At 36.4% G+C, this 56957-nt stretch carries 61 protein-coding genes, 1 pseudogene, 1 riboswitch and 2 other annotated features (2 of these 65 cut by a window edge); of the genes and pseudogenes, 44 read left to right on the forward strand and 18 right to left on the reverse strand.

What is annotated here, in order from left to right:
- On the reverse strand, positions 1–1551 hold the 5' portion of the coding sequence (locus AC0OM3_RS20625) for a methyl-accepting chemotaxis protein (RefSeq protein ID WP_000878439.1). It extends 144 nt beyond the left edge of the window; only the first 1551 of its 1695 coding nucleotides appear in the window; it begins with the start codon at positions 1549–1551; its stop codon lies beyond the left edge, outside the window.
- 414 nt (positions 1552–1965) lie between these two features.
- Complete coding sequence (locus AC0OM3_RS20630) at positions 1966–2784, reverse strand: class I SAM-dependent methyltransferase (protein ID WP_001072236.1); 819 nt, start codon at positions 2782–2784, stop codon at positions 1966–1968.
- Between the two features lie 114 nt (positions 2785–2898).
- Positions 2899–3169, forward strand: a binding site (T-box leader).
- Between the two features lie 50 nt (positions 3170–3219).
- On the opposite strand from AC0OM3_RS20630, the gene metG reads away from it, so the two are divergent.
- Positions 3220–4854, forward strand: a complete 1635-nt coding sequence (gene metG, locus AC0OM3_RS20635) for a methionine--tRNA ligase (RefSeq protein WP_474212884.1) — start codon at positions 3220–3222, stop codon at positions 4852–4854.
- A 41-nt stretch (positions 4855–4895) separates the two neighbouring features.
- Here metG and AC0OM3_RS20640 read toward each other — a convergent pair whose 3' ends face one another.
- From AC0OM3_RS20640 to AC0OM3_RS20665, 6 genes are all read right to left on the reverse strand, one after another.
- Complete coding sequence (locus tag AC0OM3_RS20640; RefSeq protein ID WP_000154129.1) at positions 4896–5150, reverse strand: hypothetical protein; 255 nt, start codon at positions 5148–5150, stop codon at positions 4896–4898.
- Between the two features lie 30 nt (positions 5151–5180).
- The gene (locus AC0OM3_RS20645) at positions 5181–6083 is read right to left on the reverse strand and encodes an EamA family transporter (RefSeq protein ID WP_000410490.1); all 903 of its coding nucleotides are present in this window, start codon (positions 6081–6083) and stop codon (positions 5181–5183) included.
- A 141-nt stretch (positions 6084–6224) separates the two neighbouring features.
- On the reverse strand, positions 6225–7667 hold the full coding sequence (locus tag AC0OM3_RS20650; protein WP_000201969.1) for a sensor histidine kinase: 1443 nt from the start codon (positions 7665–7667) through the stop codon (positions 6225–6227).
- Positions 7645–8310, reverse strand: a complete 666-nt coding sequence (locus AC0OM3_RS20655; RefSeq protein ID WP_000148833.1) for a response regulator transcription factor — start codon at positions 8308–8310, stop codon at positions 7645–7647. The genes AC0OM3_RS20650 and AC0OM3_RS20655 overlap by 23 nt, the downstream gene beginning before the upstream one ends.
- A 364-nt stretch (positions 8311–8674) precedes the next feature.
- The gene (locus AC0OM3_RS20660) at positions 8675–9136 is read right to left on the reverse strand and encodes a L,D-transpeptidase (protein ID WP_000735062.1); all 462 of its coding nucleotides are present in this window, start codon (positions 9134–9136) and stop codon (positions 8675–8677) included.
- Between the two features lie 30 nt (positions 9137–9166).
- Positions 9167–9607 (reverse strand): DUF3978 family protein, encoded by a 441-nt coding sequence (locus AC0OM3_RS20665; RefSeq protein ID WP_000388768.1) that lies wholly within the window; start codon positions 9605–9607, stop codon positions 9167–9169.
- 401 nt (positions 9608–10008) lie between these two features.
- Here AC0OM3_RS20665 and AC0OM3_RS20670 point away from each other — a divergent pair, with 401 nt between their 5' ends.
- Entirely contained in the window at positions 10009–10623 is a 615-nt protein-coding gene (locus tag AC0OM3_RS20670) for a DedA family protein (protein WP_000454751.1), read from the forward strand.
- A 56-nt stretch (positions 10624–10679) separates the two neighbouring features.
- Here the strand turns inward: AC0OM3_RS20670 and AC0OM3_RS20675 are convergent, their stop codons facing one another.
- On the reverse strand, positions 10680–11471 hold the full coding sequence (locus AC0OM3_RS20675; RefSeq protein ID WP_000753815.1) for a hypothetical protein: 792 nt from the start codon (positions 11469–11471) through the stop codon (positions 10680–10682).
- A gap of 164 nt (positions 11472–11635) precedes the next feature.
- Between AC0OM3_RS20675 and AC0OM3_RS20680 the strand changes: the two genes are divergently transcribed.
- The 4 genes from AC0OM3_RS20680 (at position 11636) to AC0OM3_RS20695 (ending at position 13886) form a co-directional block, all read left to right on the forward strand.
- The gene (locus tag AC0OM3_RS20680; protein WP_000776161.1) at positions 11636–11857 is read left to right on the forward strand and encodes a helix-turn-helix transcriptional regulator; all 222 of its coding nucleotides are present in this window, start codon (positions 11636–11638) and stop codon (positions 11855–11857) included.
- Positions 11847–12554 (forward strand): DUF3169 family protein, encoded by a 708-nt coding sequence (locus AC0OM3_RS20685; RefSeq protein ID WP_000837683.1) that lies wholly within the window; start codon positions 11847–11849, stop codon positions 12552–12554. Before AC0OM3_RS20680 ends, AC0OM3_RS20685 begins: the two co-directional genes overlap by 11 nt.
- Before the next feature lie 42 nt (positions 12555–12596).
- The gene (locus tag AC0OM3_RS20690) at positions 12597–13649 is read left to right on the forward strand and encodes a site-2 protease family protein (protein WP_002164230.1); all 1053 of its coding nucleotides are present in this window, start codon (positions 12597–12599) and stop codon (positions 13647–13649) included.
- 96 nt (positions 13650–13745) lie between these two features.
- Positions 13746–13886 carry a DUF3985 family protein gene (locus AC0OM3_RS20695; RefSeq protein ID WP_000404758.1) on the forward strand — a complete coding sequence of 47 codons (141 nt, stop codon included), beginning with the start codon at positions 13746–13748 and terminating at the stop codon, positions 13884–13886.
- Between the two features lie 398 nt (positions 13887–14284).
- On the opposite strand, the gene AC0OM3_RS20700 is transcribed toward AC0OM3_RS20695, so the two are convergent.
- Positions 14285–14671 (reverse strand): DUF3938 domain-containing protein, encoded by a 387-nt coding sequence (locus AC0OM3_RS20700; RefSeq protein ID WP_001077773.1) that lies wholly within the window; start codon positions 14669–14671, stop codon positions 14285–14287.
- A 460-nt stretch (positions 14672–15131) separates the two neighbouring features.
- On the opposite strand from AC0OM3_RS20700, the gene AC0OM3_RS20705 reads away from it, so the two are divergent.
- Positions 15132–15653, forward strand: a complete 522-nt coding sequence (locus AC0OM3_RS20705; protein ID WP_000397304.1) for a GNAT family N-acetyltransferase — start codon at positions 15132–15134, stop codon at positions 15651–15653.
- A 110-nt stretch (positions 15654–15763) separates the two neighbouring features.
- Here the strand turns inward: AC0OM3_RS20705 and AC0OM3_RS20710 are convergent, their stop codons facing one another.
- Positions 15764–16657, reverse strand: a complete 894-nt coding sequence (locus tag AC0OM3_RS20710; protein WP_000530032.1) for a YitT family protein — start codon at positions 16655–16657, stop codon at positions 15764–15766.
- Positions 16658–16934: 277 nt separating this feature from the next.
- Between AC0OM3_RS20710 and AC0OM3_RS20715 the strand changes: the two genes are divergently transcribed.
- The 3 genes from AC0OM3_RS20715 to AC0OM3_RS20725 all read left to right on the forward strand — a co-directional run bounded on the left by AC0OM3_RS20715 (position 16935) and on the right by AC0OM3_RS20725 (position 18960).
- Complete coding sequence (locus AC0OM3_RS20715) at positions 16935–17219, forward strand: hypothetical protein (RefSeq protein ID WP_000394936.1); 285 nt, start codon at positions 16935–16937, stop codon at positions 17217–17219.
- A 28-nt stretch (positions 17220–17247) separates the two neighbouring features.
- Positions 17248–18030 (forward strand): membrane protein insertase YidC, encoded by a 783-nt coding sequence (yidC, locus tag AC0OM3_RS20720; protein ID WP_000920540.1) that lies wholly within the window; start codon positions 17248–17250, stop codon positions 18028–18030.
- A gap of 129 nt (positions 18031–18159) precedes the next feature.
- Positions 18160–18960: a hypothetical protein gene (locus AC0OM3_RS20725; RefSeq protein ID WP_002164228.1), complete on the forward strand. Its 801-nt coding sequence runs from the start codon at positions 18160–18162 to the stop codon at positions 18958–18960.
- A gap of 163 nt (positions 18961–19123) precedes the next feature.
- Here AC0OM3_RS20725 and AC0OM3_RS20730 read toward each other — a convergent pair.
- Positions 19124–19349, reverse strand: a pseudogene (locus AC0OM3_RS20730) (hypothetical protein).
- A 165-nt stretch (positions 19350–19514) separates the two neighbouring features.
- Positions 19515–19751 (forward strand) — a binding site (T-box leader).
- A 65-nt stretch (positions 19752–19816) separates the two neighbouring features.
- Between AC0OM3_RS20730 and AC0OM3_RS20735 the strand changes: the two are divergent.
- From AC0OM3_RS20735 to AC0OM3_RS20745, 3 genes are all read left to right on the forward strand, one after another.
- Positions 19817–21127 carry an APC family permease gene (locus AC0OM3_RS20735; RefSeq protein WP_000546304.1) on the forward strand — a complete coding sequence of 437 codons (1311 nt, stop codon included), beginning with the start codon at positions 19817–19819 and terminating at the stop codon, positions 21125–21127.
- Between the two features lie 107 nt (positions 21128–21234).
- Positions 21235–22419 (forward strand): MFS transporter, encoded by a 1185-nt coding sequence (locus tag AC0OM3_RS20740; protein WP_003303294.1) that lies wholly within the window; start codon positions 21235–21237, stop codon positions 22417–22419.
- Positions 22420–22495: 76 nt separating this feature from the next.
- Positions 22496–22678 carry a hypothetical protein gene (locus AC0OM3_RS20745; protein WP_000288473.1) on the forward strand — a complete coding sequence of 61 codons (183 nt, stop codon included), beginning with the start codon at positions 22496–22498 and terminating at the stop codon, positions 22676–22678.
- A 27-nt stretch (positions 22679–22705) separates the two neighbouring features.
- Here the strand turns inward: AC0OM3_RS20745 and AC0OM3_RS20750 are convergent, their stop codons facing one another.
- Complete coding sequence (locus tag AC0OM3_RS20750; RefSeq protein WP_000939479.1) at positions 22706–23464, reverse strand: TrmB family transcriptional regulator; 759 nt, start codon at positions 23462–23464, stop codon at positions 22706–22708.
- Positions 23465–23650: 186 nt separating this feature from the next.
- On the opposite strand from AC0OM3_RS20750, the gene AC0OM3_RS20755 reads away from it, so the two are divergent.
- The 4 genes from AC0OM3_RS20755 to AC0OM3_RS20770 all read left to right on the forward strand — a co-directional run bounded on the left by AC0OM3_RS20755 (position 23651) and on the right by AC0OM3_RS20770 (position 27554).
- Positions 23651–25651, forward strand: a complete 2001-nt coding sequence (locus tag AC0OM3_RS20755) for a methyl-accepting chemotaxis protein (protein ID WP_474212895.1) — start codon at positions 23651–23653, stop codon at positions 25649–25651.
- Positions 25652–25728: 77 nt separating this feature from the next.
- Positions 25729–26031, forward strand: a complete 303-nt coding sequence (locus AC0OM3_RS20760) for an MTH1187 family thiamine-binding protein (RefSeq protein ID WP_001018860.1) — start codon at positions 25729–25731, stop codon at positions 26029–26031.
- A gap of 48 nt (positions 26032–26079) precedes the next feature.
- Positions 26080–26325, forward strand: coding sequence for a YusU family protein (locus AC0OM3_RS20765; protein WP_001290594.1), 246 nt, complete (start codon positions 26080–26082; stop codon positions 26323–26325).
- Positions 26326–26636: 311 nt separating this feature from the next.
- Entirely contained in the window at positions 26637–27554 is a 918-nt protein-coding gene (locus AC0OM3_RS20770; RefSeq protein ID WP_000436776.1) for a proline dehydrogenase family protein, read from the forward strand.
- A gap of 22 nt (positions 27555–27576) precedes the next feature.
- Here the strand turns inward: AC0OM3_RS20770 and AC0OM3_RS20775 are convergent, their stop codons facing one another.
- Positions 27577–28416 (reverse strand): D-alanyl-D-alanine carboxypeptidase family protein, encoded by an 840-nt coding sequence (locus AC0OM3_RS20775; RefSeq protein ID WP_000831481.1) that lies wholly within the window; start codon positions 28414–28416, stop codon positions 27577–27579.
- 97 nt (positions 28417–28513) lie between these two features.
- Entirely contained in the window at positions 28514–28660 is a 147-nt protein-coding gene (locus AC0OM3_RS20780) for a YuzL family protein (protein WP_001096344.1), read from the reverse strand.
- Positions 28661–28897: 237 nt separating this feature from the next.
- Between AC0OM3_RS20780 and AC0OM3_RS20785 the strand changes: the two genes are divergently transcribed.
- From AC0OM3_RS20785 to AC0OM3_RS20820, 8 genes are all read left to right on the forward strand, one after another.
- Positions 28898–31279 carry a 3-hydroxyacyl-CoA dehydrogenase/enoyl-CoA hydratase family protein gene (locus tag AC0OM3_RS20785; protein ID WP_000486395.1) on the forward strand — a complete coding sequence of 794 codons (2382 nt, stop codon included), beginning with the start codon at positions 28898–28900 and terminating at the stop codon, positions 31277–31279.
- A 21-nt stretch (positions 31280–31300) separates the two neighbouring features.
- On the forward strand, positions 31301–32473 hold the full coding sequence (locus tag AC0OM3_RS20790; protein WP_001206335.1) for an acetyl-CoA C-acetyltransferase: 1173 nt from the start codon (positions 31301–31303) through the stop codon (positions 32471–32473).
- Between the two features lie 226 nt (positions 32474–32699).
- The gene (locus AC0OM3_RS20795; RefSeq protein ID WP_474212901.1) at positions 32700–34484 is read left to right on the forward strand and encodes an acyl-CoA dehydrogenase family protein; all 1785 of its coding nucleotides are present in this window, start codon (positions 32700–32702) and stop codon (positions 34482–34484) included.
- Positions 34485–34599: 115 nt separating this feature from the next.
- Positions 34600–35319 carry an MBL fold metallo-hydrolase gene (locus tag AC0OM3_RS20800; RefSeq protein ID WP_046946679.1) on the forward strand — a complete coding sequence of 240 codons (720 nt, stop codon included), beginning with the start codon at positions 34600–34602 and terminating at the stop codon, positions 35317–35319.
- Between the two features lie 113 nt (positions 35320–35432).
- The gene (locus AC0OM3_RS20805) at positions 35433–35618 is read left to right on the forward strand and encodes a hypothetical protein (protein ID WP_001180555.1); all 186 of its coding nucleotides are present in this window, start codon (positions 35433–35435) and stop codon (positions 35616–35618) included.
- Between the two features lie 13 nt (positions 35619–35631).
- Entirely contained in the window at positions 35632–35880 is a 249-nt protein-coding gene (locus tag AC0OM3_RS20810; RefSeq protein ID WP_001002987.1) for a spore coat protein, read from the forward strand.
- A gap of 246 nt (positions 35881–36126) precedes the next feature.
- Positions 36127–37077, forward strand: coding sequence for an L-lactate dehydrogenase (locus tag AC0OM3_RS20815; RefSeq protein WP_000820650.1), 951 nt, complete (start codon positions 36127–36129; stop codon positions 37075–37077).
- A 22-nt stretch (positions 37078–37099) separates the two neighbouring features.
- Complete coding sequence (locus AC0OM3_RS20820; protein ID WP_000666162.1) at positions 37100–38113, forward strand: PTS sugar transporter subunit IIC; 1014 nt, start codon at positions 37100–37102, stop codon at positions 38111–38113.
- Positions 38114–38178: 65 nt separating this feature from the next.
- Here AC0OM3_RS20820 and AC0OM3_RS20825 read toward each other — a convergent pair whose 3' ends face one another.
- Positions 38179–38826, reverse strand: a complete 648-nt coding sequence (locus AC0OM3_RS20825) for a phosphatase PAP2 family protein (protein WP_474212905.1) — start codon at positions 38824–38826, stop codon at positions 38179–38181.
- A 143-nt stretch (positions 38827–38969) separates the two neighbouring features.
- On the opposite strand from AC0OM3_RS20825, the gene AC0OM3_RS20830 reads away from it, so the two are divergent.
- From AC0OM3_RS20830 to yunB, 18 genes are all read left to right on the forward strand, one after another.
- The gene (locus AC0OM3_RS20830) at positions 38970–39497 is read left to right on the forward strand and encodes a hypothetical protein (RefSeq protein ID WP_000826885.1); all 528 of its coding nucleotides are present in this window, start codon (positions 38970–38972) and stop codon (positions 39495–39497) included.
- Positions 39498–39909: 412 nt separating this feature from the next.
- Positions 39910–40275, forward strand: a complete 366-nt coding sequence (locus AC0OM3_RS20835) for an arsenate reductase family protein (RefSeq protein ID WP_000218968.1) — start codon at positions 39910–39912, stop codon at positions 40273–40275.
- Between the two features lie 41 nt (positions 40276–40316).
- The gene (gene gcvH, locus AC0OM3_RS20840) at positions 40317–40700 is read left to right on the forward strand and encodes a glycine cleavage system protein GcvH (RefSeq protein ID WP_000026896.1); all 384 of its coding nucleotides are present in this window, start codon (positions 40317–40319) and stop codon (positions 40698–40700) included.
- Positions 40701–40955: 255 nt separating this feature from the next.
- Positions 40956–41300, forward strand: coding sequence for a toprim domain-containing protein (locus AC0OM3_RS20845; protein WP_000640870.1), 345 nt, complete (start codon positions 40956–40958; stop codon positions 41298–41300).
- Positions 41301–41303: 3 nt separating this feature from the next.
- On the forward strand, positions 41304–41612 hold the full coding sequence (locus AC0OM3_RS20850) for a thioredoxin family protein (protein WP_002025020.1): 309 nt from the start codon (positions 41304–41306) through the stop codon (positions 41610–41612).
- Positions 41613–41764: 152 nt separating this feature from the next.
- Positions 41765–42109 (forward strand): hypothetical protein, encoded by a 345-nt coding sequence (locus AC0OM3_RS20855; RefSeq protein WP_000781210.1) that lies wholly within the window; start codon positions 41765–41767, stop codon positions 42107–42109.
- A gap of 125 nt (positions 42110–42234) precedes the next feature.
- Positions 42235–42342: riboswitch (SAM riboswitch) on the forward strand.
- 231 nt (positions 42343–42573) lie between these two features.
- Positions 42574–43599 carry a methionine ABC transporter ATP-binding protein gene (locus AC0OM3_RS20860; protein ID WP_089148707.1) on the forward strand — a complete coding sequence of 342 codons (1026 nt, stop codon included), beginning with the start codon at positions 42574–42576 and terminating at the stop codon, positions 43597–43599.
- On the forward strand, positions 43592–44257 hold the full coding sequence (locus AC0OM3_RS20865) for a methionine ABC transporter permease (RefSeq protein ID WP_000359401.1): 666 nt from the start codon (positions 43592–43594) through the stop codon (positions 44255–44257). The genes AC0OM3_RS20860 and AC0OM3_RS20865 overlap by 8 nt, the downstream gene beginning before the upstream one ends.
- Before the next feature lie 23 nt (positions 44258–44280).
- Complete coding sequence (gene metQ, locus AC0OM3_RS20870) at positions 44281–45093, forward strand: methionine ABC transporter substrate-binding lipoprotein MetQ (RefSeq protein WP_000735087.1); 813 nt, start codon at positions 44281–44283, stop codon at positions 45091–45093.
- Between the two features lie 70 nt (positions 45094–45163).
- Entirely contained in the window at positions 45164–45970 is an 807-nt protein-coding gene (gene metQ / locus AC0OM3_RS20875) for a methionine ABC transporter substrate-binding lipoprotein MetQ (RefSeq protein WP_000722399.1), read from the forward strand.
- A 238-nt stretch (positions 45971–46208) separates the two neighbouring features.
- On the forward strand, positions 46209–46994 hold the full coding sequence (sufC, locus tag AC0OM3_RS20880) for a Fe-S cluster assembly ATPase SufC (protein WP_000929160.1): 786 nt from the start codon (positions 46209–46211) through the stop codon (positions 46992–46994).
- Positions 46995–47009: 15 nt separating this feature from the next.
- A complete protein-coding gene (gene sufD, locus AC0OM3_RS20885) occupies positions 47010–48302 on the forward strand; it encodes a Fe-S cluster assembly protein SufD (protein WP_000152185.1) in 1293 nt (430 codons plus the stop codon).
- Positions 48302–49522, forward strand: coding sequence for a cysteine desulfurase SufS (gene sufS, locus AC0OM3_RS20890; protein ID WP_001020767.1), 1221 nt, complete (start codon positions 48302–48304; stop codon positions 49520–49522). Before sufD ends, sufS begins: the two co-directional genes overlap by 1 nt.
- Entirely contained in the window at positions 49512–49943 is a 432-nt protein-coding gene (sufU, locus tag AC0OM3_RS20895; protein WP_000009523.1) for a Fe-S cluster assembly sulfur transfer protein SufU, read from the forward strand. Before sufS ends, sufU begins: the two co-directional genes overlap by 11 nt.
- Before the next feature lie 48 nt (positions 49944–49991).
- On the forward strand, positions 49992–51389 hold the full coding sequence (gene sufB, locus AC0OM3_RS20900) for a Fe-S cluster assembly protein SufB (RefSeq protein ID WP_001118827.1): 1398 nt from the start codon (positions 49992–49994) through the stop codon (positions 51387–51389).
- Positions 51390–52097: 708 nt separating this feature from the next.
- Positions 52098–53489: a bifunctional metallophosphatase/5'-nucleotidase gene (locus AC0OM3_RS20905; RefSeq protein ID WP_474213021.1), complete on the forward strand. Its 1392-nt coding sequence runs from the start codon at positions 52098–52100 to the stop codon at positions 53487–53489.
- 65 nt (positions 53490–53554) lie between these two features.
- Complete coding sequence (locus AC0OM3_RS20910; protein WP_000248466.1) at positions 53555–53857, forward strand: YunC family protein; 303 nt, start codon at positions 53555–53557, stop codon at positions 53855–53857.
- Between the two features lie 54 nt (positions 53858–53911).
- Positions 53912–54643, forward strand: coding sequence for a sporulation protein YunB (yunB, locus tag AC0OM3_RS20915; RefSeq protein ID WP_000021793.1), 732 nt, complete (start codon positions 53912–53914; stop codon positions 54641–54643).
- 72 nt (positions 54644–54715) lie between these two features.
- Here yunB and AC0OM3_RS20920 read toward each other — a convergent pair whose 3' ends face one another.
- Positions 54716–55699: a M23 family metallopeptidase gene (locus AC0OM3_RS20920; protein WP_474212914.1), complete on the reverse strand. Its 984-nt coding sequence runs from the start codon at positions 55697–55699 to the stop codon at positions 54716–54718.
- Between the two features lie 189 nt (positions 55700–55888).
- Here AC0OM3_RS20920 and lipA point away from each other — a divergent pair, with 189 nt between their 5' ends.
- Positions 55889–56785 (forward strand): lipoyl synthase, encoded by an 897-nt coding sequence (gene lipA, locus AC0OM3_RS20925; RefSeq protein WP_000166372.1) that lies wholly within the window; start codon positions 55889–55891, stop codon positions 56783–56785.
- A 20-nt stretch (positions 56786–56805) separates the two neighbouring features.
- Here lipA and AC0OM3_RS20930 read toward each other — a convergent pair whose 3' ends face one another.
- Positions 56806–56957, reverse strand: the end of a protein-coding gene (locus AC0OM3_RS20930; RefSeq protein ID WP_000272748.1) for a YbaK/EbsC family protein. It continues 328 nt past the right edge of the window; the window shows 152 of its 480 coding nt (coding positions 329–480); its start codon lies off the right edge, out of view — the gene reads right to left on this strand; it ends in the stop codon at positions 56806–56808.

The raw sequence follows: 56957 nt of genomic DNA on the forward strand, positions 1-56957 counted from the left end.
TTCGTTTGAAATAGAAGCGATATTATTTAAAGCTGCGTTCATTTCTTCAGAGCTTGCAGCCATCTCTTCAGCAGTTGCAGACATTTCTTGCATTTGCGTAGAGACTTTGTTAATGTGGTTAACAATTTCTGAGAATGAAGATCCGGCAGTACGAATAACAGTAATTCCTTCAGAAGCTTCTGCTTGACCTTGTGTCATCATGTCATTTGCTATTTTTGTATCGGCTTGAATTTGATGCAGTAAATGGTTAATGTCAGTTGCGGCTAGTTGAGATTGTTCAGCAAGTTTTCGAACTTCATCGGCAACAACAGCGAATCCTTTTCCGTGTTCACCAGCACGAGCTGCTTCAATAGAAGCATTTAAAGCGAGTAAATTTGTTTGGTCGGCGATATTCGAAATAGATTGAAGTGCAGTATCTATATGATTTGTATGTGTAATGAGTCGCTCAACTACTTGTGATGTAGCGTTAACAGCTTCGTTAATTGTATGCATTTGTGTAATAGATTTCTCAATGACTTTATTCCCATCATCTGCTTTTTCTGACGTTGTGACAGCTAAACTAGTAACAGAAGAGGCGGACTCAGCGATACGCTGAACACTCGTTGCCATGTCATCCATCGCGGTTGAACTTTCTTCAATGCTAGAAACTTGTGAACGAATATTGTGTTCAAGAGCATTCATAGTTTCTTGGGTTCTTGCGGTATTTTCCATAGAAGCGGTTGTTTCGATAAATACATTTTCGGAAGCTTCTTTTACACTTGTTGATGTTTGTTGAACTTGTTTTATTATATGCTGTAAGTTAGTGAGCATTTGATTAAAGGAATTTGCAATGTCACCAATTTCATCTTTACTTGTTACGTGTAATCTAGCCGTTAAATCTCCATCTTGAGAAGCTAATTCTTTTAACTTCTCATCAATTTGTCGAATTGGTTTAACGAGTTTACCAGAGAACCACCATGCTAATAAGATAGACGTTAATGTACATGCAATGAGTGAGAAGAAAATAATATATTGAATAAGTGATGAAGAAGACTCGACGTCAGCAATTAATGCGTCACGTTTCTCATTTTCTTCATTTGTATATTTATTAAAACGACCTAAAAGATCATTTACATAATCTGTTTGTGCTAAAGCAATTTTAGATGCTTCGTCCCATTTTCCTTCACGCGCAAGAGGGAGTACCTCATTATCTATGACGCTACGCCATTTTCCCCCCATTAAAATAGCTTCTTTCATTCCTTCTGGGAGCTTCTTGTCACTTGTTACTTTCTCTCTAGTATCAGCTAATTTTTTCCCTTCTCGGTTGAACTTATCTAATCCTTTTTGATCATGTGATAGTAAATATTCTTGTAAACCAGCAACTTGTGCTTGGAACCAATCGCCACGTTCTTTTAAAATCGTCGCTCTTTTTGATACATCATTTTTTAACGTTTCGATTTCACTTGCTTGATTCATGGCGAATGAAAGAATAACAATAAGAGCAATGCTAAATAAAGAAGAAATGCTTAAGAGTGTGAACAGTAGTTTTTTTCGAATACTAACATATTTCATCGTTACCCCTACCCTCATTTAAACTATTTATTATGATTTATAGATTTTTGAAACGAAATTAATAAAAACATTATTATGAAGTTATTAATCTGTTCAATGAAAATTATAGCAGATAATGGAAGGAGTCAGATTGGTATTAGAAAAAGTTCTTAAAATGTATACATTTGCATATCATAAAATTCATAAATAAATATTAGAAATGCTATTGAAATTTGAAATGACATCATGTATACTTCTAATTAGTTGATAACGATTATCAATATCAACTAAAAACATTACTCTTCGTTATGTTGGTCATACCCCTTTTTGACGACGTAAGTCAGAGACGAAATGTTGAAATATCTTGTGTCCTATTCTACAGAATTATGGTAATCTCCAACCTCAACTTATATGCGTGAGCATGCAAAAAGGATCCTATCCGTGAAGGGATCCTTTTTTGCATGCTGTCGCAATTATTGTATATAGACCAGGGATACGTTCTTCGATTCCTTCTGGTGCAGTAGAAGGGAAGACCCATCTTTGATGGGGCCCATGTTCTTCAACTAGTTTTTCAATTTTAAAACGTTCTTCCGCAAGTGTTGTAATGATTTCTCCTAGCGTCCAGCGACGGATGGTTGTTTTAGGTAACGATTCTTTCTGTGGTTCTGTAAGAAGGATGCTATAAGCAACATCATCTTCAATTAATTCTTCATCAAAATAATTTCCATTGGCCTGAAATGATGGGTGGTTGACTCCTAATAATTTCGTGTAAACAGGATGATAGTCACGAAGGATAAGCATTCCATCTCGCTTAAGCAAAGTAGCAATTTTTTGAAAGAGTGGTTTTAAATCTAGAAAGTAATGAAGTACACCAAGCTCCAGCAATACGATATCAAATGATTTGGAGAGATTTACATCTAGTACATCAGAAACGATGTAATGAATAGAGACGTCTGCGGCGGCAGCAAGTTCATTTGCATATTTTGCATTACTCGCTGAAATATCAACAACTGTTACGTCAGCTCCTAAAAGGGCGAGAGCAACACCTTTATTTCCTTTTGAGCCGAGTAAATTAATAATACATTTTCCTTTTGGAGATTGTATGTAAGGTAAATAATGTGCTACCTCGCGCGTGGGATCTTCCATAATTTTTTTCGCATAACCCTCCGGCGCCCCATGGCGATTCGTCCAAGCTTCATAGGCAGCTGCATTCCAGCTTTTTTCATTTATAGTGCTTAGTTGTTTTTGGTTCAATGTTATCACTCCTTTTGTGAACGTATAGGTATTCGGTGAGAGGATGGGATTTCCTTTTCTTTCTGGATAAAAGTTTGATTTTTCTGTGATTAAGTCGTACAATACTTGTTATACGTAAAAGCGTTGAAAAGGAAAAGTAGGATGAACACATTCTTTCCAGAGAGCTTCGGTAGCTGAGAAGAAGCAAGAATATTCATTTGAACAATGGCCTTTGAGCTTCGTCCTGAACTTATCAAATGATAATAGTAGGCGGCGACGAGAGTTGGTACTCGTTATCAAAACCACAGTATAAGAGCATAGAGCTCCGTACTTGTTAAGGCTAATTATGTGAGTAATTAGCGAAATAAGGTGGTACCGCGACTGTTTATACAGCCCCGCCCTTATCTTTTTTAAGATAAGGGCGGGGCTTTTTATATTTTAAAGGAGGAATATAAGATGAGTATTTTTATTGGAGGCGCTTGGCCGTATGCAAATGGTTCGTTACACCTTGGCCATATTGCAAGTTTATTACCAGGAGATATTTTAGCGCGTTATTATAGGGCAAAAGGTGAGAATGTGTTGTATGTTTCAGGGAGTGATTGTAATGGAACACCGATTGCAATTAGGGCAAAACAAGAAGGTGTGACAGCGAAAGAAATTGCTAATAAGTATCATGAAGAATTCCAGAGATGTTTTCATGACCTAGGTTTTACCTATGATTGCTATACACATACCGCTAGCGAGCATCATCATGAAACGGTTCAAAATGTTTTTTTACGTTTATTAGAAGAAGGCTATATTTATAAAAAAACAGTGGAACAAGCATATTGTGAAACGTGTACGCAATTTTTACCGGATCGTTATGTAGAAGGAATATGTCCGCATTGTCATGAAGCAGCAAGAGGAGATCAATGCGATGCGTGTTCAGCTATTTTAGATCCACTCGATTTGTTAGAAAAGAAATGTAAGTTATGTGGTAGTACACCATCTGTACAGGAAACAGAGCATTTCTATTTCGCGTTGCATACATTTCAGGAGCAAATTAAAAGGGCTGTAGAAATTGCCAAACAAACAGGGACATGGCGCGACAATGCGATTCAACTAACAGAGAGATATGTAAAGGAAGGATTACTAGATAGGGCCGTATCACGTGATTTACCAATTGGGGTACCAATTCCAGTAGAAGGGTATGAAGATAAGAAAATTTACGTATGGATTGAAGCAGTGACAGGCTATTATTCAGCGAGTAAACATTGGGCTGAAAAAACAGGGAAAGATGATCAAGAGTTTTGGGATAGCGAAGCGAAAACATATTATGTGCACGGAAAGGATAATATTCCGTTTCATTCCGTCATTTGGCCAGCGGTATTACTTGGAATAGGGGAAGGAGCAAGCCCGCGTCATATCGTTTCGAATGAATATTTAACAGTTGAAAAAAGAAAATTATCTACAAGTAAAAACTGGGCAGTATGGGTGCCTGACATATTAGAACGCTATGATCCAGATTCTATTCGTTACTTTTTAACCGTCAATGCACCAGAAAATCGCGATACTGATTTTTCATGGCGGGAATTTATTTACAGTCATAATAGTGAATTATTAGGTGCATACGGGAACTTTGTGAACCGGACATTAAAGTTTATTGAAAAATATTATGGTGGTATCGTGCCGAAGGGAAGTATTGAGGTAGAGCTGAAAGATAAAGTAGAAGGATTATATAAATATGTAGGAGAGGCGATTGAGCAAACTCAATTTAAGGTGGCGTTAGAGACAATATTTGATGCAGTCCGTTTTGCAAATAAATATTTTGATGAAAAGCAGCCTTGGAGACAACGAGAAGATGATCCAGTTTCGTGTGAAGAAATGATTTATAACTGTGTGTATCTTATCGCTAATTTTGCAAATCTCCTTGAACCGTTTTTACCATTTTCAAGTGAAAGGGTTAGAAACACATTATCGATTGTGAAACGAAATTGGGAACCTCAAAATACGTTGCCAAGTAGAATTGATAGCGTGCAGCCATTATTTGAGCGAATCGATGTAAAACAAATTGAACATGAGATAGAGAAGCTGTATGGAGCGGTAACGTGAAATATAGAAAAAGACCTTTCAAGTAAATGAAAGGTCTTTTGTTATGCAGTATGATTCTCTTTCTTATCTTTCAAAAAGAAAAGTACAGCAAGGATTACAAGAATAATAGCTGCAATATCATACGTTATTTTAAATGTAGTATTAAAGTTTAAGTACTCTACGAAAGGAGTTTTCACTGCTCCTGCATATATACAAACGGGAATGAGAAGTAAATCGTAAAATTTCTTTTCTTTCATATATCTTATTAGGAAGAAGATACACATAATAGCAAAAAATACGATGCTTAAAATAGTCATTTATACCTCCAGATAAATTCTGCATTTTTTTCAAGCGCTATGCACGCGATTATGTTTCCTTGCTTTCCTAGCTGTAAGCAGCTGGGGAGTGAAAATCCCAATCAATATAAAAATAATTCCAATCCACTGCATGAATGTTACGACTTCATGTACAAGTGTAATAGAAGCGATAATAGCAGTTGGTAATTCAGCTGCACCTAATATTGTACCGAGTCCTGTTCCAACCTTTGGTACACCGATTGAAAAACAAATGACAGGTACAACAACGCCGAATAATCCGAGGAAGAAAGCATATTTCCATAGACCGGCTTGCAGGGCACCATCTGTTAAAAAGGTTGGCGGGAAGAATAGACATACAATAAGAGTCGCACTTGTTGTCATAAGAAAGCTTTTCGTATAAGGCGGAACATCGGTAGCAACGCGTCCGCTTGCAAAAACATAGAATGAAAAAGAGACGGCAGCTAATAGTCCAAATATAATCCCTTTCGTAGAAAAACTTTGTCCGAGGCCTTCAAATACACCACCTGCAAACAATGTACCAGCAAATAAAATAAGGATAGATATGATCTTATCGCGGCTTGGAAATGTCCGATTTGCAATGGCTTCGATAATGACACCAATCCAAGTGAACTGAAAGAGTAGGACGACAGCGATAGATGCGGGTAGTTCTTCTACAGAAATAGCGTAGAAAATCCCCGTCATACTCATTGTTGTTCCGACGGTTAGTAATGAAAAGAATTGTTTTTTTGTTACTTTATGACGTGAAAAGAAAAGAACGAGTAGAAGAAGTCCAATCCATCCGAAGACATATTGTCCTCCTAATAGTTGATGTGCTGAAAATCCATTTAGGAATCCGAGTTTGAAAATAGTTGAAAGTATGCCGTAGCTGCAAGCACCAAATAAAACGAGCAAGGAATATTTAAACTTCTCCATAAAAAATCCTCCTTTTAAGTAATAAAAAACGCCCGCTATCCAAATAAGGATAACGGGCGAACGAAACAGAGTAAGATACTCTACAAAATTCCGCCACTCACACATGAAGTATGAGTTTGGGGTATGTAATTATAGTGAATGTTACATTGCTTTTGGGAATACAATGGAGCATTTTACACCTTGAGCTGTGTTTTGTATCCCATAAGGAAACTGATGTTTATCTAATATTTGTTTCACGATATATAATCCAAGACCACTACCTTGTACTAAACCATGTTTGCCAGGGTTTGCGCGATAGAAAGGCTCAAATAAATGAGCAAGTTTATCTTCATCAATTTGCGAACCTGTATTTAATACTTCTAATGCATAACCGTTTGGTTTTTCATAAAGTTTTACATATACATGCTGATGGTCAATTGTGTAATGAATTGCATTTGAAATGATGTTAAAAATAGCAGTTTGAATAAATGTAGGATCAGCTAAAACCTGTACATCTTGTTTAATGTTAGATTGAACATTTAATTGCTTTACAGATACGAAATAATCCACCTTCTTCATAACGTCCTCAATAATGTTAGTTAATGAGATAACTTTTAAATCTGGTTTAAATTGAGGGTTCTGTATTTTGGATAATTCCGACATTTTTTCCGTTAATATGTTAATGTCTTGCATCATTTCATAGGAACGTTTTAAATATTTATCTCTATCTTTATAAGCTCCAATCCCGTGAATCATGCCATCTAGCTGTCCCATAACGGCTGCGATTGGTGTTTTTAATTCATGGGATACCATAGACATAAATTCTTTACGAGATTGCTCTAATTGTTTTTCCTTTTTGAGCTCATTTCTTAAATCTTGATTGCTTGCATGTAAATTCTTTACAATATTTGGTACTTGTGAAGCGGCTACTTGCAAATTAAAATCTGTTTGATCTGTATTTTTGTTAAGTAGCTTTTTATCTGAGAAATCAAGGTTCATAATATCTTTTAAAGCATCGCTCATATATTGAAAAGGTTTGGCAATTAGTTTTGTATAAATTAAAGATCCGAGTAGTGATAATGCAAGCATTGTCGCGCCAATATGTGGAGCTAATTGCTGCAACGCATCTGCTAACTTTGGATTATCATTTGTATCATTTGTTTTACTTGCTGCATTTTGTGTATGTAAGGCATCATTATTAGCAGCTTTCTTTTCTGCTTCTATAGGCAGATTAGAAGTGCTATTTTTCCCCGAAAGATTTTGTGTATGTTCTTTTGCCTTTGCAGTTTGGCTAGGCTGCAAAAGGTGATTGATAGCCGTAGAAAGAGATTTATAATCTATAATAGAAGATTGGAAATTAGAAATGCTCCCCTTTGATACAGCTTTATTTTGCGTCGTTTTACTTTCGTCGTTTTGCTTATCTGAATCGGCCTGTTCTGTAGTCGGCGTTCCATTTTCTTTTGCAAAACGTTCTTTATCGTAGTTTGAAGCTAGAAAGTAAATCATTTGATAAAGACAAAGTGATAAAAGAATACAAAATAATAAGGTTTTGATGAAAATATTTTTGGTGATGTTGTCTTTGCTACGATTCGATTTTGTAGCCAATGCCTTTCACCGTTTTAATATAAGGAATTCCTAATTTTTTTCTTAAGTTTTTAATATGTGTATCTATAACTCTTACATCACCATAATGTTCATAGCCCCATACCTTATTCAACAAATCACTTCTTGATAATACTTTTCCTCGATTTTGCAGTAAAGTATAAATAATTTCAAATTCTTTTGTTGTCAATTCAATTTGATTACCATGAACATAAGCTGCATATGCTGTAGAGTTTAACATCAATTCATGGAATTGTAGTATAGTTGCAGCTTCTGCTTCCTTCGTTGCTGCCCTTCTTAATACAGCCTCTACACGCTTAATAAATACAGTGTAATGGAACGGTTTCGTAATATAGTCATCAATACCTAATTCAAATCCTTTAATTTCACTTTCTTCATTATGTAAGCCTGTTAACATAATGATTGGTACATCAGATTGTCCTCGCATAATTTTACAAATACTATAGCCATCTATATCTGGTAACATTACATCGAGGAGGACAAGATCGTATGAATTTTTTTGGAAAAGAAGAATACCTTCTGTTCCAGCACCAACTACATCAACGGTAAAGTTTTGTGCCATTAGAAATTCACGAATAAGTTCTTGTATATCTGGGTTGTCTTCAATCACCAGTATATGCGTCATAGTAACACCTCCTAAATAACGCTTTTTACTGCAATATTCGAATTCATCATTTTTCGAGTGACTCAGATTGTTTATACATATAATAAGCCCCCGCTATAAAATAATCATGAAGGTAGCAAGGGGAATAGTTTAGTGTTACTGAATAGTTCAGAATTACAGTAGTTCTATTATAGTATGTATTATAAAATTTATAAAATATTATAACTGTATAATTTTAATATCTACGTTTATCAATGTTTAGACATTAGCTAATCAAATCTATTCCTATTATATATGTAAATACAGTTGTTTTGCTACTGTAAATGAATAAATAAAATAAGCCAAGACATAAAATTCTTGGCTACACATAAATCTTGTTTTTAGGCTATTTTACAGTGACGGTAGCTTGCTGCTGAACGCGCTCAAATAACCAGTGTATATCATTGTTATACATACGAATACAACCAAGTGTTGTCCATTTGCCGATTGCTTGATTATTGTTAGTTCCGTGAATCGCATAAGTTGTTCCGTAAGTTCCTGCCATATTTAATCCAAGCCAACGGTCACCAAGTGGATTACGTGGATCGCCGCCTTTAATTTTGCCTGTATAATAAGGGCGGTTTTTAATTTTATTTACGATTTGAAAAGTGCCTTTAGGTGTAGGTGTTGCTGCTTTTCCAGTAGCGACAGTAAAACTTTTTATAAATTTTCCATCCTGATAATAATCCATTTTATTTAACTGAGTATCTACGATTAATTGATCTTTCGTTGTAGCTGCCTCTGTGCTAGCGAATGGAAGAGTTAAAAATCCTAATGATAATAGTGCGCTTAATAATAATTTTTTCATTGTTATTCTCCTTTTACTATCGTAATAGTCTTACATACAATGAAGTTGTAATCCTCGTAATGCTTTATTTACATTTTCATCTAATGTTTCAAAGAATGTAGTGATTTTGCTGTTATGTTTGTTGTTATCAATAAGTAATCTTTCATTTAATAAAAGCTCACCACGTAGTCCAAAACTTTGAACTTGAATATTTAGCTCATCTTCATTTTCAGAAATGATTGGTAAGAAATAGTGAAAAGCTTTTGTTGGAATGATGTAGCTTTTGCCAATCATGCTTTCTTGATTTGAATTAATCCATTTTTTCGTGACAATTTTAATATTCTTTTTTGAAACGATAAAAGATAGTGTTGTAGATTTTGTTAAACTTACGTCAAATTCACTTGTTTCACATATTTGTAAATTAAAAACGGTTTCATTTTGATGAGATTCAACATTTGTATTAATAAAATCGTGCATTTTATATGCTTCCATTTCGTATTCACCCTTTTTTCAATTTCGAAAAACGACTTATATTTATTCAAATTAATGCTTAGTCATATATTGGTTAAATTTTTCAACAAATTCCGATATAATCTTACAATACGTATATGAAGCTAATATGAAGTTAGCATGAGTTTGTGATGGTTTTTTATTGAGAACAAAATAAGAGAGGTTTTTTAGTGCTAAAAAATGGATGAAATCTGCATGTTATTAATGTACCTTTTCGCTATTTCGACTTAAAAAATGATTTTTACTATTTAATAAAGAACGAAAATCATTAGTGTGACCCTTACAAAAATGTAATAAAAATGTAAGCTATTGTGATAGTTATTTCGACAATTTTTTTATACAATAATAGTAAGAAGTTGTACGTGACTGAAAGGAGAGATGACATGGAATGGATTCATGAATTATTTCAGCAATACGGGTACTATGTTGTACTTGTCGGCTTGCTGTTAGAATATATTGCACTTCCGTTTCCGGGAGAGCCAACATTAGCATATGCGGGATTTTTAGCACATAAGGGTGATTTAAGTTTACCGATTTTAATTATTCTATCCTTTATTGGGACAAGTGTAGGAATGACGATTCAATACTTTTTAGGAAATAAATTAGGTATGCCTTTCATTCAAAAGTATGGAAAATACGTATTTTTAACACAAAGAAAAATTGACTTAACGAGAATGTGGTTTGATAAGTATGGGTACTTCTTAATTTTTATTGGTTTCTTTATTCCTGGTGTACGTCATTTCACAGGATACTTTGCAGGAATTATTAACTTACCATTCCGTCGTTTTGCCATTACAATTTACTCAGGTGCTCTATTTTGGGTATCATTCTTCTTAATTGGTGGTTACTGGTTAGGTGGCAACTTACATGATATTTTTGGGGCGCTAGAAGGTCACATCGGTAAAATCATTTTTGGGGTGATTGTGATTGTAGCGGTTACGTTAGGTATTCGTTTCCGTAAGCAGTTAAAACGAGTATTACTACAAAACGCAAGTTAATATGAAATCCATTCTATGTCAAAATTTTGAAAGGCAGTGCAGACGCACTGCCTTTTTTATTTTATGTTCCAGTTTATTTTTAATTTTCCTTTTAACTGGTGTCCGCTAACTATAATGTAGTAAGTTCCGGTCTTAATTGCTGCGAAATGGTATGTATTAGGGCCGACTGAAGCTAAATAATTTTCTTCCTCTTGAAACTCACTAGCCATTTTTACGTCTCCCATGTAGCCATCTGGATTTTCAGCTTGTGATTCAATGGTGAATTCTAATATGTCACCTCGTTTTAGCTCAATGGGGACTTTATGTTCACCACTAAAATGTTGAAAAGATGCTTCGAAAGAGTTATCTGTTATTGTTTCGACCCATTGCTCTTTTGATGTTCCAACCTTTTCTAAATCAATAAAGTTGATTGTGATAAATATAATAAGCATAATGCCTGGGACGACATATTGTATCCACTTAAATTTTGTTGCTATAACTATACATAAATAGAAAAAAAGAGAACATAATGCTCCAATTGATCCGAGGTACAAGAACTGTGTTAGACTAGCTTCTTTAAATATTAGGAAGGGAAGAAAAAATAAATAGCCGCAAAAAATATAAAGGAATAATGTCTTTAGTCTTGTATGTGTTTTTAATTTCAATTTATCGATGCAAATAGAACAAAAAATTGCATATGCAGCAAGAATAGGAACGAAGGGAACATATAGTAGTTCGCGTAATCCAGTTAAGAAACTATATAGTGTTGGTTGACTAGTTGTTAAGAGAAGCGTGCTAATAAGTAATAATAACAAGAAAGCTGCTGTAAGCTTAGTAAGAATGTAAGAAAAGGTAGATGTTTTCTTCATATGGAATCTCCTTTGTTTAATATTTCACATTCATTATATAGGTTATTTCTATCATAAGATATCCTTATTTTTGTCAATTATCATAGTCGTAATGACAATTATAATTGACAAAAATAAGGATATTATTTACAATTTTAATTAAATAAATGAAAAAGAGGGAAGACATGAAGCTTCAAAATCGAGTGAGGGAATTGCGAGCAAAGCATCGTTTATCACAAGGGGATTTAGGGAAAGCGATTGGATCATCGCGGCAAACGATTAGTTTAATCGAGCGTGGGGATTATGCGCCATCTATCGTATTGTCGTTAAAAATCGCAAAAATTTTCAACGTATCGGTGGAGGAAATATTTACGTTAGTAGAGGGGGAAGAGGACGATGAAGAGTAAGCAAAAAAAACAATTTGATTCTGTAGGGAAAATAGCATTAAGTATGCTGGGTGGTTTTTTAACGTCTTATATAGCTTTAAATTTACTCTCGGATGAACCGAGAAAATTATCATCCAATACATTTATAGGTATATGTACTATTTTTGGAATCTTAATGATGTACTACACTTGGAAGAATACACGTATGTTAGCAGAGGCACGCGATGAAGAAGAGAGCGTGCAAGGCAGAAAATTAGGCATTATAAGTATATATTTACGTGTAGGTGATATAGTTACGCAGGCATGGTTTGTATATGCAGTTATTACATGTAGACGTGCACTGTTGCAAGATACAAATGTTTCATTTGCGGTGTGGAATTTAGTAGCTTCTATTGCTTGTTTAACTACTGTAGTAATTATCGGACTCATAACAAAAAATCGTTATAATAAGCTATATCCTGAACAAGGTGTAACATATATGGAATCTATGAAAATGTGGACGAAAAACGCAGATGAAGGATTAAAGCACATTGTGCATGAGGCTGGATATAAAGCATATGAATTTACGAATACAATATTGGCATATGTATGGTGGGCTGCTGTTATATATACAGCTGCTAGTGATATCGATTTTGTGTTAATTGGTTTAATCTCATTTATTTGGATATTGCATCTCGGGAAGTTCATGTACGAAATGCAGAGAAAAATGATTTATTAAGGGGAGAAAAAGGTGGATATTTTAAGAAGGCCAGCTGGCTCAATGACAGTGGCGCTAATTCTGTCCATTTTATACGGAGTAATCCGAACTGGGAAATTAGAAGTAATTTTGAACCTGTGGGCAATAGTTGGGATTGCATTGTTAGTGTTAGCCATTCATGAGCTAGGGCATGTAGTATTTGGTGTAATAGGTGGTTTGACATTTAAATTTATAACAGTAGGACCCATTACTATTCAAAAAGAAAAAGGAAAATTACGCATTCGAGAAAATAAATTATGGGCGTACTTTGGAGGCGTTGCAACATTAGTACCACCTTCTATAGAGACACCGAATCTTTCGAAAAAATGGGCTTGGCTCACTTTAGGTGGACCGATTACGAATTTACTATTTGGTATTACTTTTGGTTACATATACATGGTAAGTTATTATCAATATCTTTTATATTTTTCCTTTTTCCATTTTGCAATCTTTGCGGTTACAATTGTGCCGATAAAAGGAACGCTTATGAGTGATGGGATGCAATTTCTTATTTTAATTAAAGATGATGAAAGAGCTAGAAATCATTTATATGAGATTCAAATATCGAGTGAGTTATTTAGTTATAAAAGACCGAAAGATTGGGATGAAAGATTAGTAGAACTTAGTGAGGAGAAAATAAAAGAGAATAAAGAGATAAGAGAGATAATGAGTAGACTTATGCTTGTCTTTTTTGCTCGTGCAGATCAAGAGGGAATGGAAAGAGCGATACCGCATATAGAACGAATTGTTCAACTACCTGTAACGAAAGAAAATAAGTTTTTCGTTAGTAGTTTTCATAGTTGGTACCTTTTATATAAAGCACTTTATGAGATGGATAGTCTTTCTTTGCAAGAAGCAAAGGAACATGCAAAGGCCATTACAAAAATGGATCTAAACGGATATTACCGTACAAAAGGAATTATTAAATATTTAGAGGGCGATATGGAAGCATCCCGTACTTATATGAGGAAAGCTGATAAAGAATTAAAGAGCGCCGAGAAGAGTGAAATGGGATATTTACAATTAGAGAGAGAATGGTTTGAGCAGCTAAAGAAGAGGGTATCTTACGATGGGTGAGGTATCCTCTTTTTTCTATGTCATCTTATGCCGTTCCATAAACAGCCTAGGGCGAGTAAAATAAGATAAGAAGAGCGCAGCTTGGAGGAAGTAAATATGGAAATTTTATCAATTATTTTGATAGTCTTGCTCATTTATGTTGTTTTTAAAGTGGCATATGTAGCATTAAAGATACTCGCGATCCTATTAATTATCTTTTTAATCGTAGAGTTCGGCAGTAAGTTGCTTGGGGGATAGGGTATGTTGTACGTTTCGAGTGTCGAAGATTGTCGTTAAAACGATATTTTGTGCCGAATCGTTGATATAAGTGGAGAAACGATCGATATATTTGAAAAATCGTTGATATATTTAAGTGAATACGAAGTGGGGTATGTGGAAAAGAAGTTGCCGTTGGGTAGCTTCTTTTTATTGTGGTGACGGGGTATAGAGCATAAATAGGTTGCCGAAAATTGTCGGTAAGTCGATATAATGTGTCGAACCGTCGATATAATGAAAAAATCGCTGATATAAGTGGAGAAATCGCTGATATAAGTGGAGAAATCGCCGATATATTTGGAGAATCGCTGATATATTACGGTAGATACTAACCGGGGTATGCAAACCAACATAAAAAAGCTGGAAGAATTCCTTCCAGCTTAAGAGTTACTTTCAATTTGGCGACCGCTATCTTCTTCATTGTCTTGTAATAGGTTGAATACGTCTGCTAAGCAGAATGCAATGAACCAAGTCCATAGACCGTGGAAGAAAGCTGAGCTTAATTGAAGTGGTAATGTATAGTTTGTCATTGAGTAGGAAATACATCCACCAACGATTCCAATCATTGTTAATAACATTGTTTTTTGAGCATTTTCTTCTGGATTGAAGAGGAAGTAAATGTATCCGCCTAAAATTGAAGCGCTTACAAGTGTTTCGATTCCATTAAAAATGATATTCTCTCCAAGCTGAGTGTTTGTCCAGAAGCAGATTGTTCCGCCGATAATAGCAAACAGGACAGCTATTGTATATCGTATATATTGATTCATATGTTCATCTCCCTATGTAATAAGATGATTTGGAAGTCAAAAAGGTAGGTATAGTATATTGAAGTGAGTTTTAATTGTACGTATCTTTTTATAAAAAGATCATTGAAGAGTAACTAAGATGATCGGTTGTTTAAACCGTTACGTGTATGGTGTCTGAAATATACCCGACTGCTCGTTTCTTTTTGCTTGTAAAATAAGAGAAACTTCCAAGTCTATATACTCTTTTTTTGTGAGTCTGCTTTCATTATAACACATTTAGGGACATAATGATAGAATTATCTGATTTTGTAATAAGTGTAAAAAATAAAAAGCGCAAGGAAATACCATTAACGGTGCAGTTTAGTGGAAGAAGGACTTTAATTTATTATGATGAAATATGTAATCAAAGTGAGATCTAAGAATGAGGCTTAAATACTATAAAAAATGTTTTATAGCATGAATGTAAGGGAGGAGAGCTAACTTGGAGTTCACAACAGAAAGATTAATAATTAGACCTTTTAAGAGTACTGATTTACAGGATGTATTTGCTATTTATAATAGTGATGATACATGTAAGTTCCTATTACATAATAAGTGGACTCATGAAGACATGCAGAAAAGATTTAATAAGAAGCTAGCAAATAATGTACTTACTAAAGAATCAATATTAAGTTTGGCAGTTATATATAAGGCTAAAGTAGTTGGTGATTTATCCGTATGGTACACAAATATGAAAGACACTGTTGAGATTGGTTATAGTTTTTCAAATGAAGTAGCTGGGAGAGGTTTGGCAACAGAAGCAGTAAGTAGTTTAGTATTGAAATTATTTAATGAATGTAATGTACATCGTATACAGGCTAATCTTGATGCACGTAATACAGCTTCACAAAAATTGTGTGAACGAATAGGCATGAGAAAGGAAGCACATTTCATACAAGATTTTTGGAATAAAAATGAATGGACAGATAGTATTGTATATGGAATGCTATCCTCCGATTTGTAGTAATAAACTTAGTGATTTTATTATGCTAAAAGGTGCGTTAGTTGAATAACAAAGGGCATAACATATTATATATGACTAATATGTTATGCCCTTTAATTTATTACCCTTTTTTATATACGTTTGAAACGGCCGACAATTTCAACTGTTTCAGTAATGTTCATAAATGCTTTGTTATCCACTTGACGGATAATACGTTTCATTTCGCCTAACTCATAGCGAGTCACGACAGTGTAAATCATTTTTTTCTTATGGTTTGTATAGCCGCCGACAGCGTCTACCATTGTCACCCCGCGTATACCGTGATGTAGTAGTGCGCTTTTTATTTCCTCGCCTTTTTCTGTAATAGTCATTATCGTTAATTTAATATGTTTCGTATGCACAGCGTCGATAACTTTGCTGACTACAAATCGACTAATTAACGTATAAAGTGTAATATCCCAACCGAAAATAAAACCTGCTGCTACAAGTAAGATTAAGTTGAATACAAATATGATTGCTCCAATTGAAACATCTCGATATTTCGCTACAATCAATCCAACAACATCAAAACCACCTGTTGAAGAAGCAAATCGGAATATAATTCCTGAAGCTGCTCCGCAGATAACACCACCGAATACAGAAGAAAGTAAAATATCGTCTGAAACTTGGTGTACCGGGATAATGTTCATCGCTAACGATGATACAGCTACAAAGTACGCTGTTAAAAAGGTTGTCTTCTTGCCTAAGTAAAAGTGACTTAAAATAAGAAGAGGAATGTTTAGTAAAAAGATAAGTGCACCGATATTGTAGTGCATTAAATAACCGATAATCATCCCTACACCAGCGAACCCACCGCTAATCATATTATGCGGGATAAAAAACATATTCATAGAAATTGCATACAAAATAGAAGCTATAAAAATAACAACCAACTGTATTATAAATTCTAAGTGAAATGTTTTCGCTGCTGGGAAGGATAAAAAGGCGGTGTCGGGAACGTAATCGGCGTCTCCTAGTTGACCCATAGTATGTTTCATCTCCATATTCATTTTTGATTACAAGAAGAGAATAAAGGTTTTTTCAAAAACTGGCAATAGTTTTATTATAATGCAAAAATTTTATAAATTTCTAATAAATCAAGCCTATTCATTGATGTGTGTGAATATACTAAAGAAAGCGAATACAATATTTCTTAATTATTATTTTCTTGAGAAAATATGCAAAATGCTTTTTTTGAAAATAAAAGGAAATAGAGAATGTTTGCCGAATGTGCTAAAATGACCTTATTAAGGATGTGAAGCGATGGAATTTTTATTGCAGGATGCAATTCTATATATATCGTTTGTAACGACAGCACTTTGTTTATTAGAAGTTTTCTTCCTTACTAATGTTTCTCGCTTTGTGCGTCAACAAGCATCAAGCGGTAGACAAAGAGCTTTTGCGTTAGTTGATACATGTGAAGATAGTGCGGGAAATGTACCGCTATTTTCTATTTTTTATAAATATGGAATGATTCGTTCTGTACGCAGACAAGAATCAAGTGAAGAGAATGACGAGGTCGGTCCGTATACACCAATGTTTCGCTAAATAATTACGAAACATTGGAGGAATGAACATGTTAAAATCATACCGAGCTGTGCTCGTTAGTTTATCATTATTACTTGTTTTTGTTTTATCTGGTTGCAGTAATGCGGCCCCAATTGATGCACATAGTACTGGGATTTGGGATCATTATTTTGTATATCCAATCTCGTTTATGATTCAATTTGTTGCGCATCATATATCTGGAGCTAGCTTTGGGATTGCCATCATTATTATGACGCTCGTTATTCGTTCAGCCATGATTCCATTAGCTGTTTCGCAATATCGCAGCCAAGCGAAAATGAAGAAAATGCAACCTGAATTGCAGAAGCTAAAGAAAAAATACGGTGATGTAAGTAAAGATCTTGAAAAACAAAAACAGTATCAAAAAGAAATGTCAGAACTAATGAAATCAGGCGGTTGGAATCCACTTGCTGGTTGCTGGCCAATTTTTATACAAATGCCGATTTTCTCTGCTTTGTATTATGCGATTAGCCGAACAGAAGAGATTCGCACATCTTCGTTTTTATGGGTGAACTTAGGACATGCAGATCCATATCATATATTACCGATTATTGCAGCGTTAACGACATTTATTCAAATGAAAGTTTTCCAATCTAATATTACACCTGGAGAACAAGTACAGATGCTAAAGATGCAGCAAATTATGATGCCGGCAATGATTCTATTTATGGGGTTTGCGGCGCCATCAGGACTTGTATTGTACTGGATAACAGGTAACTTATTTACAATGACACAAACAATTGTATTAAGAAAAATAATGGAACGTGAAGAGTTACAATTACAAAAAGCATAGAGAAACACCGCTCATCACGAGCGGTGTTTTTTATTTGAATCGTTAAGGAAATTTTAAGGAACCAACATTACTATAGGTGATGTATACGAAAGTGTACATGCTTTAGAAATATGAAGGAGGAAATTTCCTATGAAGAAGAAAACAGTTGGGTATTTAGCGATTGCAGGTGCTTTATCATTCGGAATCATTGGAGGAGTCGGTATTCCGGCATTCGCGGCAACGAATACTCCAGCAACAGATCAGCCTGCAAAAACGGCGAAAAAGGATTTGGATGACGCTACAAAACAAAAAGTAAAAACAATTATGGACGATACAAAGAAACAGTTAGAGGAACTAGGTGTAAAGCTTCCGGAGAAAGAAAAACGTAAAGACATGTTCGCAGGATTAGATGATCAAACGAAAGAAAAAGCGAAGTCAATTTTAGAGCAAGAGAAATCTGGAAAATTAACGCATGAGCAAGCAAAAGAGGAATTAACAAAGATAGGCGTGAACATGCCGGAGAAAGGTAAGCATGGAGACATGTTTGCAGGATTAGATGCACAGGCGAAAGCAAAAGTGAAGTCGATTTTAGAGCAAAAGAAATCTGGAAAATTAACGCATGAGCAAGCAAAAGAGGAATTAACAAAGATAGGCGTGAACATGCCGGAGAAGGGTAAGCGTAAAGACATGCTTGCTAACTTAGATGAAGCAACAAAGAAAAAAGCAAAGTCTATTTTTGAACAAGAAAAGTCCGGAAAATTAACGCATGAGCAAGCAAAAGAAGAATTAACAAAACTAAGTGTAAAACTTCCAGAGAAAGAGAAGCATGAAGATATCTTTGTGGGATTAGATGAAGCAACGAAAACAAAAGCAAAAGCGATTTTAGACAATGAAAAGAAACAATTAGAGGAATTAAATGTGGATCTTCCGCATCATAAAGTGAAACTTTAATCAGTGGTGCATTTCCACTGATTATTAGCCCTCACCAATCGGGCTTTTACGGGGCAAGTTTTTTTATGAAAAAAGAAGATAAATAATGGATTTATGTATCTTTCGTGGGGCAACCGGAAGGTACGTGCGAGGACCGATTTCTACTTATAGAAATCGGTCTCTTTTAATGATTCAATAAAATTCTTTTCATTGTTAGTATGTATCCGAAGACGCAGTAGAAGATTGCAAAACCGATAAACACTTCCGTATATTGATATTTACCCAATACGTAGAGAACCAGCTGGTATAATAGCTACCGCTAAAATGCTATAACCAGGATACTTGTGCCGATGCATGATAGCGAATAGAACAGAGAGACATGTAGCGATGATACAAAAGACAGCAATCATTATTGATGCACCTCCTAAATGGATTATACCATTTTTAGGGAAATAGAGAAGTTTTGTATCTTCTGTTATAATATAAGAAGAGAATTCTTTCTTATGTTATATAAAAAATATATTGATTTTTTATAACAATTCAATATAATGAACAATAACTACAAAATTCGACATCAAGAAGTGATGATGAGGACACGATCAATTTTTTACGATTCTCAGAGAGGGAAGCCTTTGGCTGTGAGCTTCCTAATACGGAAAAATAGATTACCACCTCTGAACTGCAGCAGTGAACGAATATCTAGTAATTGCTTGCCGGCAAAAACCGTTATTTAGACTTGAGAAATTGGTGAAGTGTGTTACTTTACGAATTGAAACAAGGGTGGAACCACGAATACAACACTCGTCCCTTTTTTAGGGAGGAGTGTTTTTTTATTTCATTTTTGCATCACACTAGGATTGGAAGGAGGATACGCAGCATGCATCATGATGAGAAGAACAAAATTGGTTTAACAGTAGCACTTTCTATCGTAGTAGGAACGATTATTGGATCTGGTGTGTTCATGAAGCCAGGGAGCGTATTAGATTACTCGGGAAGTTCTAATATGGCCATTCTTGCTTGGGTAATTGGTGGTCTATTGACGCTAGCGAGTGGTTTAACAGTAGCTGAAATTGGAGCGCAAATCCCGAAAAATGGTGGTTTGTATACGTATTTAGAGGAGATTTACGGAAGTTTTTGGGGATATTTATCAGGTTGGATGCAAACAATTGTTTATGGACCTGCTATTATCGGAACATTAGGCTTATACTTTAGTTCTTTAATGATTAATTTTTTCTATTTAGATAAAGCATGGAATTTACCAATCGCAATTGGAACGGTTGTGTTCCTTGGCGTTGTAAATAGTATGGGAACAAAATACGGAGGTATCGTTCAAACAATCACGACAATTGGGAAGATGATTCCGATTGTGTTAATTGTTGTGCTAGGTTTTTGGAAAGGGAATAGCGATATCTTTAACGTAGTTGTGCCGATATCGGAAAATCAAAGTATCGGTATGGCAATTTTAGCAACGTTATTTGCTTATGACGGCTGGATTTTACTTGCTTCAATTGGCGGGGAAATGAAGAATCCAACAAAGTTATTACCGAAAGCAATGACAGTTGGGATTTTAATTGTAACAGCTGCATACGTATTAATTAACTTGGCGTTATTAAATGTATTACCAGCAGCGAAAATTGTAGACCTTGGAGAAAATGCAACAGCGACAGCTGCCGGCATGCTACTTGGAGAATATGGCGGGAAAATTATTAGTATCGGTATTATCGTTTCTATTTTCGGTTGTTTAAATGGAAAGATTTTAACGTTCCCACGTATCCCGATGTCGATGGCAGAACGTGGACAACTTCCATTTGCTAAGTTTATTGCAAAGGAAAGCCCAAGATTTAAAACACCAGCAAATGCGATTACTGTTGAAATCATTTTAGGAATTATTTTAATGATTATTAGTGATCCAAATAAGCTATCTGAGATTTCCGTATTCATTATTTATATTTTCTATGTGATGACGTTTATTGGTGTCTTCATTTTAAGAAAACGTAATAAGAATAAAGAGCGTGCATATAGTGTACCGTTATTCCCAATCGTACCAATTGTTGCGATTTTAGGTTCACTTTTTGTAATCGGTAGTGCGATTATTAACGATCCAGTAAGTTGTTTTTTATCAATTGGAATTGTATTTACGGGACTTCCGGTGTATTGGTACTTGAATAAGAAGAAAGAAACAGAATGATGGAAGGGTAGGCGTATAATACGCCTACCTTTTTTACTGCAAAAAAATTATACTTGCGTCCACTTTCTATTTTGGTTACTATAGTCGTAGTAACCAAAATAGAAAGCGTGGGGAAAGACTTGAATTTTCGTGTTTATATTTTAGCTATCGCGGCTTTCGTAGTCGGAACGGTTGAGTTAATTATAGGAGGAACGCTCGATTTAGTTGCCAATGATTTAGGAGTATCTATTAGCGCAGCTGGTCAGCTTATCACAATATTTTCGGTAGTATTTGCTTTGTCAGGTCCAGTTTTATTAGCTGTGACAGGGAAGTTTGAAAGAAAAACATTGTATGTTGGAGCATTATCGATTTTCTTAATCGGAAATATCATTTCGGCATTTAGTGTAAATTACGGAATGTTAATGTTCTCAAGGGTTATTTGTGCGGCAAGTGGTTCATTAATTATTGCACTATCGGTAACACTTGCTTCTAGTGTAGTGGAACCGCATTTTCGTGCGCGTGCAATTGGAATCATTTTTATGGGGATTAGCGGATCACTCGTACTTGGAGTACCGCTCGGTCTTGTGCTCGGAAATGCATACGGATGGCGTGCGCCATTTGTATTAATTTCGATATTAACAGTTATGGCTATTGCTTGTATTTCATTGTTCTTAACGAAAGTACCACCGACATCGGTATTATCAATAAAGAAACAACTTGCTACTTTAAAAGATAAAAAAATTGTAAGTGCACAGTTAACATCCTTTTTATTTTTAACGGGTCATTTAACACTATATGCATATTTAACGCCTTTCTTAAAGGATGTCATGCATGTTGAAGCAAACTGGATTAGTGTGTTTTACTTCATTTTCGGAATCGCAGCAGTAATTGGCGGCGGATTTGGTGGATGGCTTGCTGATAAATGGGGGTCGAAGAAAAGTATTATCTCGATTATTATCGTATTTGCATGTGCAATCTTCATGTTGCCATTAATGACATTCTCATTCCCGCTCTTCATCATTATGATGGGACTTTGGAGTATGCTGAGCTGGGCGATTTCACCAGCACAGCAAAATTATTTAATTGAAATTGCACCGGAATCAGCTGGTATTCAGCAAGGTTTAAATAACTCTGCGCTTCATTTAGGAATTGCACTCGGTTCAACAGTAGGTGGAGTTGTTATTGAAAAATCATCTGTTATATATAATGCTTGGGTAGGCGGTGGCTTTATTATATTAGCACTACTTTGTGCGATTTTCTCGATTACAAGAGGACGCTCTACTCAGTTCGTGAAAGAAGAATCTATCGTTTGATAGGTTCTTTTTTATTTGTAAAAAATTGCAGGTTTTAGTAGAAAGATGGAGAAGGTGTATATAGCGAGGTAGGTATATGTATACGAATTTTTCAATTATTGGTCTTCTAATTTCAATGCTCCCTTTGTTTCTTATTATTCTTGCACTTAGATGGGTTCGTTTCATCTATAAAAATTCTGAGAAACAGGTAGAGCAAAATGAGAAAATCATTGAGCTGTTGATGGAGATAAAGGAACAAAACGAAAAGGAGTCTAAGTGAAAAACTAGACTCCTTTTTATTATTTAATTAGTATCTTAATTTCATTAACAAACTCTTAATTTCCTCATCTTCCATAAAGAGGTCATGGTGTTTCTGGGTAATCTTTGCAAGTGCAACGTCGTGATAGAAAAATTCTGTAAAGAACTTTACGAAAGGTTGTGACATTGTTTTCATCGCTTGCCATGACTCTTGTTCTACGCCAGCAAATAAAATTTCACGATCGTCAACGATGAGTAGTAAGTAGCGCTCTAATGCATTAGGCTCTTCAGCTGGGATTAGAAAATGCATGTTTTCTAAGTCTGTTTCTACTTCTCCAACAATAAGGGATTCAATTTGAACACCTTGTTTTGCTTTTTGTTCTAGTAAAGGGAGATATTCTAAAAGAGTATCATTCCAAGCTGAAATACGGATTGATTCTTTTGCACTTTCAATGAGTTCTTTACTTTGAACTCGAATAGAAGATTGCATTTTTAAGCTCCACACACGGTCATCTGTAAATGATTTTTTTGATATATTTGTTTCCAGTTCTTTAATATTTGATTGGAATTCTGTCGTTAATTTTTCAATTGCTAGCTTTAGTGGTAATGCTGTATACAATTTTTTCTTTTCTGAAACAGAATCCATTACCATTCCTTTATCGATTAGGCGTGCTAGCACTTCATATATTTTTGCTTTTGGAACACCTGAATGCTTCACAATTGTTGTAGCATCTAATGGTTCATTGCTTGATACGACAACTTCATAAGCTTGGCTTTCATATTGTGAGAAACCGAATTTTTGTAACATAGTTACCTCCGAACGAATGAGATTATATTTTAAGGATAATGAACTATTTGTTTTTGCACAAGTGGTAGTCCGTTTTCTAATTGTATTAAGGTGAGAATTAATTTCAATTTTTTAATTTTATCTATTATACTTAATATAATGATTAATAAGATTTTAGTTTAATGCGAAGGGGATGCTAGGGGGAAGATGTTAAGAAGTTTACGTTTAAAAATTGCGGTAGTGTTTTCAGTACTTATTTCTATGATGTTCGTAATATTGGGTACAGCTGTGTATCAATTACAGAAAGAAAAGGAAGTGCGTTCCTTAGACGAGTATTCTCAAAATGCGATGGATCTTGTGACAGAGCAACTTACGACATTTGTTCAAAGAACGGATGAAGATATGGGGTATTATGCGAACAGTGAGATGATTCGTAATATGCTTCAAGGTGGGGTTACTCCAGAAGAGGAAGCGTTTTTAACGAAAGAGTTTGCAGAGTATAAAAAGAATCATCCTGGTATTTTAGATTTATATATTGGTACGAAAGATAAAAAAACATTAAGTGCCAATCTTGCTGAAGGTGGGCAAGTGCCAGAAGGATACGATCCAACGACAAGGCCATGGTATAAAGATTCAGAGGCTGATGTAAAAAAGGTCCATTGGGGACAACCTTCTTATGAAATTGCAACAGGAAAGTTAAGTGTAGGTGTTTCTAAAGCAATTACAGCTCAAGATGGGTCTGTATTAGGTGTTGTTGCGATGGATGTATCGCTTGGGACGATTCAGAAGTTGCTTCACAATATTCAATACAATAATGACGGAGAAATGTTTATTATAAATGATAAAAATATGGCTCTTGTTTATCCAGAAAAGATAGGGAAAGATGTTTCTAAAGAGCCACTTATAAAGAGCTTAAATAAAGAGGTAACAAAATATGCGGTCACTACAATAAAAGGTGAAGATGTAGTTGTTTATAGTCAATCATTTGATACGATGAAATGGGCGATAGGAATCTTTTATCCGAAAGAAACGATCGATGGGCTATTAAATAGTACAAGAAATACAGTTATTATAATGGCATGTATTAGTTTATTAGTTGGAATCGTAGCTTCCTACTTGTTCTCAAGAAGATTAGCAAGACCACTGCAACTATTAAAGAATCACGTGCAAAAAGTAGCAGAAGGCGATTTAACGCTGCGAATGAAAGTGACAAGTAAAGATGAAGTTGGAGAGTTGACGAAGCACTTTAATGATATGGTTGAACAAATGAATGAAATGGTAAGTAAAATTAAAAACAGCGTATCAACGGTGCAACAATCAACGAATAGTTTACATTATTTAACGAACGAAACAGTAGCGGCTAGTAGAGAAGTTTCAGGAGCAATGGATGATGTGAGCGGAGGAGCTTCTACTCTTGCGAATAGTGTGGATGAAGTTTCAGCTCAGCTCGAGAATATGGCGGAGTCAGTGGAACAAATGAATAGCTCCGTTGGTGAAATAAAAGGAGTGGCTGGCAAAGCGGAAGAGGCATCTAAGCAAGGATTAAATACAATGAGGAATTTAATTCGTACGAGGGGACAATCATCTTCGATTGTTGTTCATACAGAAGAAGCATCGGATAAGTTAGAACAAAGAGTTGGATCGATTCAAAATGTTGTTGAGCTTATAAAAGGCATTTCAGATCAAACAAATTTACTTGCTTTAAATGCATCGATTGAAGCTGCCCGTGCAGGTGAGCAAGGTAAGGGATTTGCGGTTGTTGCTGAAGAGGTTCGGAAATTAGCGGAACAATCAAAAGAGGCAACCGGAGAAATCACAACGATGATTGGTGATGTACAATTAGAAGTAAAAAGGGTTGTAGAAGTTGTAAGTAAATTGAAAGACATTGCAGATGTGCAAAATAAAGTGACGACAGAGGCGGAAATGGAGTTCCGCACAATTATGTCAGTCGTAAATACGATTAGTACTTCAGTTGAAAAAATTGTAGAAGAGGTACATAACATAGGTTACGAGCAAGGGGAAATTACAGCGGTAATGCATACAATTGCTGGTACGAGTCAAGAAAGTGCAGCTGTTTCTGAAGAGGTACATGCTGCAACGGAATCACAGGTGAATCATTTAGAAAAGGTAGCTCACACGATGGAAAGTTTGACAGAACATATGAGAGATTTAGAAAGATTAGTCGAGCAGTTTAAAGTGGAAGAGTAACATATTAGTAAAATGATGAGGATTTCGGTAAAATAGACAATGGATATATAAGAAACGATTATAGGAGGAAGACTACTATGGCAATTGTTGATGTATCGATTATTCCAGTAGGAACAGGTAATCCAAGTGTTAGTGAATATGTAGCAGAAGTACAAAAGGTGCTAGAGAAAAATGCGGATCGCGTGAAGTATCAATTAACACCGATGAATACAATTATTGAAGGAGATCTTCCTGTCATTCTAGAAGTAATTCAACAAATGCATGAAGTTCCATATACGAAAGGTGCACAGCGTGTTGCAACAACTATTCGTATTGATGATCGTCGTGATAAAGTAAGCACAATGGAGAAAAAATTAAACTCTGTTCGATCAAAATTATAAGAAAAAGCAGCGATCTTCGCTGCTTTTTTCATATAGGAGGTAAATAAAATGAGTGAAAAGTTTAATGAACAATTTGACGGGTTGTTAGAGAAATACACGGAACTATTACTTGGAGAGAGCAATGAAGAGAGAAAAGAGCAGGTGCAGAAGTGGGCGCTTTATTCTTACATAGCGAAGACAATGCCAGCTTTAGTAAAGCATTGGAATGAGACATATCCAGATGCGAAAGAAGAGATGGTGCAGTTAATTACAGATATTAAAAGGCTGAATGAAGAGAAGCGAAATGAGCAATAAAAAAACTTGAGGGAAATATAATCGCAAGTTTTCTGTATTAATATCCTTATATAACTTACGTGGAATATTAAGGGTTTTATAGGCATGTCGAATATTTTCGGTATGCCTATTTTTGCCCTAGTAAACCCGTTTTTTCTAAATGTCGAAAAATATTCCCTTCATATTTGCATGCGAGAATATAGGTTTTTAAATGTTTTTATAGTATTTTATAAATTATCTAAATAATTATTTGTATCCAATAATTTTAAACAATGATATAATTTTGAAGAGGGGTAAAAAACAGATAAATTACAGTCATAGGGGTGAATTACATGGAACAATTAATGCGAAATTCGTTTCTTTTCTTATCTAAAAATAAAGCGCTAACAAAACTGGCTAAAAAGTACGGTTTACGCTTTGGTGCAGGTCGCTTTGTCGCAGGGGAGACAATTGAATTAGCGACAGCAGCTATTAAACAATTGAACAAGCAAGGACTTTGTGTAACAATCGATTATTTAGGGGAATTCGTTGATAATGAAGCAGAAGCAAATGAAATGGCTAACCAATCGATTGAAGCGATCCGTGCAATTGGAAGAGAAGGTCTTGATTCGCAACTTTCTTTAAAGATGACTTCTATGGGATTAGATATCTCTGATGAAATCGTAATGAACAATATGCGCCGTATTTTAGAAGCTGCAAAAGAAAATGGCGTGTTCGTTACAATTGATATGGAAGATTATACACGCTGTGGTAAAACAATTGATATCTTTAAACAATTAAAATCTGAATACGATAATATTGGTACTGTTATTCAAGCTTACCTATATCGTACAGAAAAAGATATGGAAGAATTAAATGCGTATAATCCTAATTTACGTCTTGTAAAAGGTGCTTATAAAGAACCTGAAGAGGTAGCATTCCCAGATAAGAAAGATGTAGATGACAATTATAAAAAGATTATTAAAATGCACTTATTAAATGGAAATTATACTGCGATTGCTTCACATGATGAAGCGATTATTGAATATACAAAAAAACTTGCTGAAGAACACAACATTCCAAGGGATCAATTTGAATTCCAAATGTTATATGGTATTCGTAATGAGCGTCAACTTGAGCTAGTAAAAGAAGGTTACAAAATGCGTGTTTACGTACCTTATGGAAACGACTGGTATGGCTACTTCATGCGTCGTCTAGCAGAGCGTCCAGCAAACGTTGCGTTCGTATTAAAAGGTATGGTTAAAAAATAACCAAGGAGAAAATACTCCTTGGTTATTTTAATTGCTGAAATGCATAATGTGCCATTTTCTTCGTATCAGGATATAGTTGCGCCCGAGTAGAAGATAATACGACGTTAATGACGCGTTTACCATCTTTTTCATCGACTGTTACGACTGTATATTTGCCAAGTGCTGATAGACCGCTTTTACTTCCAATCGCATATGGATCGTCATATAGTTCTTCTCGTCCATAGTTTGCGATGTTTGGAGAGCGTTCTGAAGTATGTAGAGTTGTACGTGTTGAATTCATATATTCTAAAACAACTGGATACTTTAATGCTTCTTTCGTAATCATAGCGATGTCATATGGTGATACTTTATTTCCAATCGCATCAGCACCACTTGCGTTCTTGAAAGTCGCATGCTTTGTACCAAGTTCCTTCGCTCTAGCATTCATCATTTTCACAAATTCATTTTTTGATCCTGCGATATGTTCTGCAATTGATTCAGCTATTGGATCTGCACTAATGATAAGCATAAGTTTTAATGCCTCATCACGTTTTAATTTTTCTCCAGCACGAAGTTTAATTTTCTTACTTTGACTTTCTGTTTTAATTGCATTTTCTGTAACTGTAATTTCTTCATCTTCTTTTACATTCTCTAGTAAAAGAAGGGTTGTCATCATTTTGGCTATACTAGCCGGATAAGAGCGTTCGTCTTCACGTTTCCCATACAAAATTTCACCTGTGTCTGCATCGATTGTAATGGCGTATTGCCCAGTAATGTTAGGTTGATTAACTCTTACAGCTTGTTGCCTTTGTGCATAAGAGAAGAAAATCATCCCTGTAAATAGTGTAGCAATCATTACAATCATAACTATTGTTCGTTTCATCATCGGTCCCTCTTTTGTTTTCCATATGTACAAATAAATTGGGCAGAAAAAGCAGCCATTAATCATTATGCCACGTTCTCTGCCCAAAAATATAGCGTTATTTTTCGCCCATATTATGCTTCTTATATTGTTGGTTGTTACCTTGGCGTCCTTTTTCAACACCGTGATTATGCGGACCTGCGTTTCCAGTTACACTAGCTGCACTAATTCCAGCCTTTGAAGGGTTCTTCTTAAGTTTTGCCATATATATTCCTCCAGTTTCGTCAGATTATAAAAAGGAAAAGTGCATTTAAACAAAGAAAATACACATGTATAGCATAGCCAAATGAAAGAAAAATATTTATTTCAGAAAATTTTATCAATAAATATATTGCGAAAATTTAAACAGTATCATATATTTATTAGTAGAGGCTCACTCATTGATTGCGACTTATGTCGAAAAATTGAATGAGCATTCATTCAAGAATAGGGGGAGAATTGGATGTTCCAAATTAAAAAGGCTGCTGTTCTAGGTTCAGGCGTAATGGGTTCGGGAATTGCGGCACACTTAGCTAATATTGGTATTCCGACATTATTGCTTGATATTGTACCACCTGCGCTTACGAAAGAAGAAGAAGCGAAGGGACTTACATTAGAACATAAAAGTGTGAGAAATCGTTTTAGTAATACGGCTGTGCAAAAATTATTAAAGCAAAAACCAGCTCCTCTGACAGTGAAAGGAAATCTAGCACTGATTGAAGCAGGTAACTTAGAAGATGATCTTGAGCGTCTAGCTGATGTAGATTGGATTATTGAAGTAGTAGTTGAAAACTTAGAGATTAAAAAGAAATTATTTGAAAAAGTAGACGCTGTTCGTAAACCGGGTTCTATTGTCAGCTCGAATACGTCAGGCATCTCAGTTGAAAAAATGGCAGAAGGTCGTTCAGACGACTTCCAGAAACACTTCTTAGGCACACACTTTTTTAACCCACCACGATATTTAAAACTTCTAGAGGTAATACCGACGAAAGAAACAGATCCACAAGTATTAAGCTTCATGAAACTATTTGGCGAAGACGTTCTTGGAAAAGGCGTTGTTATCGCAAAAGACACACCAAACTTTATTGGAAACCGCATCGGTACGTACGGTTTACTTGTTACTCTTCAAGAGATGGTAAAACGCGGCTATAGTATTGGGGAAGTTGATTCTGTAACAGGCCCACTTATTGGTCGTCCGAAGAGCGCAACGTTCCGCACATTAGATGTTGTCGGCTTAGATACATTCGTACACGTTGCAAATAACGTATATGAAAATGTGCAAGAAGAAGAGCGTGATGTATTTAAAGTACCAGCTTTCATGCATGAAATGCTTGAGAAAAAATGGCTTGGAAGTAAAACGGGTCAAGGCTTCTTCTTAAAACAAGGGAAAGAAATTTTAGAGTTAAACCCTAAAACGATGGAATATGAAGCGCGTAAAAAATTAAAAGCTGCATCCGTAGAGTTAAGTAAACAAGAAAAAGGATTAGCGAATAAATTGAAAGCGCTTGTATACGCGAAAGATCGTGCAGGAGAGTTGTTATGGAACATCATTACACCAACTCTTTTATACTCTGCAAAACTTCATAAAGAAATTGCTGACGATATCGTTGCAATTGACCAAGCGATGAAGTGGGGCTTCGGCTGGGAGCAAGGACCATTTGAAGTGTGGGATGCAATCGGTGTTGAAAAATCTGTTCAAAAGATGGAAGAAAACGGCGTAGTTGTTCCTACTTGGGTGAAAGAAATGTTAGAGAAAGGTTTCACTACTTTCTATAAACATGATAACGGCGATAGCTACTATTACGATAATGGCGAATATAAGCTAATCGAGCGTAATAAAAAAGCAATTTCTCTTAAGCAATTAAAAGCGAAAAATGGTGTATTAAAGAAAAATAGCGGAGCGAGCTTAATTGATTTAGGCGACGGCATCCTTTGCTTAGAATTCCATTCGAAGAGCAATGCAATCGGTATGGATATTACGCAAATGATTAACTATGCTGTTGATGAAGTAGAAAAAAATTATAAAGGTCTTGTTATCGGTAACCAATCGAAGAACTTCTGCGTTGGTGCGAACTTGGCGATGATCTTAATGGAAGCACAAGACGACAATTACTTTGAAATTGAGTTGGTTGTGAAAAACTTCCAAGATGCAATGACGAAAATTAAGTACTCTTCTAAGCCAGTTGTAGCAGCACCATATGGTATGACGCTTGGCGGAGGTACAGAAGTTTGCTTACCAGCAGCTAGCATTCAAGCTTCTAGTGAAACGTATATGGGCTTAGTAGAAGTTGGTGTTGGCTTAATTCCTGGCGGAGGCGGTAATAAAGAGCTATACATTAAACACTTAAATAAAATGCCAAATGGTGTAGAGTTTGACCTGCAAAAAGTTGCGAATAAAGTGTTCGAATCTGTAGCGATGGCGAAAGTTTCTACATCAGCCCAAGAAGCTGTATCGAACAACTTCTTAGGCGATAAAGACGGTATTAGTGTGAATGGTGATCACTTACTATATGATGCGAAACAGAAAGCACTTGCTTTATATGAAGCTGGTTATAAAGCACCGATTCGTAAAAAGATACCAGTTGTTGGTGAAACAGGATATGCAACTCTTGTACTTGGTGCAGAAGCAATGCATTTATCAGGTTACATTTCTGAACATGATCTTCACATTGCGAAGAAACTTGCATATGTCATTGCGGGTGGAAAAGTGCCGTACGGAACAGAAGTTGATGAGCAATATTTATTAGATGTAGAACGTGAAGCATTTATTAGCTTAGTAAGTGAGATGAAATCACAAGCAAGAATGCAGCACATGCTTGTAAAAGGAAAGCCATTACGTAACTAATAACGAGGGGAGATATCGTTCATGAGAGAAGCTGTCATTGTTGCGGGAGCAAGAACACCAATTGGAAAAGCAAAGAGGGGTTCATTAAAAACAGTTCGTCCTGACGATCTAGGGGCGTTAGTAGTAAAGGAAACGTTAAAGCGTGCGAATTATGAAGGACCAATTGACGATTTAATTTTCGGCTGTGCGATGCCAGAAGCAGAGCAAGGTTTAAATATGGCTCGTAATATCGGTGGATTAGCAGGACTTTCTTACGATGTTCCAGCTATTACGATTAACCGTTACTGTTCTTCAGGTTTACAAAGTATCGCTTACGGAGCAGAGCGTATTATGCTTGGTCACTCTGAAGCTGTATTATCAGGTGGAGCGGAATCAATGAGTTTAGTTCCAATGATGGGACACGTTGTTCGTCCGAATAGTCGCCTTGTAGAAGCAGCTCCAGAATATTATATGGGTATGGGACATACAGCAGAGCAAGTTGCTGTGAAATATGGAATTTCTCGTGAAGAGCAAGATGCATTCGCAGTAAGAAGTCATCAACGTGCTGCCAAAGCATTAGCGGCAGGGAACTTTGCTGATGAAACAGTATCTGTAGATGTAACGTTACGTACTGTTGGAGCAAACAACAAATTACAAGAAGAAACAATCACTTTCGCACAAGACGAAGGTGTAAGAGCAGAAACGACATTAGACATCTTAGGTAAATTACGTCCAGCATTTAACGTTCGCGGTTCTGTAACAGCTGGTAACTCTTCACAAATGAGTGATGGTGCAGCATCTGTATTATTGATGGATCGTGAAAAAGCAGTAAGTGATGGTATGAAGCCACTTGCGAAATTCCGTTCATTTGCAGTAGCTGGCGTACCACCAGAAGTAATGGGAATCGGTCCAATCGCTGCAATTCCGAAAGCGTTAAAACTAGCTGGTTTAGAGCTATCTGATATCGGCCTATTCGAACTAAATGAAGCATTCGCTTCACAATCAATCCAAGTTATTCGTGAACTTGGTTTAGATGAAGAAAAAGTAAACGTAAACGGTGGTGCAATCGCACTTGGACATCCACTTGGCTGTACAGGAGCAAAACTAACACTATCTCTTATTCACGAAATGAAACGCCGCAACGAACAATTCGGTATCGTAACAATGTGTATCGGTGGCGGAATGGGAGCAGCGGGAGTATTTGAATTACTATAAAAAAAGTGGAAGCGGCTTGCTCAGAATGTGAGGGGGATGGAGCTTCAGACGAAGAGGCGCTCTTTGCCTCACAGGAAGGGGTGAAACGACCGACTGTTTTAGCCACTGGAACTGGATTATAAAAAAAGAATGGAAGCAACGAAGGTTTATAAAAAATAAAATTGAGAGCCAGCTTCTTTCTTTTTTGAAAGAAGCTGCTCATGAAAATATGAAGGAGGAAATTTTCATGGAAAAAACAGTAGGAAATGCGGTTAAAGGCGGTAGCTTTTTAGTAGATGAGATTACGATTGATCAAGTGTTTACGCCAGAAGATTTTTCATCTGAGCATAAAATGATTGCAAAAACGACAGAGGACTTTATCGTAAATGAAGTTCTTCCAGAGCTTGAATATTTAGAGCAACATGAGTTTGATCGTTCTGTTCGTCTGTTAAAAGAAGCTGGAGAACTTGGTTTATTAGGTGCTGATGTACCAGAAGAGTACGGAGGAATTGGCCTTGATAAAGTAAGCTCAGCGTTAATCGCAGAGAAATTCTCTCGCGCAGGTGGCTTTGCAATTACTCACGGTGCTCACGTAGGTATCGGATCGTTACCAATCGTATTATTCGGTAACGAAGAGCAAAAGAAAAAGTATTTACCATTACTTGCAACTGGTGAGAAATTAGCTGCATACGCATTAACAGAGCCAGGTTCAGGATCTGACGCATTAGGTGCAAAAACAACTGCACGTTTAAATGCAGAAGGTACACATTATGTATTAAATGGTGAAAAACAATGGATTACAAACTCTGCATTCGCTGACGTATTTATCGTGTATGCAAAAATTGATGGAGAGCACTTCTCAGCATTTATCGTAGAGAAAGAATATGCTGGCGTATCTACAAGCCCAGAAGAAAAGAAAATGGGTATTAAATGTTCTTCAACTCGTACGTTAATTTTAGAAGATGCATTAGTACCGAAAGAAAACCTACTTGGTGAAATCGGTAAAGGTCATATTATCGCATTCAACATTTTAAATATCGGCCGTTATAAATTAGGTGTTGGTACAGTTGGATCTGCGAAACGTGCAGTAGAAATTTCAGCACAATATGCAAACCAACGTCAACAGTTCAAGCAACCAATCGCTCGCTTCCCATTAATTCAAGAGAAACTTGCGAATATGGCAGCAAAAACATATGCAGCTGAAAGTTCTGTATATCGTACAGTAGGTTTATTCGAAAGCCGCATGAGCACATTATCTGAAGAAGAAGTAAAAGACGGTAAAGCAGTAGCAGCTTCTATCGCTGAATATGCAATCGAGTGCTCTTTAAATAAAGTATTCGGTTCTGAAGTACTAGATTATACAGTAGATGAAGGTGTTCAAATTCACGGTGGTTACGGATTTATGGCAGAGTACGAGATTGAAAGAATGTACCGCGATTCTCGTATTAACCGTATTTTCGAAGGAACGAATGAAATTAACCGCCTAATCGTACCAGGTACGTTCTTACGTAAAGCGATGAAAGGTGAATTACCACTTCTTCAAAAAGCACAAAAATTACAAGAAGAGTTAATGATGATGATGCCAGAAGAAGTAGGCGATGAGCCATTAGCACTTCAAAAGTATTTAGTAAGTAACGCGAAGAAAATCGGCTTAATGGTAGCTGGATTAGCAGCTCAAAAATACGGTAAAGCATTAGATAAAGAGCAAGAAATTCTTGTGAATATCGCTGACATCGTAAGTAACCTATATGCAATGGAATCAGCTGTTCTTCGTACAGAAAAAGCAATTAAAACAACTGGTCTTGAAAAGAATAAACAAAAAGTGTTATACACTGAAGTATTCTGCCAAGAAGCATTCAACGAAATTGAAGCAGATGCGAAAGAAACACTTATCGCAATTGAAAACGGCGACATGCTGCGCATGATGTTATCATCATTACGTAAATTAACTCGCCACACACCACTTAACGTAATTCCGAAGAAACGTGAAATTGCTGCGAAAATTTTAGAAGATGAGCGTTATACAGTTTAATAGATGAAAGAGAACCAGTAGCCGATTGGCTACTGGTTTTTTATTGCTGAATTCTTGAATAAAGCTGTTTTACATATGTATGTGTAAACAGCTCTTTTTTATGGAGGTAAAGAAGATGAAGGTGATAAGTGTAGGAACAGTTCATCAAATCGCATTTTTACCGCGTCTATTTCCAATTAACTGTTACTTCGTTGAAGAAGAGACAGGATTAACTTTAATTGATGCGGCTTTACCGTTTTGTGCAAAGAAGATTTTACAATCAGCTCGGAAAATAGGAAAACCGATTACGAAAATCGTTATTACACATGCGCATGATGACCATGTAGGAGCGCTTGATGTTATAAAACAAGTGCTGCCGGATGTTCCGGTCTATATTTCAAAAAGAGATGCATGTTTACTTGAAGGAGATAAGGTACTGCAAGAGGGAGAACGAAATACACCAATAAAAGTGGGAGTGTCAAAACAGATAAATACGATTCCAGATATTCTTCTTCAAGAGGGAGATAAAGTTGGTTCTCTTGTAGCGATTGGAGCTCCAGGTCATACACCGGGATCAATGGCGTTTTTAGACACAAGAAATGATGCACTCATTGTTGGAGATGCATTTCAAACGAGAGGAGGATTAGCGGTAGCAGGACAGTTGAAGTGGCTTTTCCCGTTTCCTATGTTTGGTACGTGGGATGCAGAAGTTTCATTAGCAAGCGCGCAGAAATTGCTGGAGTATAAGCCGTCTTTATTGGCGACAGGACATGGGAAAGTGATTGAAAATCCGTTAATACAAATGCAACGGGCGATTGAAGAAGCGGAAAGGAATTTAAGTAGAAAGAGCCTCTAATCGTTTAGAGGCTCTTTTTAGTTAAATGATTATTTAGCAGACTTTTTAATGAATACGATTTGAAAAAAACAGAATACTAAAGAAGAATGAAAGAAGAAAGGTAGGAGTATTCCATGCAAAATTTAACAGAGCTTGAAGTAGAAAATTTACGTCATTTAATCGGTGGACATGCAACAATTATTAACAAGTTGGAGCAGTATGCACAGACGTGTACAGATCCACAACTGAAACAAATGCTACAAAAGGATGCACAAGATGCACGAAATACGAAGCAACAATTAATGACTTTTTTAGGATAGGAGGAAGCGGAACATGAATGAAAAAGATATGGTAAATGATTATTTAGCAGGATTAAATGCAAGTTTAACAAGTTATGCAAATTATATTGCTCAGTCTGATAATGAGCAGTTACATCAAACGTTAATCCAAATTCGTAATCAAGATGAGATGCGCCAACGTAATATGTATGAGTACGCAAAGCAAAAGAGTTATTATAAACCAGCAGCACCTGCGAATCCGATGATTGTGCAGCAATTGAAAAGTCAGTTAAGTGCAGAATAATAGGATGAAAAAACGAGCGAAAATGGATTCGCTCGTTTTATTTTGTTGTATGTCAATAAATATATAATAAATATTTTTCCAGTTGTAACAAATATGACGAAAATGGAATATAACAATTCACAAAAAGGACAAAAACTTTGTTCAATATTTCACAAAGTATCCATGGTTTCTATCGTGATAACCTCTATAATTAAGAGTGTAAAGAACAAAAGAAATAGATTATATGATCACTTAGGAGAGATTGCTATGAAAAGGCATACAAGAAAAATTGCAATTATCGGTACTGGATTAGTTGGATCAAGTTGTGCGTATTCTATTGTGAATCAAGGCATTTGCGAAGAGCTATTATTAATTGATATAAATCATGAACGTGCAGTTGGGGAAGCAATGGATTTATCACATTGCATTAACTTTACAAATACAAGAACAAAAGTATATGCAGGAAGCTATGAAGACTGCAAAGATATGGACATTGTTATTATTACTGCAGGGCCAGCACCAAAACCTGGACAAAGTCGCTTAGATACTTTAGGAGCAAGTGCAAAGATTATGGAAAGTGTTGTTGGTGGCGTAATGGAAAGTGGATTTGATGGTATTTTCTTACTCGCATCGAACCCAGTTGATATTATTACATATGAAGTATGGAAATTATCTGGATTACCTAGAAATCGTGTGATCGGTACAGGTACATCATTAGATTCTTCTCGCTTAAGAACAATTTTATCTGAAATGTTACATGTAGACCCTCGTAGTATTCATGGGTATTCATTGGGAGAACATGGTGATTCTCAAATGGTTGCTTGGTCTCACGTAACTGTTGGTGGAAAGCCAATTCTGCAAATTTTAGAAGAACAAAAAGAACGATTTGGTGAAATAGATTTAGATGAAATTGTTGAGAAGACTGCGAAAGCTGGATGGGAAATTTATAAGCGAAAAGGAACTACTTATTACGGAATCGGAAATTCTCTAGCATATATTGCGAGTTCAATCTTTAATGATGATCACCGTGTCATTGCTGTATCAGCCATTTTAGATGGTGAGTATGGTGAATATGATATTTGTACAGGAGTACCAGCTATTATTACTAGAGACGGTATAAGAGAAGTTGTAGAACTCAATTTAACAGAGGATGAAGAATCTCGATTCGCAAAATCAAACGATATTTTACGTGATTATATGAAAACAATTGGTTACTAACTTATAGAAGAAGGTGAAACAAATGAAGGAATATATAATGTCTCGTGTATTTAAAGCATCTGCTGGAATCGCACAAGGTATTTTCGTATCCCTCGGAATTGGTTTACTGATCGAAAATATAGGAAGAATTGTTGATATACCATTACTTATTACAATCGGAGTTGTTGCAAAATCACTTATGGCACCAGCAATTGGTGCCGGGATTGCTTTTATGCTCGGTGCAAATGGCCTTGTAATCTTCTCGGCTATGGTGGCTGGAGCAATTGGTGCCGGATCCATTTCAATTACTGAAGCAGGTCTAATTATTAAAACAGGTGAGCCAATCGGTGCTTTATTAACAGCAACTTTAGCTGTATATATTGGTAAACGTTTAAGCGGAAAAACTGCTTTAGATATGATGCTCGTTCCATTTGCGGCAATATTAGGCTCTGGTTTAGTTGGTATTTGGTTAGCTCATAATATTACTCCTGTTTTAAATGCAGTTGGAGCGTTCATTAAAGATAGCTCGGCTGGTAGCCCGTTTATCGCTTCTATCGTCATTGCAGTAGTTTGGGGACTATTACTTATCTCTCCAGCTTCATCAGCTGCGTTAGCAATTGCACTTAGCTTAGACGGTGTTGCAGGTGGTGCTGCTCTTGCCGGATGCGTCGCTCAGTTTATCGGATTCTCTGTCATCTCAGCGAAAGAAAACAATTTAGGTGGCATATTAGCTCAAGCACTTTGTACTCCGAAAGTACAGTTGCCAAATATCACTAAAAATCCAATGATTCTCGTTCCAACTGTCGTCGCCAGTGCTATAGTCGGTCCAGTATCCGCATTAATTTTCCAACTGGAAGCAGGAAAGGAAATTGCAGGTCTTGGATTAAGTTCTCTTATCGCACCAATTAATTTAATTTCCAGCCAAGGATGGGGAGTTCTCCCAGCGATGGTAATTACTTATATCGTTATTCCAGTAGCTGTTTCTTATATACTTTACATTGCTCTTAAAAAAGCAGGTCGTATTCATTCTGGTGATATGACTGTACCGCAATCTTAAATTGAAAATCTCCTTAATAATAGATAAAAGCAGACTGAGAAGCCACAGTCTGCTTTTTTGTCATGTTACATTCTATGATTTTGTTTTACTGGAACTCTTATTGGTTCTTTCGCCAATAAGAGTTGAACGTCGAAGTAAAGTATGCTTGCAAGCGTCATTCCAGAAACGGCATCTACAAAGGCATGCTGCTTCGTAAATAACGTTGATAAAATAATAAGTGTACCGAAGAAAGTAAGGATGTAATATTCAAAAGCATGTTGCTCTCTACGCTTAAAGGCAGCTAACATAATTACAAATGTAGTAAGAACGTGAATGCTAGGGAAACAGTTTACCGGTTGATCGATACTATAAATATAGCGAACTAGTTCAGAAAATACATCTGTTCCAACGACAGTCGGACGCGGTACAGTTGTTTGCCAAAAATAATAAATAGAAAAACAAGCAAGCTTTCCAAAAATAACACTACTTAAAGTGACATAATATTGCTTTCGGTCAGCAAAGCAGTAATAAATAAGTGCGCCGTATAAGTATGGAAACCAAAGTAAATAAGGAATAATAAATGCTTTTACAAATGGAATCCAATCATCTACTACAGTTGTAACGTCTACTGCGTGAACAGTCGATTTATTTAATACGTCGTAAAGGGGACTTACGAGTACAAGTAGAAGTATATAACTTAACGGAAGAAAAGATGAAAGTTTAAATTTCTTCATGTTGATCTCCTATGTTTAGTAATGTAAGTAAATTCAATTGATTATAATATAGAAACGTGAATTGGGCTATCGATTTTACTTACATTTTCTTGAATTAACCTTACGTTTTTGTCACTTGACTAAAAAGAAGGGGAGGGTGCTATATGAAGCGTTTATCGTATTTCTTATTTTTTATATTGATATGCCTAGTCAGTGCTGGGTGTGCAAAGGATAAAGAAGGAGAGAAATTAGAATATAACGGAAGAGCACTCGTAATTGGAGTTGTTGGAGAAAAGCCGAAAGATACGTTTAGGAATGTAAAGTTTGAGGAAATGAAGTTAGAGGCACTGGAAAAGAAATCTAAGGAAGTGGATGGTTTTCTAATAATGAAAGATCACTTTCAAGAAGCCTCAACAGAGCAGTACAAAAATGTATTTTCATCGCTAAAGAAACCAGTGTTTTTTATCGGTTTACAAGATAAATCATATTCAATTTTTATTACAAAAGGGACAGAGTATAACAGTGCACGAAAAGATGTAAATGTGATGTATACGCAAGGTTTTGCAAATATCGGAAGTGGTGAAGGGCAACAATGGGCAATTGGTTTATCTAATGGAGGAAATACAGAAGAAAGTATTCATAATATGTATATCGTCGTATTTCAAACCATCGCAGATTATTTGAATAGATGATGAGGGAGCCTGTAAACGAGGCTTCTTATTTTTTTAAATAAACGTTTGTTTAAGCTGTATGTTCGGTAGGAAGAAACCGATGTAACTTAAGGGTTAAGAAAGAAAAATGGAGAATTAATCAAACGTTTGTTTAAGCTGTATGTTCGGTAGGAAGAAACCGATGCAGCTCAAGGCGTAAGAAAGAAAAATGGGGAATTAATCAAACGCTTGTTTAAGATATATGTTTGGTGCAGAATCTAAAAAAATTTATATATTTATTTTTTTCTTAACAAATGGCGGAAAAATAAGAAAAATTCGCAGGATTATTAAAAATTATCACGAAATAAGTAAAAGTTTAGCGAATAATGGTTTGAAATAATAAAACGTTTTCTATATGATAAAGGTAAAGGTTAGTAAAAAAGTAGGTGAATTTATGACAGTAACATTTTATTCATATCCAAAGTGTGGCACATGTCAAAAGGCAAAGAAATGGTTTGAGGCAAACGATGTAGCATATGAGATGATTCATATTGTTGAAAATCCACCATCAAAAGAAGATTTACGTAATTTACATGAAAAAAGTGAATTACCCTTAAAAAAATTCTTTAATACAAGTGGAATGCGTTACCGTGAACTTGGTCTGAAAGATAAGTTGAAAGATGCAAGCGAAGACGAAATGTACGAGCTTTTAGCATCTGATGGCATGTTGATTAAACGTCCAATTGTAACAGATGGAACGAATGTAACACTTGGTTTTAACGAAGAGCAGTTTGAAAGTGTGTGGAAAAAGTACCAATAAGGTATTTTTACATAATTAATACATTCACTGGAGGTACAGTCATGAGCATTCCAAATAATTTACGTTACTCTGAAGAACACGAATGGGTAAAAACTGAAGGTAATGAAGTTGTTATCGGTATCACTCACTTTGCACAAGGTGAGCTAGGCGATATCGTATTCGTTGAACTTCCTGAAGTAGGTGCAACAATCGAAGCTGACGAGCCATTCGGAAGCGTAGAATCTGTTAAAACAGTTTCTGAGTTATACGCACCTGTAAGCGGTAAAGTTGTAGCAGTAAACGAAGAATTAAGTGACCAACCAGAACTTGTTAACGAATCTCCATACGAGGGTGCATGGATGGTTAAAGTTGAACTTTCTGATGCAAGCCAAGTTGAGAAGTTATTAACTGCAGAAAAATATGCAGAAATGACAAATCAAGACTAATTTAGTCGACTAAAGGACAGCCTTTGTGCTGTCTTTTTTTATTTTGTGTGAAATAATGAAAGTCAAGTTATATGTAAATAAATAAGCTATTATGAGAAAAACTGTTTTGTGGTAAGGTTTCATAAGTCTTCACAATCTGAACGAGCCGCTTACGCTTTTCTTTTGCAAAAATAAACAGGAAACAACATGAAAATAACGAATATACTATATACTAAGTTCAAGGTTATATAGTATATGGTGATCGGGTGATGACATATGATTTATGTAGAAAAAGTCATTATTGTAGAAGGTACATCAGATAGAAGAAAGATTGAATCTATTATTCGTGAACCGGTGGAAATTGTTTGTACAAATGGTACAATTGGTTTGTCGAAAATGGATGAGCTCGTTGATCAGTTTTTTGATAAGGAAGTGTATGTGCTAGTGGATGCTGATGATGCTGGAGAAAAGTTAAGGAAACAATTTCGAAAAGAATTTCCGCAAGCCGAGCATATCTATATTGATCGCTCGTACCGAGAAGTGGCAACTGCGCCATCTACACACTTAGCAAATGTATTATGGGGAGCCGACATTGACGTTTATACAGAATATTTACGGTAAGGAATGATAGAAGTGATTGATTGGACAGGAGCCGAAGCTACAGCCCTAATAGAGAACGAAGAAAAAACAGTATTATATGTATATACTCCAATGTGTGGAACATGCCAATTAGCAAAAAAGATGTTAACAGTCGTTGAGATGACAATTGAAGGCCTCAAAATTGGGATGTTAGATTTAAATTATGCTCCGCATTTAGCGAAAGAGTATGGGATTGAAAGTGTACCTTGTTTACTTGTTTTTGAAAATGGGACACTGATGAAGAAGATATACGCATTTCATTCGGTTGAATATTTATATACGGAATTAAAGTAGGCGGCAAAATTTTTGCCGCCTCGACATATTTCTTGGGAAATATGTCGAGATGCAGGGTGGATACAGTATTTGTCGAGCGAAAATAACAGGATTGCTCTTTAGTGAGAGGGAATGGTATGTAATAGAAAGTGATATGAAGGATGTGATTTAAGGTGAAATTATATTCTTTGCTTCAATCATTTGTAAATTACGCTAATGGTCAATATCATTTAGAGCCGCTTTTAAGAAAAGAAGAAAAAACTGTTAATTTCCGCTTTGGAGATGAAAGTTGTTCGTTACAAATTTCAAGAGATTATATAGAACTGCTACATGAGGAAATAGGGACGGAGCAAATTGTTTGTGTAGATGAAGAAGATGTAAAACAATTGGTAAACGGCAATGTACGATTGCAAATGTTAATGAACGATGGACGTGTACAATATTCGGGAACGTATCGAACGATGCTATTAGTCGAATCGATGTTTCATATATGTAAACCGATGTCAGTAGGTGCTTAAAATTCTGAAGGTTCATTTTTTACGAAAATTTCTGTTGACATGGTGTTTAGATATTGATACAATTCAATTCATAAAATATAGACAATTTCATAAATTACAAATCAGACGAAAATTGAATCTGATTTCTCTTATCAAGAGAGGTGGAGGGACTGTGCCCTGTGAAGCCCGGCAACCGTCAACTTATGTTGAAATGGTGCCAATTCCTGCAAAGCAAATGCTTTGAGAGATGAGAGAGAGGGATAATGTTGTTATATACGCACATAAACCTTTCTGCTTCTCTAAAGCAGAAAGGTTTTTTTATTGTTTGAATGTGGAGGACATTCAAATAATAAAGATAGTGATAACGGTGGACTACGCGCATTAAACATAAAAAATTGCGGAGTCAATCCAAAATCTTTATGAAATCTAGCTTCAGCGGCTAGAACAGTCGCTTGCGCTTTTTATTTAAAAAAGGGGTGAACATCATGATTCTATTAGAGAATGTAAAGAAAATATATAAGGCGAAAAGCGGTGATGTCACTGCTGTAGATAACGCCAATTTAAAAATAGAAAAAGGCGAAATATTTGGTGTTATCGGATATAGCGGCGCTGGAAAAAGTTCTTTAATTAGATTGTTTAATCAGTTAGAGAAACCGACTTCTGGCCAAATTACAATTGCCAATCGTGTTATATCAGCAATTACAGGAAGTGAACTTCGTAAGGCAAGGCAAGAAATCGGAATGATTTTTCAGCACTTTAACTTACTTTGGTCACGAACTGTACGTGAAAATATAGAGTTTCCACTTGAAATTGCAGGTGTTGATAAAGCGAAGAGAAGAAAACGTGTTGATGAATTAATTCATCTTGTTGGATTAGAAGGGAGAGGAGACGCGTACCCATCTCAGCTAAGCGGAGGACAAAAGCAACGCGTCGGGATTGCAAGAGCTTTAGCTAACAATCCACAAGTGCTTTTATGTGATGAAGCAACGTCAGCTCTTGATCCAGAAACGACAGATCAAATTTTGGATTTACTATTAGACATTAATAAGCGCCTTGGTTTAACAATTGTACTCATTACACATGAGATGCACGTGATTCGAAAGATATGTAACCGAGTGGCGGTAATGGAGAGAGGAAAGATTGTAGAAACAGGTCCAGTACTTGATGTATTCCGTAATCCGAAGCAAGATATTACGAAACGATTTGTACAGCAGTTAACAGATTCTGAAGATACAAATGAAACGATTGAAAGTTTAATTGAAAAATATCCAGATGGAAAAGTAATTCGTTTGCAATTTATCGGTGAGGCTGTAGAAAGACCAGTGCTTCAACGATTAATGCAACGCAGTGATATAGAAGTTAGCATTTTGCAAGGGAATATCGCACAAACGAATAACGGTTCTTACGGTAGTTTAGTTGTTCATTTAAATGGTGAGGAAATAGCGATCCAGCAAGCAATAGAAGGAATTCATCAAGATCAAGTAGAGCTGGAGGTGATTGCACATGGATAAGTTACTCGCAAATGTTGATTGGAATCAAATGTTAGAAGCAACTGGTGAAACGTTATATATGACGGCAATCGCAGCTCTTGCGACATTTGTTTTAGGACTAATTTTAGGATTGTTACTCTTCATGACAGCGAAAGATAATTTATGGGAAAACAAATCAATTAATACGGTGATTGGAGCATTCGTAAATATATTCCGTTCTATACCATTCATCATTTTAATTATTTTATTAATCCCATTCACAAAGATTCTTCTTGGAACAATTCTTGGAGCAAGTGCAGCATTGCCAGCTTTAATTATTGGAGCGGCACCATTCTACGCGAGAATGGTTGAAATCGCACTTCGCGAAATTGATAAAGGTGTAATTGAAGCTTCAAAAGCAATGGGAGCGAAAACAAGCACAATTATTTTGAAAGTGTTAATTCCAGAATCGTTACCAGCATTAGTATCTGGTATTACTGTTACGACAATTGCTTTAGTAGGCTATACAGCAATGGCGGGAGTTGTTGGTGCTGGTGGCCTTGGAACACTTGCTTACTTAGAAGGATTCCAAAGAGGGAATAACGATGTAACAATCGTTGCGACAATTTGTGTATTACTAGTTGTATTTTTAATTCAGTGGATTGGTGATAGTTTAACGACTCGAATAGATAAACGGTAATAAAAAACGGGAGGATGTTTCAAATGAAAAAATTATTACTTACGGCACTTATTTCAACTTCAATTTTTGGGTTAGCTGCTTGTGGTGGGAAAGATAAAGATGAAAAGAAACTTGTTGTGGGTGCTTCTAACGTACCGCATGCTGAAATTTTAGAAAAAGCAAAACCGTTACTTGAGAAAAAAGGAATTGAATTAGAAGTCAAAAAGTTCCAAGATTACGTGTTGCCAAATAAATCGTTAGCGGATAAGGATTTAGATGCAAACTACTTCCAGCACATTCCGTATTTAGAGAAAGAAATTAAAGATAAAAAATATGATTTTGAAATAGCAGGAAAAATTCATTTAGAACCAATCGGTGTATATTCTCAAAAATATAAGAGCTTAAAAGAACTTCCAGACGGAGCGACAATCATTATGAGTAATTCCGTTACTGACCATGGACGTGGTTTAGCAATTTTACAAAAAGAAGGCATTTTAAAAATTAAAGACGGAGTAGATCCAGTTAGTGCAACTCCAAAAGATATTGCAGATAACCCGAAAAACTTAAAGTTTAAAACGGACATTGAGCCAGGTTTGTTACCACAAGTGTATAACAATAAAGAAGGCGACGCTGTTTTAATTAACTCGAACTATGCAATTGATGCAAAGTTAAATCCAGAAAAAGATGCAATTGCAATTGAAGGTGATGATTCACCGTACGCAAACGTATTAGTGGTTCGTAAAGGTGATAAAGATAAAAAAGAGATTAAAGAGCTTGTAGAAGTATTGCATTCTAAAGAAATCGAAGACTTTATTAATAAAGAATATAAAGGGGCAGTTGTTCCTGTAAAAGAATAATTGCTGAAAAGGCTGGTGTATGCCAGCCTTTTTTATAACTACATAACTATAGGGGAGAAGGGGACATCATATGAAAAAGATTTTATTGTCAGTTGTTACAGCGCTGTCTGTATTTACATTAGCTGCTTGCGGAGGAAAAGAAGAGAATAAGCTTGTTGTTGGAGCCTCTAACGTGCCGCACGCTGTTATTCTAGAGAAGGCACAGCCAATATTAGAGAAAAAAGGCATTAAGTTAGAGATTAAAAAGTTCCAGGATTATGTACTGCCAAATAAAGCGTTAGCGGATAAAGAAATTGATGCGAACTACTTCCAGCATATTCCGTACTTAGATAAAGAAATCCAAGAAAAGGGATATAAAATTGTAAACGCAGGAAAAATCCATTTAGAGCCGATGGGTATTTATTCTAAGAAATATAAAAGCTTAAAAGACTTACCAGATGGCGGAACAGTAATTATGAGTAATAACGTAGCGGAGCGAGGCCGTATGTTAGCATTGTTACAAAAAGGCGGAGTGATTAAGCTTAAAGATGGTGTAGATGTTGTTAAGGCAACCGTAAAAGATGTAGTCGAAAATCCGAAAAACTTAAAGTTTAAAACAGATGTAGAGCCTGGATTGTCACCAAAGCTGTATGAAAATAATGAAGGTGATGCTTTATTTATTAATTCAAACTATGCAATTGATGCAAAATTAAATCCAACAAAGGATGCAATTGCGATTGAAGGAGCAGACTCTCCGTATGCAAACATCATTGCAGTTCGTAAAGGTGATGAGAAGAAAAAAGAAATTAAAGAGCTAGTAGAAGTGCTACATTCAAAAGAAATTCAAGATTTTATTAATAAAGAATATAAAGGTGCTGTACTTCCGGTAAGTGAATAATTATAAGGAAAGGACTGGAAAATTACCAGTCCTTTTTTCTTTATATAAATAAGAAGAAAGGTGTATCATAGAAAGATGCAAAGGAAATACTTATATACATTTGTGAAAAAACGGTTACTTTTTTTCGTCGTTTGCGATATCATTTTATTTGATATAAAATTAGAATGAGAATAAAATGAGAATATGAACGTTTTAGGAATTTTTAAAATGTATATATAGGATTAATGGAGGTATTGAGATGGCTGGTTCTACATTAACGGTTAAAGACTTACACGTATCAATTGATGGCAAAGAAATTTTAAAGGGTGTAAACCTTGAAGTAAAAGGTGGAGAAATCCACGCAATTATGGGACCTAACGGAACAGGTAAATCAACTTTATCTTCTGCAATTATGGGTCACCCAAAGTATGAAGTAACAGAAGGTAGCATCATCATCGACGGTGAAGATGTATTAGAAATGGAAGTAGATGAGCGCGCACAAGCGGGTCTATTCCTAGCAATGCAATATCCAAGTGAAATTAGCGGAGTAACAAACGCTGACTTCTTACGTTCTGCAATTAATGCACGTCGTGAAGAAGGCGATGAAATTTCTCTTATGAAATTTATCCGTACATTAGATAAAAACATGGAATTCCTAGAAATGGATCCAGAAATGGCACAACGTTACTTAAACGAAGGTTTCTCTGGTGGAGAGAAAAAACGTAACGAAATTCTTCAATTAATGATGATTGAGCCAAAAATCGCAATCTTAGATGAAATCGACTCAGGTCTTGATATCGATGCATTAAAAGTTGTATCTAAAGGTATTAACGAAATGCGCGGCGAAGAGTTCGGTTGCCTAATGATTACGCATTACCAACGTTTATTAAACTACATCACTCCAGACTTCGTTCACGTTATGATGAACGGTCGTATCGTTAAATCTGGTGGTCCTGAGCTTGCACAACGTCTAGAAGCTGAAGGTTACGACTGGATTAAAAAAGAATTAGGTATTGAAGACGAAACAACAGAGCAAGAAGCGTAAGAGAGGAGCATAAACATGACAATCGGTACATTACCTTTCGATCAAGAAACAATCCGTCAACGCGCAAGCGAAGTAAACGAAGCTGCTTGGTTGACTGAGTTCCGCTTACAAGCTCTTGCACAAGCAACTGAACTTCCAATGCCAACGCCTGATAAAACGAAAATTGAAAAATGGGACTTTATCGGAAAAGGCGACGCTGCTAAGCAAGAGCCTGTAAGTTCTTTAACAGAGCTTCCAGAAGCAGTGAAAAACTTAATCGATGAAAACAACAGCGTATTAGTACAACGCACTGGTACAACAGCGTTCGTTTCTTTAGCAGACGAAGCAAAAGAAAAAGGTGTTATTTTTACAGACATCGTAACAGCTGCAACTGAGCACGCTGAGCTAGTACAAAAGTACTTAATGAAAGATGGCGTGAAGGTAGACGAGCATCGTTTAACTGCACTTCATGCTGCATTAATCAACGGCGGTGCATTCGTATATGTTCCGAAAAACGTTGTTCTTGAAACTCCACTTCAAGCTGTATTCTTAGTAGACGGCGAAGAAGCTAACGTATATAACCATGTATTATTCGTAGCTGATGCGAACAGTACTGCAACTTATGTAGAAAACTATGTTGCAAATGAAAATGCTAAAGGTATTGCAAATATCGTAGCAGAAGTAATCGTGGAACAAGGCGCACAAGTTAAATTTGGTGCGGTTGATCTATTAGCAAAAGACGTAACAACTTACGTTAACCGCCGCGGTGTTGTTGGACGCGACGGCCGCATTGATTGGGCTCTAGGCCTTATGAATGACGGAAATACAATTTCCGAGAACGTTACAAACTTAATGGGCGACGGTTCATATGCTGATACGAAAACAGTAACAATTGGCCGTGGTAACCAAACACAAAACTTTACAACTAAAGTTGTTCACTTCGGTAAACACTCTGAAGGTTGGATTTTAAAACACGGTGTACAAAAAGATAGTGCAACATCTATCTTTAACGGGATTGGTAAGATTGAACACGGTGCATCTAAATCAAACGCACAACAATCTTCTCGCGTTCTTATGTTAGATGAGAAAGCACGCGGTGATGCAAACCCAATTCTTTTAATCGACGAAGATGATGTAATGGCAGGTCACGCAGCTTCAGTAGGCCGCGTAGATCCGTACCAATTATACTACTTGATGAGCCGTGGTATTCCAAAACGCGAAGCAGAACGTTTAGTCATCCATGGATTCTTAGCACCTGTAGTAAATGAGCTTCCAATTGAAGGAGTAAAAGCACAGCTTGTTGAGGTAATTGAAAGGAAAGTTCGCTAATGAATATTCATGAAATACGCAAACAGTTTCCAATTCTTGATCAAAAAGTGAACGGCAAACAACTTGTATATTTCGATAGTGCAGCAACTTCTCAAAAACCAATTCAAGTCATTGAAACGTTAGAACGTTACTATAAAGAATATAATTCTAACGTGCATCGCGGTGTTCATACGCTCGGTACGAAAGCTACCGACGCGTATGAAGGTGCACGCGAGAAAGTTCGCAAGTTTATTAACGCGAAATCAATGGAAGAGATTATTTTCACGCGCGGAACGACAACTGCATTAAATACAGTAGCGGCTAGCTATGGTCTTGAAAATGTAAAAGAAGGCGATGAAATCGTTATTTCTTACATGGAGCACCATAGTAACATCATTCCGTGGCAACAAGTTGCGAAGAAAACTGGTGCAACTTTAAAATACCTTCCGCTTCAACCAGACGGTACAATTTCTTTAGAAGATGTTCGTCAAACAGTTACACCGAATACAAAAATCGTTTCTATTATGCAAGTTTCAAACGTGCTTGGAACGATTAACCCTGTAAAAGAAATCGGAGCGATCGCACACGAAAATGGCGCAATTATGGTCGTTGACGGTGCACAAAGTACACCTCACATGAAAGTAGATGTACAAGATTTAAACTGTGATTTCTACGCATTATCTGCTCATAAGATGTGCGGACCTACAGGCATCGGCGTATTATATGGTAAAAAAGAATTGCTGAACAATATGGAGCCAATTGAATTTGGCGGTGAAATGATTGATTTCGTAGATTTACAAGAATCTACTTGGAAAGAGCTTCCGTGGAAGTTTGAAGCAGGTACACCGATTATCGGTAATGCAATCGGACTTGGTGCGGCAATTGATTTCCTAGAAGAAATCGGTCTTGATAATATTGAAAAGCATGAGCATGAATTAGCGCAATACGCTTTAGAAAGACTATCAGAAGTAGATGGCGTTACAATTTATGGTCCAAAGCATCGCGCTGGTCTTGTTACATTTAATATTGAAGACGTACATCCTCACGATGTAGCGACTGTATTAGATGTAGAAGGCATTGCAGTTCGCGCAGGACATCACTGTGCACAACCGCTTATGAAGTGGCTAAAAGCTTCTTCAACAGCACGTGCGAGCTTCTATTTATATAATACAAAAGAAGAAATTGATACATTTGTTGAATCGCTAATCAAGACAAAGGAGTATTTCACAAATGTCATTTAATAATTTAGATACGTTATATCGTCAAGTTATTATGGATCATTATAAGAATCCTCGTAACCATGGCGTGTTAGAAGATAGTGTTACTGTTAACTTGAACAATCCAACTTGCGGCGATCGTATTCAACTTACGATGAAAGTAGAAGAAGGTATTGTGCAAGAGGCGAAGTTTGAAGGCGAAGGATGTTCAATCTCAATGTCTTCAGCTTCAATGATGACACAAGCAGTAAAAGGTAAGAAAATTGAAGAAGCACTTCAGCTTTCGAAAATTTTCTCTGACATGATGCTAGGAAAAGAGTACGATGACAGCATCGATTTAGGAGATATTGAAGCATTACAAGGCGTATGCAAGTTCCCTGCACGTATTAAATGTGCAACATTAGCGTGGAAAGCGTTAGAAAAGGGCTTAAACGAAGATAAGTAATGTTAAAGGTTCCTAAAAATGAGGTTATCTAAGGAGGGACACACCAACATGGCGAAGCAACTGCCAGATATCGGCGATTATAAATATGGTTTCAAAGACAAAGACGTTTCGATTTTCCGTGCTGGACGCGGTTTAACAAAAGAGATCGTTGAAGAGATTTCACGTATGAAAGAAGAACCACAGTGGATGTTAGACTTCCGTTTAAAATCACTGGATAAGTTCTATGAAATGCCAATGCCACAATGGGGCGGCGACTTAAATGACTTAGATTTCGATGAGATTACGTACTACGTAAAACCATCTGAGAAATCTGAGAAGTCTTGGGATGAAGTACCTGATGAAATTAAAGCAACATTTGATAAATTAGGTATTCCAGAAGCTGAGCAAAAATATTTAGCTGGTGTATCTGCACAGTACGAATCTGAAGTTGTATACCACAACATGAAAGAAGACCTAGAAGCTCTAGGAATCGTCTTCAAAGATACAGATAGCGCATTAAAAGAGAACGAAGATATTTTCCGTGAACATTTCGGAAAAGTAATTCCACCAACAGACAACAAATTCTCTGCATTAAACTCTGCAGTTTGGTCTGGTGGATCATTCATCTACGTTCCAAAAGGTGTTAAAGTTGATACACCACTTCAAGCGTATTTCCGTATTAACTCTGAAAATATGGGACAATTCGAGCGTACGCTTATCATCGTAGACGAAGGCGCACACGTACACTACGTAGAAGGTTGTACAGCACCTGTTTACACGACTAACTCACTTCACAGTGCGGTAGTAGAAATCATCATTAAAAAAGATGCATATTGCCGTTATACAACAATCCAAAACTGGGCGAACAACGTATACAACCTAGTTACAAAACGTGCGGTTTGTGAAGAAAACGCAACGATGGAATGGATTGACGGTAACATCGGATCTAAATTAACGATGAAATATCCAGCAGTTATCTTAAAAGGTGAAGGCGCTCGTGGTTTAACATTATCTATCGCGATTGCTGGTAAAGGCCAACACCAAGATGCTGGTGCGAAAATGATTCACTTAGCACCAAACACGTCTTCAACAATCGTTTCTAAATCGATTGCGAAGCATGGTGGTAAAGTAACTTACCGTGGTATCGTACACTTCGGACCAAAAGCGAAAAACTCTCGCTCTAACATCGAGTGTGACACGTTAATCATGGATAACCAATCTACATCTGATACAATTCCTTACAACGAAATCAAAAACGATTACGTTTCACTTGAGCACGAAGCGAAAGTATCGAAAGTATCAGAAGAACAATTATTCTACCTAATGAGCCGCGGTATTTCTGAGCAAGAAGCTACAGAAATGATCGTAATGGGCTTCATCGAGCCATTCACTCGCGAACTTCCAATGGAATACGCAGTTGAAATGAACCGCCTAATCAAGTTTGAGATGGAAGGTTCTATTGGTTAAATAGAAATGCGGAGCCGACTGTTCAGACCCGTTGGCTAAGGTTCTTTCGCACAGAAGATGCTTTTTATCTTCTGGTGCGGAAGGTTCTTAGACATGAGGGTTTAGGAGGCAAAGCTGGACAATATTTAAAGTGGAAGCGGCTCGTTCAGAATGTGAGGGGGAAGAAGTGAAGCCACCGAACATTCTAGCCGCTAGAACTGGATAATATATGTATGAAGAAAGCGCCCTGCTGTGCAGGGCGCTTTTTTGTTTTGCGGATTTGTCTTGGCTTGGGAGAGGGTACCCGGGTGGGTGTTCAGCTAAATATATCAACGATTTTTCAAATATATCGATCATAAACGGGAATATATCAACGATTATTTCAATATATCAACGTTTCGACAAGGAATATCGATTTGTCGACAAGATAAGACAAAAGAAAATTCTCACATACCCCAAACATTTTATAAGAACAGAGAACGACTAGGTTTAAGACAAAGAGACTGACAAATCCACCCCTCCCTCCACTATCTGGAATTCTTTCCTGTATTAGCAAAAGTTTCTCATATAAAAAAGGACAATCTTTTGCTTTTTCTCACAATGCGAGTACAATGTAAAATAGCAAGAAAAGACGAAAAGTATTTACAGGATTATTGCGTGCGCATAGCGTAAATGGCAGTAAGGAACTGAGAGGAGGTTTTTTCTCTGAATATAAATAAAGAAACAATCATCCATCTTTATCATACAAACGATATACATAGTCATTTTGAAAATTGGCCGCAAATTTCTCGGTTTGTACAAGAGGAGAAAAAGCGAAGACAGGAAGCGGGAGAGACTGTTTTGACGGTTGATATCGGCGATCATGTGGATCGTTTTCATAGTATTTCGGAAGCGACGAATGGACTTGGCAATACGAAGCTTTTGAATGAGGCGTTATATGATTATGTAACGATCGGAAATAATGAAGGAATTACGTTAGCGAAGGAGCATTTGAATCGTCTATATGATGATGCTGGATTTGAGGTGCTCGTCGCGAATTTATTTGAAAAAGAAGGGGTACGTCCGGAGTGGGCAAAGCCTTATAAATTACATACAACGACAGATGGGATTACGATTGTTTTTATCGGATTAACGGTAGCTTATCCGGAGTTTTATTATATGCTCGATTGGCATATTGAAGATCCGCTTATCCATTTAGAGTCAATTTTAGAAGAAGTGAAAGATGAGGCTCATATTACAGTTGTTCTTTCTCACCTTGGAAAAAGCATGGATGAGTATATGGCGGAGCATTATGATGTAGATGTTATTTTAGGGGCACATACGCATCATTTATTTGAGCGAGGCGTTCTTATGAATAATACGTTACTTTGTTGTTGTGAAAAGTGGGGACGTTACGTTGGGCACGTTCAGCTTACTGTGGATAAAGAGACGAAGAAGCTGTTGAAAAAGGACGGTAGAGCGATTAAGACAGAACGTTTAGGTGCTTACAGCAAACCGTTATCCACAATTGAATTGCTGCAGGAAGAAAGTAAACAGATTATGGCAGAGCCTGTCGTTCATGTAAAGGAATCATTGCCAGTCGATTGGTTTCAGGAAACAGCATTTTCGCACATGTTAGCAAATGCGCTGAAAATGTGGTGCGGTGCAGAGATTGGAATGGTGAACGCGGGTGTACTTCTTGAAGGATTAGAAGAAGGTGTTGTGACGCGCGGAGATATTCACAGAATTTGTCCACATCCAATTAATCCTTGTGCTTTGAAAGTTCCAGGAAAGATATTAAGAGAAGTTATTTTGAAAGCACGTAAACCGAATATGGAGAATCTTGAGGTAAAAGGATTCGGATTTCGGGGAAAAGTGATGGGGAAAATGATTTACGCTGGTGTAGAAGTAATTCCAGATACGATTCCCGGGAATAAAATTTTACTCGAAGATGTATTAATTAACGGGGAATCGCTGGAATTAGATCGTATATATACAGTAGGAACGATTGATATGTTTACATTTGGCTACTTATACCCAGAGCTATCCACACTTTCTGACAAACAATATTATATGCCAGAACTACTTAGAGATGTGTTAACAGATATGTTAATAACTTATACATCTTCCGTTAAACTATAGGCTAGTTAACTTGTAACACTCATTTTTCTCTTGTCATACAGATAAGAAAGAGAGGAGTGTGAACTATGGTTAATGTGGAGCCAATTATAATTGATAATTATACGTTTATTGCAGTTAGCGTGAAACTTCCAAAGACGAATTTGCTAGCTGTAATGAGCGATAAAGGATATATTATGTGTGGTGCATTAGATGTAGGTCTTTTAAATGAGAAATTAGGTGATCGAGGAATTATTGCTGGTCGTGCGGTTGGTGTAAGAACGATTGAACAACTTCTTGAAGCGCCACTAGAATCGGTAACGACTGGAGCTGAAGCATTAGGCATTCCAGCAGGAACGATTGGAAAAGAAGCATTATTAAAAATGAGATAAGCATATATCGTCCCTCCTTCTTGCATAGAAATGATATAAGAAGGAGGTTTTTTTATGAGTATATTTCGCTCGAAAAACTCGCGGTTTCGAAAGGGACCTATTGCCTTTCGGTATATACTGCTTATGTCGTTTATTCTTTTTGTTATATTACTTACGCAAGGGTTGTGGATTGTGAATAATAATATTCAGCCGACCTTAATTAAATATGGGGAAGTAGAGACACATAAAATGGCTACAGCAATTATGACGAAGGCAGTAAAGGATCGAATTAATGAAGGATTCGATGTCGATTCATTAATGAAAGTACAGAATGATAAAAACGGAAAAGTATCCACAATTAATTTAAATACGAAGCAAGTAAATGAAATCGTAACGTCAACGACCACGTACATAGAAAAATATTTGCAACAAGTAGAACAAGGGAAGTTGAAGGAGCTAGGTATTTCTGAAAAAAACGGGGCGACTATGGCAGTTCCTTTTGGGCGTGTAACGGATAATGCACTTCTTGGTAATATAGGACCAGATATTCCAATTCATTTCACGCCAATTGGTCATGTGAATACAGATATTAAACAAAAAATTGAGCCGCATGGGATTAATACTACAGCGATTCAAATTGTTATGGAAATGGAAGTAACATTGCAAGTAATTATTCCATTTCATACGAAAGAGATAACGGTGAAACAAAATGTTCCAATTGCGACGCGTATCGTTCAAGGGGAAGTGCCTACGTATTATGGAAGCGGAAGTGTTGCTGTACCTGATAAAAAGAAAACAGATAGTTAATTGCATATAAAGTGAAACTCGGCTGAGCCGGGCTTTTACTGGATAAAAAATAACCGTAGCAATGCGCTACGGTTATCGTTTTGTATTTGCTCGTTCTTTGCGTTCCCAAAGGCTTAAATGCATGTATGGATCGAAGGCCCATTCTGTATAGCCATTGTCTTTATACATGCCAAAATGTAAGTGGGGTGGAAATTTTCCGGCTGTACCAGGAGGTCCATAACCAGTGCTACCAACAAATCCGATTACTTTTCCTGGTTCAACAATTTGTCCAAGCTGTATTTCTTTTGAAAACCCGCCTAAATGGGCGTAATAATGGTAATTGTTATGAAGGTCACGAATACCAATGCGCCATCCACCAAGGCGGTTCCAACCTTTCGTTTCAATAATGCCATAGCAAGTCGATCTTACTGGCACGCCATATCCGGCGAAAATATCGGTTCCTTCATGAATCCTTCTGCCGCCAAAACTTCTTCCAGCGCCGAAAGTACTACGGTAGCTATGGTCACTACGAATCGGAAGAGGAAAAGCATTTCCTTCTAAATTAATACGTCCATAATGTTTATAAATTTGGGCGTATTCGCTAATTAAATCAACTGTTTTTGCACGTCTATAATATTCCCAAAGCATAATTTTAATACGGTCTTCTGACGTTCCTTGTTTCCTTAAAATAGTCGCTGCGGTATGCAGAAGATCACGGTCGCTATTTGCATTTGCAAATCCATCTTTGTCACCATCTAAACCTATTCCGCCAAATAGAGAAATTGTATGGGGGAGAGTATCGTTACTATTAATAGGCCCAGCCCATATTTCTGGTTTGAAATAAAGGGAAATGATGGCATCTGGTTTTTTCGGAATATCTTTTCTTACGCTCCGTATATTTCTTTCATATTGATCCATTGCAGCTAAGTAATACCATGGAATGCCTGAAGACTGCTCGGTTTCTTTATATAGTGCCATGCGCTTTTTGTATATGCTTTGCTGATTATCTTCACCGTAAGCGATGTTTTGGTGGAGAAGAAAACAAATAGAAAGCAAAAGAGAAATTTTTCGAAGCATGAAATAGACTCCTTTCACAACATCACTCTTTTTAGTGTGGGATATACGGAGTATTTCATTATAGGGAACGATTGGAAAAAATCTTAGAATCTTCATTTGAGCAAATCGCTTTCATACGTTAGAATAGATATGTTACATTGAAAGAAGCGAACACGGTAAACTATTTCATATTGTGCGGAGTTGATAACCATGACAAAACAAACAGAATATAAGCGCAAGCCCGAATGGTTGAAAATTAAGTTAAACACGAATGAAAACTATACAGGCTTAAAGAAAATGATGCGTTCTAAGAATCTTCATACCGTTTGTGAAGAGGCAAAATGTCCGAATATTCATGAATGCTGGGCTGTAAGAAAAACAGCAACATTTATGATTTTAGGTGCGGTTTGTACACGTGCTTGTCGTTTTTGTGCGGTTAAAACAGGCTTACCAACTGAGCTTGATTTACAAGAACCAGAACGCGTAGCAGATTCAGTAGTTCAAATGGGTTTAAAGCACGTTGTTATAACAGCGGTTGCACGTGATGATTTAAAGGACGGGGGAGCAGCTGTTTTTGCTGAAACAGTACGCGCAGTACGTCGTAAAAACCCATTCACGTCTATCGAAGTATTACCATCTGATATGGGTGGAGTAGAAGAAAACTTAAAAATGTTAATGGATGCAAAACCAGATATTCTAAACCATAACATTGAAACAGTACGTCGATTATCTGACCGAGTTCGCGCTAGAGCAAAATATGAACGTTCATTAGAGTTTTTACGTCGAGCCAAAGAAATGCAGCCTGATATTCCAACTAAATCGAGCATTATGGTGGGCTTAGGTGAAACGAGAGAAGATTTAATTGAAGCAATGGATGACTTACGTGCAAACAATGTGGATATTTTAACTCTTGGGCAATACCTACAACCATCTAAGAAGCATTTACCAGTTCTTAAATATTACCCACCAGCAGAATTTGCAGAGCTTAAAGAAATTGCACTTAGCAAAGGATTTAGCCACTGTGAAGCTGGCCCACTTGTGCGTTCTTCTTACCATGCGGACGAGCAAGTACGTTCTGCAAAAGAAAAAACAGCAGAAGCTAAATAATGAAAAAAGAGAGCTAGCGATTAGCTCTCTTTTTGTTTGTACTCTAAAACGGTATTTGTACATGTTAATAAAATCTTTTTTAATTCTTCTGTGGATAATTCAATTGTAAATTCAGGAACACCAGGTGTAATTAAAATTTTATCGTACGTATAAATAGCGTTATCCACAATAA

It is taken from the genome of Bacillus sp. FAU20, from assembly GCF_056033865.1.

What these genes read in the sequence shown, in the direction of transcription:
- metG (WP_474212884.1), top strand. Translation starts at nt 3,220, where the DNA reads ATGAGTATTTTTATTGGAGGCGCTTGGCCGTATGCAAATGGTTCGTTA.
- AC0OM3_RS20640 (WP_000154129.1), bottom strand. Translation starts at nt 5,150, where the DNA reads ATGACTATTTTAAGCATCGTATTTTTTGCTATTATGTGTATCTTCTTC.
- AC0OM3_RS20645 (WP_000410490.1), bottom strand. Translation starts at nt 6,083, where the DNA reads ATGGAGAAGTTTAAATATTCCTTGCTCGTTTTATTTGGTGCTTGCAGC.
- AC0OM3_RS20655 (WP_000148833.1), bottom strand. Translation starts at nt 8,310, where the DNA reads ATGACGCATATACTGGTGATTGAAGACAACCCAGATATACAAGAACTT.
- AC0OM3_RS20660 (WP_000735062.1), bottom strand. Translation starts at nt 9,136, where the DNA reads ATGAAAAAATTATTATTAAGCGCACTATTATCATTAGGATTTTTAACT.
- AC0OM3_RS20665 (WP_000388768.1), bottom strand. Translation starts at nt 9,607, where the DNA reads ATGGAAGCATATAAAATGCACGATTTTATTAATACAAATGTTGAATCT.
- AC0OM3_RS20670 (WP_000454751.1), top strand. Translation starts at nt 10,009, where the DNA reads ATGGAATGGATTCATGAATTATTTCAGCAATACGGGTACTATGTTGTA.
- AC0OM3_RS20675 (WP_000753815.1), bottom strand. Translation starts at nt 11,471, where the DNA reads ATGAAGAAAACATCTACCTTTTCTTACATTCTTACTAAGCTTACAGCA.
- AC0OM3_RS20680 (WP_000776161.1), top strand. Translation starts at nt 11,636, where the DNA reads ATGAAGCTTCAAAATCGAGTGAGGGAATTGCGAGCAAAGCATCGTTTA.
- AC0OM3_RS20685 (WP_000837683.1), top strand. Translation starts at nt 11,847, where the DNA reads ATGAAGAGTAAGCAAAAAAAACAATTTGATTCTGTAGGGAAAATAGCA.
- AC0OM3_RS20690 (WP_002164230.1), top strand. Translation starts at nt 12,597, where the DNA reads ATGACAGTGGCGCTAATTCTGTCCATTTTATACGGAGTAATCCGAACT.
- AC0OM3_RS20695 (WP_000404758.1), top strand. Translation starts at nt 13,746, where the DNA reads ATGGAAATTTTATCAATTATTTTGATAGTCTTGCTCATTTATGTTGTT.
- AC0OM3_RS20700 (WP_001077773.1), bottom strand. Translation starts at nt 14,671, where the DNA reads ATGAATCAATATATACGATATACAATAGCTGTCCTGTTTGCTATTATC.
- AC0OM3_RS20710 (WP_000530032.1), bottom strand. Translation starts at nt 16,657, where the DNA reads ATGGGTCAACTAGGAGACGCCGATTACGTTCCCGACACCGCCTTTTTA.
- AC0OM3_RS20715 (WP_000394936.1), top strand. Translation starts at nt 16,935, where the DNA reads ATGGAATTTTTATTGCAGGATGCAATTCTATATATATCGTTTGTAACG.
- yidC (WP_000920540.1), top strand. Translation starts at nt 17,248, where the DNA reads ATGTTAAAATCATACCGAGCTGTGCTCGTTAGTTTATCATTATTACTT.
- AC0OM3_RS20725 (WP_002164228.1), top strand. Translation starts at nt 18,160, where the DNA reads ATGAAGAAGAAAACAGTTGGGTATTTAGCGATTGCAGGTGCTTTATCA.
- AC0OM3_RS20735 (WP_000546304.1), top strand. Translation starts at nt 19,817, where the DNA reads ATGCATCATGATGAGAAGAACAAAATTGGTTTAACAGTAGCACTTTCT.
- AC0OM3_RS20745 (WP_000288473.1), top strand. Translation starts at nt 22,496, where the DNA reads ATGTATACGAATTTTTCAATTATTGGTCTTCTAATTTCAATGCTCCCT.
- AC0OM3_RS20750 (WP_000939479.1), bottom strand. Translation starts at nt 23,464, where the DNA reads ATGTTACAAAAATTCGGTTTCTCACAATATGAAAGCCAAGCTTATGAA.
- AC0OM3_RS20755 (WP_474212895.1), top strand. Translation starts at nt 23,651, where the DNA reads ATGTTAAGAAGTTTACGTTTAAAAATTGCGGTAGTGTTTTCAGTACTT.
- AC0OM3_RS20760 (WP_001018860.1), top strand. Translation starts at nt 25,729, where the DNA reads ATGGCAATTGTTGATGTATCGATTATTCCAGTAGGAACAGGTAATCCA.
- AC0OM3_RS20765 (WP_001290594.1), top strand. Translation starts at nt 26,080, where the DNA reads ATGAGTGAAAAGTTTAATGAACAATTTGACGGGTTGTTAGAGAAATAC.
- AC0OM3_RS20770 (WP_000436776.1), top strand. Translation starts at nt 26,637, where the DNA reads ATGGAACAATTAATGCGAAATTCGTTTCTTTTCTTATCTAAAAATAAA.
- AC0OM3_RS20775 (WP_000831481.1), bottom strand. Translation starts at nt 28,416, where the DNA reads ATGAAACGAACAATAGTTATGATTGTAATGATTGCTACACTATTTACA.
- AC0OM3_RS20780 (WP_001096344.1), bottom strand. Translation starts at nt 28,660, where the DNA reads ATGGCAAAACTTAAGAAGAACCCTTCAAAGGCTGGAATTAGTGCAGCT.
- AC0OM3_RS20785 (WP_000486395.1), top strand. Translation starts at nt 28,898, where the DNA reads ATGTTCCAAATTAAAAAGGCTGCTGTTCTAGGTTCAGGCGTAATGGGT.
- AC0OM3_RS20790 (WP_001206335.1), top strand. Translation starts at nt 31,301, where the DNA reads ATGAGAGAAGCTGTCATTGTTGCGGGAGCAAGAACACCAATTGGAAAA.
- AC0OM3_RS20795 (WP_474212901.1), top strand. Translation starts at nt 32,700, where the DNA reads ATGGAAAAAACAGTAGGAAATGCGGTTAAAGGCGGTAGCTTTTTAGTA.
- AC0OM3_RS20800 (WP_046946679.1), top strand. Translation starts at nt 34,600, where the DNA reads ATGAAGGTGATAAGTGTAGGAACAGTTCATCAAATCGCATTTTTACCG.
- AC0OM3_RS20805 (WP_001180555.1), top strand. Translation starts at nt 35,433, where the DNA reads ATGCAAAATTTAACAGAGCTTGAAGTAGAAAATTTACGTCATTTAATC.
- AC0OM3_RS20810 (WP_001002987.1), top strand. Translation starts at nt 35,632, where the DNA reads ATGAATGAAAAAGATATGGTAAATGATTATTTAGCAGGATTAAATGCA.
- AC0OM3_RS20815 (WP_000820650.1), top strand. Translation starts at nt 36,127, where the DNA reads ATGAAAAGGCATACAAGAAAAATTGCAATTATCGGTACTGGATTAGTT.
- AC0OM3_RS20820 (WP_000666162.1), top strand. Translation starts at nt 37,100, where the DNA reads ATGAAGGAATATATAATGTCTCGTGTATTTAAAGCATCTGCTGGAATC.
- AC0OM3_RS20825 (WP_474212905.1), bottom strand. Translation starts at nt 38,826, where the DNA reads ATGAAGAAATTTAAACTTTCATCTTTTCTTCCGTTAAGTTATATACTT.
- AC0OM3_RS20830 (WP_000826885.1), top strand. Translation starts at nt 38,970, where the DNA reads ATGAAGCGTTTATCGTATTTCTTATTTTTTATATTGATATGCCTAGTC.
- AC0OM3_RS20835 (WP_000218968.1), top strand. Translation starts at nt 39,910, where the DNA reads ATGACAGTAACATTTTATTCATATCCAAAGTGTGGCACATGTCAAAAG.
- gcvH (WP_000026896.1), top strand. Translation starts at nt 40,317, where the DNA reads ATGAGCATTCCAAATAATTTACGTTACTCTGAAGAACACGAATGGGTA.
- AC0OM3_RS20845 (WP_000640870.1), top strand. Translation starts at nt 40,956, where the DNA reads ATGATTTATGTAGAAAAAGTCATTATTGTAGAAGGTACATCAGATAGA.
- AC0OM3_RS20850 (WP_002025020.1), top strand. Translation starts at nt 41,304, where the DNA reads ATGATAGAAGTGATTGATTGGACAGGAGCCGAAGCTACAGCCCTAATA.
- AC0OM3_RS20860 (WP_089148707.1), top strand. Translation starts at nt 42,574, where the DNA reads ATGATTCTATTAGAGAATGTAAAGAAAATATATAAGGCGAAAAGCGGT.
- AC0OM3_RS20865 (WP_000359401.1), top strand. Translation starts at nt 43,592, where the DNA reads ATGGATAAGTTACTCGCAAATGTTGATTGGAATCAAATGTTAGAAGCA.
- metQ (WP_000735087.1), top strand. Translation starts at nt 44,281, where the DNA reads ATGAAAAAATTATTACTTACGGCACTTATTTCAACTTCAATTTTTGGG.
- metQ (WP_000722399.1), top strand. Translation starts at nt 45,164, where the DNA reads ATGAAAAAGATTTTATTGTCAGTTGTTACAGCGCTGTCTGTATTTACA.
- sufC (WP_000929160.1), top strand. Translation starts at nt 46,209, where the DNA reads ATGGCTGGTTCTACATTAACGGTTAAAGACTTACACGTATCAATTGAT.
- sufD (WP_000152185.1), top strand. Translation starts at nt 47,010, where the DNA reads ATGACAATCGGTACATTACCTTTCGATCAAGAAACAATCCGTCAACGC.
- sufS (WP_001020767.1), top strand. Translation starts at nt 48,302, where the DNA reads ATGAATATTCATGAAATACGCAAACAGTTTCCAATTCTTGATCAAAAA.
- sufU (WP_000009523.1), top strand. Translation starts at nt 49,512, where the DNA reads ATGTCATTTAATAATTTAGATACGTTATATCGTCAAGTTATTATGGAT.
- sufB (WP_001118827.1), top strand. Translation starts at nt 49,992, where the DNA reads ATGGCGAAGCAACTGCCAGATATCGGCGATTATAAATATGGTTTCAAA.
- AC0OM3_RS20910 (WP_000248466.1), top strand. Translation starts at nt 53,555, where the DNA reads ATGGTTAATGTGGAGCCAATTATAATTGATAATTATACGTTTATTGCA.
- yunB (WP_000021793.1), top strand. Translation starts at nt 53,912, where the DNA reads ATGAGTATATTTCGCTCGAAAAACTCGCGGTTTCGAAAGGGACCTATT.
- AC0OM3_RS20920 (WP_474212914.1), bottom strand. Translation starts at nt 55,699, where the DNA reads ATGCTTCGAAAAATTTCTCTTTTGCTTTCTATTTGTTTTCTTCTCCAC.
- lipA (WP_000166372.1), top strand. Translation starts at nt 55,889, where the DNA reads ATGACAAAACAAACAGAATATAAGCGCAAGCCCGAATGGTTGAAAATT.